Below are 55,485 nucleotides of genomic sequence, written 5' to 3' on the forward strand. Positions count from 1 at the left end.
GCACCCGGTCGGCGACCGAAGTGCCCTGCCGTTCGGCCGCCTTGGCGACCTGCGAGGCCGGCCAGGAACTCGCCGCGACCCGGCTCAGCGGCACCGCTCGCGGCGCCCGGGTCTGCTCCGCGATCCCGGCCACGTACCGCGCGTACCAGGCGGTCTCGGCGGCCGGGTCGGGGGCCGGGTCGTCGTCGTGGTCGAAGAGGACGGCGTGGACGCGGCGCCAGTGGACCCGGCCGTCGAGGGCGGCCCGCAGCCGCCGGAAGACGGGTTCCGAGCCCCACGCCCACGGGCACAACGGGTCGGTGTACTCGACGACTTCGAGCGGCGCGGGCTCCCGGGCGCCGGTCACGCGGCGCCCCGCCCGACGGCGGGCGCGGGCAGCAGCGAGGCGAGGTCGACCCCGGCGAGGACGGCCGCGGTGTCGGCCTCGATCCGCCGCCACACATCGGGCAGTCCAGCGGCGGGACCGGGGTAGTCGAGCCCGGCGAGGGGGGCGCCGCGCAGGGTGATCAGATCGCCGTCGACGGCGCGGACGACGTCGAGGAGGGTGATGTCGGCGGCGGCCCTGCCCAGCCAGTAGCCGCCTTCGCAGCCGCGCTGGCTGCGCACCAGCCCGGCCTTGCGCAGCTCGTTCACCACGGACTTGAGGAACCGGAACGGAATCTCCTGCGAGGAGGCCACGGCCTCGCAGGTCAGCGGGCGGTCGGGGTGGCGGGCCAGCTCCAGCAGGGCCCGGGTGGCGTAGTCCGCCTTCGCGGAGATGTACATGCGACCATCATGCAGGACCGGCTCCCGTCGCCGGGCGGGTTCTGCCGGGTCCCGCCCTTCGTTGCGGGAACATTGCCGCAGGTGAACCGTAAAGGCCACCTCTTGACATCCTTTTCGGGGGCGTCCTAGCGTCCCCGCCATGAGCGAGCCGCTGACGACGCCCGGCGAGGGCTTCCATCCCCATCTGCACGAGACCCCGGACGACGCGGCCGACCCGGTGGCGCCCCTGCGGACCCGGCTGCACCACATCCGCGCCGATGCCCTCGACGGCGGCACCGCCCAGACCGGCGGGATGCGGCGCTTCGCCGCGATCAGCGGGCGGAGCGTCGGCTCGGAGAAGCTGTGGATGGGGCAGACCCATGTGGCGCCCGCGACCGCCAGCTCCGACCACCACCACGGCGCGTCGGAGACCGCGATCTACGTGGTGAGCGGCCGGCCCGAGTTCGTCTTCCTGGACGACAGCGGCGGCACGCCCGAGGAGGTGCGGCTGCGCGCCTCCCCCGGCGACTACATCTTCGTCCCGCCGTACGTACCGCACCGCGAGGAGAACCCGGACCCGCGGGAGGAGGCGGTGGTGGTCATCGCGCGCAGCACCCAGGAGGCGATCGTGGTGAACCTTCCGCACCTGTACGTCCTCACCGAGGATGGCGCCTGACCTCGCGGGGCGCCGTCGCGAGCTGAGACACGACGGACGCGTCGGCCTGGGGGCGAACGGCACTTGCCCCAAGTCCGGGTGGGCGCGGGGGGCGGTTGCGCCGACTCGGCGCAGCCGAGCGGGCTGTCCGAAGTCACGTGCCGACTGCGCGGCCCGCAGGAGCGTCACTGGGGCGGCGGTGGACGTCGTCCGGCGCGCTCAGCCGTCCGCTGCCGCCAGTGCCGCGACCGCGGGGATTGCCGCGAAGGCCTCGCGCAGGTGCCGGACGAGCACCGCGCGGTCCTGCCGTGCGGCGTCCGCCGAGGTCCAGGGCTCCAGCGCGCGGTGGCAGGCGGCGAGCATGAGGGCGGGCAGCAGGCGCGGTTCGATACGGCCGGGGAACTGTCCGGCCAGCCGGTCCGCCACGATCCGCTCGACGCTCGCGGAGACCTCAGAACAGTGGCGCAGGCTGTGCGCGGTCAGCGTCGGCGTGAGGCCGGACTGCGACTCGACTGGCCAGGAAGCGCCGCTCCCATCCGTCCGTCAACCGCTCCGACGCCGCGAACAGCGCGTCCTTGTACTGCGGGCCGACCTCAGCCGGCTCGCCGCACTCACCGCCCGCGGCGAGCGGGACCCACAGGTCGCCCTGCGGACCGACTGGACACGGGTGGCACAGGCAGTCACCGAAGCGGCAGGCCGCCGCGTACCCGGCAGAGCCGTCATCGGCATCCACTGACTGGCCGGACGACGTCCACCGCTGGCCCTGTGACGATCATGCGGACGCGCCTCAGAGCGGGGTCGGAAGGTTCCAGAAGGCGTCCGACCGCTTGACGACCGTTCGGAGTTCGCGGGCGCTCCGTGGTGACAGTGCCCGCATCACGGTGTCGAGGAGGGCTCGGGCTTCGAGAGGGTCGCCGCAGCAGTACCCGTGCGGGTTGCCCCACTCGTAGTCGTGCCACAGGGTGCGCGCGGGCTGGTGGACGTAGTCCTTCCACAGGCCCACAGCCGCGCTGACGTCGCCTGGCCAGAGGTAGTTGTGCGTGTGCTCAAGACGGATGATCTCGGAGAGCGCGCGCGAGGACAGGCCGTCGATCACCTGCCTGGTACGCGTGGTCCGGTGGCCGCAGGGGGCGCCGGCGCGGAGATGTCCTGGCCGTCTACGCGGCATGGACCTTTCGGTTCGTCATCATGCGGAACACGGTGCCATGATCTCGAACGGTGTCTCAACAGGATTCGCTCACCTGGAACTTCACCGGACGGGGGTGTCAGATCCTGTGCTCTGGCCGAGGTGCACGCACGCGGTCACCGCCGTCCGGCTCCGAGCGGCTGCTGAACGGCTCGTCGCGGTCGGCGAGTTGCGCGGCCGGCGGGCCACTGGGCCCGGATCCCACACCCGGCTCCCGCTCGCCGCGGACCTGCGCCGGTCCTGGGAGCAGCCGACCGTCTCCGACACGCTCACCCTGTCCGGGTACGCCGGGGGCTCACACCCCGGCCAGGCGCAGGAGTTCCGTCGCCTCGGCTGCGACGCCTGGCGCCGCGAGCAGCAACGGCTTGTCGTAGCGCGGGACTTCGGGCAGGGCGACGGCGCCGGCCTCGGTGGCGATGAGCAGGGCGGGCGCGCCGTCGACGTGGTGGAACTCGCCGATCGCGGTGGCCGCGGCCCGTCCGGCGGCGACCTGTGCGAGGGAGAGGGCCGTGGAGCCCATCACCCGGACCGTGCAGTGCCGGTCGGCGAGTTGGGCGAGGAGCGCGTCCATGCCGGGCCAGTGGGCGTGCGCCGCCCACTCGGTGAGGAAGACATGGCCGGTGAGCGCGGTGTGTTCGGCGGCCCGGACCGGGCGGCCGTTGAGCCGGGCGCCCGCGCCGCGCACCGCCGTGAACGTCTCGCCCCGCCAGGGGTCGGCCACGACGCCCACCAGCGGGGTGCCGTCGGGGGCGACGAGGCCCAGGGAGAAGGAGCACCAGCCGATGCCGTGGGCGAAGTTGGTGGTGCCGTCGACCGGGTCGACCACCCAGTGCGGGGCGCCGGGGGCGCCGTCGGTCACGCCGTACTCCTCGCCGACGACGCCGTGCGTCGGGAAGGCCGCGCCCAGCACCTCGCGGACGTGCCGTTCGACCCGTTCGTCGGTGTCGGTGACGATGTCCGCGGGGCTGTCCTTCTCCCGCACGTCGTGCGCGGGGGCGCCGGCGCCCGATCGCCGGATGGTCTCCGCGGCCCAGGCCGCGAGTTCGGTCGCCACCTCCAGGGCCCGCGCCAGGGAGATCTCCGGGTCCGTGTTCACGCAGCCGCCTCCTCGTTCGTCATGACGCCGATCCTGTCACCACGGGACGCGGACTCCGGGCAGGAGAGGGGGCGACGCGGGTGCCGGGCGAGCAGTGTCCGTGCCCTGTCCGGCCGGAAGGGGAAGCCGGGGTGCCGCCGACCCGTCCGGGCGCCGACGATCGCGTGCCGGAGCACGCCGGAGCGCGCCGGGCCCCCGGTTCAGCCCCGCGGTCCGTCGGCCTGCGGGCGCAGGATGAGGCAGGTGGTGGTGGCGTGCGCGATCAGCTTCCCGTTCTCGTCGTGGACCCGGCCCTCGGCGGTCGCGGTGCTGCGGCCCAGGTGGATGACCGACCCGTCGGCGGTGAGGTCTGGCCCCCGGTGCCGGCGGCGCGGATGTAGTTCACCTTCAGTTCGAGGGTGGTGTAGCCGACGCCCGGCGGCAGGGTGCTGTGCACCGCGCAGCCCATGACGGAGTCCAGCAGGGTGGCCGCGATGCCGCCGTGGACCGTGCCGAGCGGGTTCGCGAACTCCGGGCGGGTGGTGAGGGAGATGACCATGCGGCCGTGCTCCACCTCGTCGAACCGCATCCCGAGGAGCCGTCCGATGAAGGGGGCGTCGGGCTCGCCGAGGGCGCCGGCCTGGATCAGGCGCAGCACCTCAAGACCGGAGAGAGCCGAGAGGTCAGTGGGGTCGGTGAGATCGGTGGTGGTCATGAACTCCGCTCCTGGGTGGGGTGTTGGCCGTCCTGACCGGACCGCGCGCCGGGCACTTCCCCGAGCGCCTGGGCCAGCAGGTACCGGGTCTCCTCGGCGACCGCGTCCAGCGGCTCGAGGCCGCGTTCGGCGCGGCACATCACGACGGCGCCTTCGAGCGCCGCGACGACGAGGGCGGCCAGCCGCGCCGCACGCGCCTTCGGCACCGCGTGCCGCCCCAGCAGCCCGGCCAGCGCCTCCCGCCAGCGCGCGAAGGCCTCGGCGGCCGAGTCGATGAGCTGGGGCGCGTCGTCGTGGGGCTGCACGGCGACGGCGACGATCGGGCAGCCGGAGCGGAAGTCGCTCTCCAGCAGCCAGCGCCGCCAGAGCGCGAAGACCGCGTCGACGGCCTCGACCGGGTCGTCCGTGGCGACGGCGGTGTCGATCCGGGCGGCGATGTAGTCACCGGCGTACCGCACGGCCTCGTCGATCAGTTGGGTGCGTCCGCCGGGGAAGTGGTGGTAGACGGAGCCGCGCGGGGCGCCGCTGTGGGCGAGGACACGGTCGATGCTGGTGCCGCCCGTGCCCTGCTCCCGCAGCAGGACGGCGGCGCTGCGCACCATCCGCTCCCGGCTGTCGCTCCTGCGCGGACTCATGCCGCCACCGCCGTCCGATGAGGTTCCTGACGTCTTCCGAGCTTGATTATGCTCTATGCCATAGAACATGCAAGGGTCCCCGACTCAGGCCGCACCCGACAGTTTCCGACGCGAGGGTTCGGGGCGTCGCAGCGGTGACGGCGGCACGCGCTCGGGCCCGGTCCGTCAGTCCGACACGGCCCGCTGACAGCCCACGGGGCCCGGCCGTGTGCCGGCCGGGCCCCGTGCGCCGTGGGACGAGGTCCGCTCAGTCCTCGCCGCCCTCGTCGTCGCCCTCGAAGAAGTCGCCCACCTCGTCGACGACTTCGGCCGCGACCATGCCGCCGACGACACCGACGGCGAGCCCGGCCGCGCCCGCCGCGATGGCGGTGCCCATGCCGGGTCCCGACCTGCGGGGCTCCTCGTGCCCGTGGTGGCCGTCGTACCCATGGTGGCCGCCATGGCCCTGGTAGCCGTCATGACTCTGGTACCCGCCGTGACTCTGGTACCCGCCGTGGCCGCCGTAGGACGCCCGCCGCTCGATCAACTGGCGCAGCCAGCCGTCGACTTCGGCGTTCCAGTCGCGGACGTCGTGGTGGCCGACCGTGTACCGGGCCAGCGTGTCCTGGCCGCCTCCGCCGAAGAGTCCGCCGCGCTTGTCGGCCTCCAGGACGACCTCGACGCCGGCGGGACCGGCGAGGAAGGTCACCTCGATCTCGTTGACCTGGTGGGCGTACTGGGGCGCCGGGGTCAGCTCGATCTCCTGGTAGAAGGGGAGTTGCTGGCCGGTGCCGCCGATGCGCCCGTACTCCAGGTCGGCGGTGCGGAAGCCGAAGCCGAGTTGGCCGAGCGCCTCGAGGATCGCCTCCTGGACCGGCAGCGGGCCCACGGTCAACTGGTCGAGGTCGCCCTTGTCCTTGGCGCCGGCCACCGACAGTTCGGTGCGGACCCCGAGGACGATGCCGAGCGGCTGGCCGTACAGCTCGGTGATCGGGGTCTCCCAGGGCAGCGCGACACCGAACGGCACGGCGCGTTCCTCGCCCGCCGCGAGCCGGAAGCCGCCGCCGACGGTGAAGCGTTCGAAGGCGAGGACGCCCTCGCTCTCCCCGCCGTCGTGCTCGGCCTCGACGCGCGCGACCAGTTCCAGGGTGATGTGCTCGATGTCGAAGTCGGCGTTGCCGCCCTTGAGATGGACCCGTCCCGACAGGTTGCCGCCCGGCAGGGCCGCGCCGGGGTCGAGGACCGTGTCCACCGTGGGTCCGCCCACACCGAGCGAACCGAGCAGCCGTTTGAACACCATCGCGGCGTTCACTCCCTTGCGTACGTACGTGATGTGAGGTGGTGCGTGAGCTCGTGCTCTACAAGCGCGTAGAAGCATAGGGCGGGCGCGGCGGCCGGTGGGCGTGTCCGGGCGCGTGGCGCGGGAACGGCCGAAAAGCGTCGCATATCGGCGCAGGAGAGAGGCTTGACCAGCGGGCTTTACCCGCCCATTGCGTGTGGCGCGGACCCCGCGGGACAGCTCACGGATGCTCTCGGGGGCCGCGTGGTAACTTCCGTATACAAGGTGTATGCGATCTCAGGGGGTTGCGGTGCTGTCCGGTCGGGAGAAGGCCTACGCGTACCTCAAGGACACGGTACTGACCGACCCCGGGATGCAGGGGGCGTTCCTGTCCGAGCAGGAGATCGCCGACCGGATCGGCGTCTCCCGCACCCCGATCCGCGAGGCGCTGCTGCTGCTCGCCGCCGAGGGCCTGGTGGAGCTGGTGCCCAAGCGGGGTGCCCGGATCGCGCCGCTGACCGGCCGGGAGATCACCGAGCTGATGGAGCTGCGCGGGATCGTCGAGCGGTACGCGGCACAGCAGTTGGTGGCCGGTGACCGGATCCCGGTGGCGGAGCTGCGGGCGCTGCTCGACCGGCAGGCCGGACTGACCGGACCCGACCAGGCGCGGGAGTTCATCGCCGTCGACCACCTGTTCCACTCGACGCTGGTGTCGGCGGTCGGCAACACCTTGCTCGACCGCCACTACGAGGGGCTGCGCAGCCGTCAGGTCAGGGCGGGCGTGGTGGCCCTCTTCAACCGGCAGGGCCGCCAGGACGCCGTCCTGCACGAGCACGGCGCCATCCTGGACGCGCTCGTGTCGGGCGACGCCCAGGCGGCCTGCTCGGCGATCGACGGTCATCTGGAGTCAACGTTGAAGGTGCTGCTGGCGGGGTAGGCTCCGCCGCCGTCGGCCGTCCGCCGTCCGCCGTCATCCGTCGGGGTCGGAGGGGGGAGCCGGGCGGTCAGCCGCCGGAGTCGGCGGAGTCCCCATCGTTCGTGCCGCCGTAGGTGAAGACCAGCATCGTGACGCCCCGCTCCGTCCGCCACGGGCCGTGCGGCATGCCCGGTGGCCGGCAGGCGTACATGCCGGCCGTGAACGCGGTGTCCAGGGTGAGGTCGTGCATCGCGCCCGCCACCAGGTACACCTCCTCCCAGAAGGGGTGCCTGGCCACGCCCTGCGGGGAGCTGTCGGTGCCGGGCGCCCAGCGGATCAGCGCGGTCCTGCTGCCCGCGTCGGCGTCCTCGGCCAGCACCTGTTCCTCGACGCCGGGCCCGGTGGCCGTCCAGGGGCCGTCCGGGAGGTGGAACTCCAGCTCGGGCTTGGTCATCGCCACAGCTCCTGGCGGCGGTTGGCGAGCACGGAGGTCCGCTCGCGCACCGAGGCGACCTCGTCCGTGTCCAGCTCGGCGATGAGCAGTTCGGGGCGGGCGCCCGCGCGCTCCCGTACCGTGCCGTCCGGTCCGACGACCCGGCTGTGGCCGATGCCGGTGGGGGCGGTGCCCTTGGGGTGCTCGGGCTCGGCCTGGTCGACGGCGGCGACCCAGAGCGTCGCGTCCAGGGCGCGGGCGCGCACCAGCAGGTCCCACTGGTCGAGCTTGCCGGGGCCCGCGCCCCAGGACGCGGCGAGCAGGGTGGCGAGGGCACCGGCGTCCGCGTGGGCCCGGAACAGCTCGGGGAACCGGACGTCGTAGCAGGTCGCGAGGGCGAGGCGGACGCCGTCCACGTCCAGGGTGACGATCCGTGAGCCGGGCTCGACCGTCGCGGACTCGCGGAAGCCGAAGGCGTCGTAGAGGTGGATCTTGTCGTAGGACGCCTCGACGCCCGGTCCGGTCGCCAGCAGCGTGTTGGCGACGCGGCCCTCGGGGGCCGGAGTGAACATGCCCGCGACGACGACGGTGCCGGTGGCGGCGGCGATCTCCCGCACGCCGTCGGCCCAGCGGCCGTCGAGGGGTTCGGCGAGCGGCGCGAGCGGGGTGCCGAAACAGGCCATGGACGCCTCGGGGAAGACGACCACCCGGGCGCCCGCGTCGGCGGCGCGGCGGGTCCACTCCTCGATGAGCCCGAGGTTCTTCTCGGGTTCGGGGCCGGTGGTGAGCTGGCTCAGGGCGATACGCACGGGGTCACTCCTCAAGGCGGTGGGATCAGTTGGTGGGCGTCGGGTCTTCGGCGGACCGGGCGGCCTCGGCGCCGGCGGCGAGCGCGGTGTCCTCCGCGACGGCCGCGTCCGCGTCCCGGCCGAGCCGGACGCCGGTGAGGGTGACGACCGCCGTCACCGCGATGTACAGGGCGAGCGGCACCCAGCTGTCGTAGGCGCTGAGCAGCGCCGTGAACAGCAGCGGGGCGACCGCGCCGCCGATGATGCCGGCCAGCGTGTAGGCCAGCGAGGAACCGGTGTAGCGCAGCCGGGGCGAGAACTGCTCGGCGATGAACGCGGCCTGCGGGCCGTAGAGGAAGGAGTGGATGGCGAGGCCGACGATGACGCCCGCGGCCAGCGCGAGCCATCCCCCGCCGCTCACCATCGGGAAGAACAGGAACGGCCACACACCGGCGGCGACCGCCGAACAGCCGTACAGCAGACGGCGGTTGATCCGGTCCGAGACCGCGCCTGCCAGCGGGATCAGGAAGATCTGGAGGGACGAGCCGACGAGGACGGCGGTGAGGGCCGAGCCCCGGGACATGCCCAGGTGGTCGGTGGCGTAGGTGAGGACGAAGACGGTGAACATCGCGTAGAGCACGTCGGGTCCGACGCGGCTGAGGATCGCGGCGGTCAGGGCGCGGGGCTGGGTGGTGAACACCTCGCGGATCGGCGCCTCGGGCCGGGACTTCTCGGCCTCCATGGCCTTGAAGACCGGTGTCTCCTCCAGCTTCGCCCTGATCCACAGACCGAAGCCTACGAGGACCCCGGAGAGCAGGAACGCGACCCGCCACCCCCAGGACTCGAACTGGGCCTCGGTGAGGGTCGCGCCGAGCGCCGCGAGTACGCCGTTGGCCAGCAGGTTGCCCGCGGGCGGGCCGACCTGGGCGGCGGAGGCGTAGAAGCCGCGGCGGCGCGGGTCGCCGAACTCGCTGGACAGCAGGACGGCGCCGCCCCACTCGCCGCCGACCCCGACGCCCTGCGCGAACCGCAGCAGCACCAGGGCGGCGGGCGCGACCGGGCCGAGGGTGGCGTAGCCGGGCAGCAGGCCGATCAGGAAGGTGGCGGCGCCGATCAGGACCAGGGTGGCGATCAGCACCTTCTTGCGGCCGATCACATCGCCGAGGCGGCCGAAGACGAAGCCGCCGAGCGGGCGGGAGACATAGCCGACGGCGTAGGTCGAGAAGGCGAGGAGGGTGCCGGTGAGGGGGTCCTCCGAGGGGAAGAACTGGTCGCCGAAGACGAGGGCGGCGGCGGCCGAGTAGACGGCGAAGTCGTACCACTCGAGGGCTGTGCCGGTGAGGCTCGCGGCGAAGGCGCGGCGGACTCCGGAGCGCGCTGCGGGCGCCTTCGAGAGGTCCGCTGGGGTGTCGTGCATGGTTCCCATCCTTGCGTCGGATACATCGACCTTCCGGCATACTTCTTGTATACAGGTCGTATGCGCAAGCCCTGCGCGTGAAGTTAACCGGGGAGAAACCCCGGCTCACCGATCCGGACCCGATCTTGGGGAGTGCCCTCCATGGCTCTGCTGACCTTCGAACTGCCCGACGGCTCGACGCGCGAGGTCGATGTCGTCCAGGTACTGAACGCCGGATACGCCGGCCGCAGCCAGGACGACGTGGCCGCGCACGTCGCGGAGCTGGCCGAGCTGGGCGTGCCCGGACCCTCCGTGACGCCTGCCCTGTACCCCGTCTCCCCCTACCTCGCCCAGCAGACCGGGCGGGTCGCGGCGCAGCACGGGCGGACCTCGGGCGAGGCGGAGTGGGCGCTGGTGGTGGCGGGCGACGGCGAGCTGCTGCTGACCGCCGCCTGCGACCACACCGACCGCGACCTCGAGGTGCACGGGGTGGCCTGGAGCAAGAACGCGGGACCCGACGTCCTCGCGCGCCGCGCCTGGCGGCTGGCGGACGTCGAGTCCAGGATCGACGAACTGACCCTGCGCGCCTGGGTCTCGCACGGCGGCCGGGAGAGCGAGATCCAGCGCGGCACGCTCGCCGAACTGCTCACCCCGGCGTACTGGGTCGGCGTGCTGCGTGCCCGGGGCGAGCTGGTGCCGGGCACGGTGCTGATCTCCGGGACGATCCCGATGGCGCACGGGGTGGACCAGTTCGCCGACGGCTGGCGCGTGGAGCTGGGCGATCCGGCCACCGGCGACACCATCGAACTCGCCTATGACGTGCGGCCGATGCCGGAGCCGATCGGCTGACGGAGGAGACCTCGGGACCGGAAGGGGAGATCGGGTGAGGTAAGCCTCACCTGATTCGATGAGTTGGCACTAAACTTAGGCTAACCTTCCTTCATGGCGAAGATCCACAGGCTGATGCCCCAGCACCCCAGGATGTTCCGCGCCGAGGTCGTGCGTACCGAGCGCGTCTCCCCTTCCATGCACCGGGTGACCGTCACAGGTCCCGAACTCGCCGAGTTCCCGTGGCTGGGATACGACCACTGGTTCCGGCTGTTCTTCCAGCTCCCCCACCAGGAGACGCTGCGGCTGCCGGTGGTCGACGGCACCCGGTGGTGGCAGCCGTACCTGGCGATCCCCGAGGAGGAGCGCCCGCACTGCGCGAACTACACGGTGGCCGACTTCCGCCCGCAGACGGCGGAGATGGACATCGACTTCGTCGTGCACCGGGGCCCCTCGGGCGAGCTGGAGGGCGGCGCCGCGATCTGGGCGTGCGGCGCGCGGCCCGGTGACCCGCTGGCCCTCCTCGACCAGGGCGTCCTGTTCGACTGCCCGCCCGACGCCTCCGAGGTCCTCGTCGTCGCCGACGAGACCGGGCTGCCCGCCGCCACCGGCATCCTGCGGTCGCTGCCGCCCGGGACCGTGGGCCGGCTCATCCAGGAGGTCCCGCACCCCGCCGACCGGCGCCCGCTCACGGCACCGGCCGGGGTGAGCGTCACCTGGATCGTCCGGGACGACCGCGCGTCCGTGCCGGGCGCCGCCGCGCTCGACGAGCTGCTGCGGCACACGCCCGCCGACACCTCCGGGTACGCGTTCGTCGTCGGCGAGTCGACGCTGGCCACCGAGGGGCGCCGGCATCTGCGCCGGGCCGGGCTTCCGAAGGAACGAATCTTCTTCTCCGGCTTCTGGAAGCACGAGCTGCGCCAGGCCGCCTGACCACCCCCACTCCCCCGGCCCGCCCCTCAGCGGGCCGGCAGCCTGACCGCCGGGCGCCGTGCCCGGCATTCCCGGCGTTCCCGGCCTCCGCCGCCGAGCGCCGTGCCCGGCGGCGGAGAGCGGCCGAACCGCCGCGGCCGGACCGCCGGGAACCGCAGGACCGGGCAGGCGGGAAGGCGGGAAGGCGGGAAGGCGGAGAATCGCCGGGGGGGGGCAGGCCGGAAGGTCAGCCCTCCTCGACCGCCGTCGCGACCGGCGTGCCGACCTCCACCGTGCGGCTGACCGTGCAGAGCCGGTCGTGCGACGTCCGTACCGCGCGCGGCAGGATCGCCCGCGCCCGCTCCGCGCCCTCGCCGTCGGGGAAGGTCACGTGGAAGGTGACGGCGAGGTCGGTGAGCCGCTGGCCCAGCTCGTCGTCGACCTTGGTGCCGGCCACCGACACGGTGAAGCGGGACGGCTCGGCGTGCCGGCTGGTCGCGACGTCCACGTCCACCGCGGTGCAGCCGCCGAGCGCCGCGAGCAGCAGCTCGACCGGGGTGAAGGTGGTGTCGCCGGCGGCCCCGGTGCCGAAGTCGAGGGTGCCGCCGCGCGGGTTCGTCGCCGTGAAACGGCCGGTGCTGGTGCGCTCGACGGTGACGGAGCGCGAGGAGTTGTCGGTCATGCCGAGGACCCTAACCGCGAAGGCCGGCGCGGGCGGGGCGCCGCCTTGCCCGCGTCCTCGCCGATCATGTCAGCGGACGGGTGAGACGATCACGACACCGGGACCGGGAAGTCCGCCGCCGCCCCGGACGTTGGCCCAGGTGACGCCGGAGGCCGGCGTCGCTCGTGAGCACGCAGAGCCAACGGAAGAAGAGTTCATGTTCCAGCGCATCCTGGTCGCCGTCGACCCCAGCCCCGCCCGTCACTCCGCCGTCCGCCTCACCGGTGAGCTGGCCCGGCTGGCGGGCGCCGAGGTCCGCGTCCTGCACGTCATCGCCTCCGCCGCCGCGCTCGCCACCGTCGTCCCGCTGGAGGACGACGCCGAGGCGAAGGCCGTCCTGGACGAGGCGGTGGCCACCCTGCACGAGCAGGGCGTGAAGGTCGACGGCGCCCTGGCCAACGGCCTGACGACGCAGATCGCCTCGACGATCGCGGAGGCGGCCGAGGAGTTCGGCGCCGACCTCATCGTGCTGAGCCCGCATCAGCGCGGTTCCGTGGAGGCGCTGTTCAACCCGCGGGTCAGCGACGCCGTCGCGCACGCCAGCTCCGCCGCGATCCTGCTCGCCCCCAAGGACCCGTCGGACGTCTGAGCCGTGCCCCTCCTGGGCCGGGCCTCAGCGCCCGCCCCAGGAGTCCGGGTCCCACAGCCCCGCGCGGCGCAGCGACTGCGGGCAGTGCCGGAAGATCTCCTCGATCTCCACGAGCAGCGCGAGCGCCGGGCGCCTGCCCTGCTCGGCGAGGGCGTCGAAGAACGGCGCGTCGGTGAGGATGCGGACCCGGCCGTTGACCCGCAGCACGTCCTTGCTGCCCGGGATCAGATAGAGCAGCCCCGCGTGCGGGTTGTCCAGGATGTTGTGGAAGCTGTCGCCGCGCCGGTTGCCCGGCCGGTCGGGCAGGGCGAGCGTCGCCGCGTCGACGACATGGGTGAAGCCGGGCCCGTCGCCGCGCGGTGAGACATCGCAGTTGCCGTGCTTGTCGGAGGTCGCCAGCAGGCAGAACGGCGCCCGGCCGAGCATCTCCAGATCGTCGTCGGTGAGCCGGTCGTGCACCTTGTCGACGACGACCGGGTGCGGCTGTCCGCCGAGCAGTTCGCGCAGCTCCTGACGTGAGGTCAGTTCGGCCCAGCCGTCGCCGGCCGGCGCGTTCGCTTCGATCGTCCGGGACAAGCCGACCCCTGTAGTTGATACCGACCACTGGTTGCCCGGCCCACTTTATCTGATGTTAGGTTTGGCTTGCCTAAACAGAACTGGGGTCCAGGTGAGCACGACGACGGACGCGGCGCCGAGCACCACTGCCCGAGCGCGCCGGCCGGGAACGGCGGCACTCGGCGCGGGCCTCGCGCTCCTCGCCCTCCTGCTGTGCGCGGCGACGGCGCTCAGCCTCACGGTCGGTTCGGGCCAGGTCTCCCTCCACGACGTGCTGCACGGCGTGTTCACCCCCGACAGCGCGGTGCGCGGCCAACTCGTGGTTCACCAGGTGCGGTTGCCGCGCACCCTGGCCGGACTGCTGGCCGGCGTGGCACTCGGGCTGGCCGGCGCCGTCATCCAGGGCCTGACCCGCAACCCGCTCGCCGACCCCGGCCTGCTCGGCGTCAACGCGGGCGCCGCCGTCTCGGTGGTCTTCGCGATCAGCGTCCTGTCCCTTACCGAGCCCGGCCAGTACATCTGGTTCGGCTTCCTCGGCGCCTGCCTGGCCGCGGTGCTGGTGTACGGCGTCGGCAGCCTCGGCAGGGAGGGCGCGACCCCGGTGAAGCTGGCCCTCGCGGGCGCCGCGACCACGGCCGTGCTCTCCTCCGTGACCAGCGCGATGCTCCTCACCGACAGCCGCACCTTCGACCAGTTCCGGTTCTGGCAGGTGGGCGCGCTCAACGGGCGTGACATCGATGTCCTGCGGCAGGCGCTGCCGTTCGTCGTGATCGGCGTCGTCCTCGCCCAGGCCCTCGGGCCGCGGCTCAACGGGCTCGCGCTCGGCGACGACGTGGCCCGCGGCCTCGGCCAGCGGCTGGGCGTCACCCGGCTCTGCGCGGCGCTCTGCGTGGTGCTGCTGTGCGGGGCCGCGACCGCCGTCGCGGGCCCGCTCGGCTTCGTCGGGCTCGCCGTGCCGCACGCGGCGCGGCTGCTGACCGGGCCCGACCACCGCTGGCTGCTGCCCTACAGCGCGCTGCTCGCGCCGGTCCTGCTGCTGCTCGCGGACGTCCTCGGGCGGGTGGTGGCACCGCCGGGCGAGGTGCAGGTGGGGGTGGTGACGGCGGCCGTCGGCTCTGTGCCGTTCGTGCTGCTGGTCCGCCGCTCGGCGCGGGGGGCGCTGTGAAGGGGCCGGCGCCGGTGCTCGGGCGCCCGGAGGTGAGGGGCGCCGCCGCGCGGCTGAGCGGGCTCCGCGCCCGTCGGCGGGCGCGCTTCACCACGGTCTGCGCGGCGCTGGTGCTGTCCGTGCTCGCGGTCTTCACCCTGGCCCTGTGCACCGGTGACCTCGCCGTCCCGGTGGCCGACGTCTGGTCCACGCTGCTGGGCGGCGGCGACGCGGGCACCCGCTTCGTGGTCGTCGAACTGCGGCTGCCGCGCGCCCTGTTGGCGCTGCTTGTCGGGTTCTGCCTGGGGCTGTCAGGAGCCCTGTTCCAGGCTCTGCTGCGCAACCCGCTGGCCAGCCCCGACGTCATCGGCGTCGGGTCCGGCGCCGCCGTGGCCGCCGTCCTCGCCTCCCTGGTCTGGGGCGTCAGCGGACTCGCCCTGTCCGGGGCCGCGTTCGCGGGCGCCCTGGTCGCGGGGGCCGCGATCTATCTGCTGGCCTGGCGCCACGGCGTGGGCGGCCACCGTCTCGTGCTGATCGGCGTGGGGGTGGGCGCGGGTCTCTCGAGCGTCGTCTCGTATCTGATGACCCGCTCCGAGGTCACCGAGGCGCAGCAGGCGTTCGTCTGGCTGGCGGGCAGCCTCAACGCCCGTTCCTGGCCGCACTTCTGGCCGCTGCTGCTGGCGTCGGCGGTACTCGTCCCGCTCTCCTTCGCGGCCTCCCGGGCGATGCCCGCGCTGCAACTGGGCGACGGCACGGCCGCCGGGCTCGGCGCCCGCGTCGAACGCGACCGGCTGGCCCTGCTCGCCTGCGCCACCGCGCTCACCGGGGTGGCGACGGCCGCCGCGGGGCCGGTCGGCTTCGTGGCGTTCGTCGCGCCGCCGATCGCCCGCCGGCTGCTGCCCGGCCACGGCGCGGTGCTGCTGCCGGCCGCGCTGGCCGGGGCGGCGCTGACGGCCGCGGCCGATCTGCTGGGCCAACACCTGCTGCCGCAGACCCAGTTGCCGGTCGGCATCGTCACCAGCGTGGTCGGCGCGCCCTATCTGCTGTGGCTGCTCGCCCGCGCCCACCGCGTCGGCACGGGTGGTTGACCCGTGCCGCCGCGGCCGCCCGGCCACCACCGCCACCGCCACCGCCACCGCCACCGCCACCGCCACCGCGGCCATCAACACCCCCTACGCACCCCCACATTCGCATCCCCATCCACATCCCCATCCGCATCCGCATCCGCATCCGCATCCGCATCCGTGAGGAGACGACGATGACCGCAGCCCATACGCTCCGGGCCAGCGAGTTGAGCCTGGGCTACGGGGAGCGCGAGGTCGTCCCGCGGCTCGACCTGACGCTGCCGCCCGGCCGGATCACGGTCGTCGTCGGCCCCAACGCCTGTGGGAAGTCGACCCTGTTGCGGGCCATGGCCCGGCTGCTGCCGCCCACCGCGGGCGCCGTCCTGCTCGACGGGCGCGACATCCGGCGCACCCCCACGAAACAGGTGGCCGCCACGCTCGGGGTGCTGCCGCAGTCACCGGTGGCCCCCGACGCCATCTCGGTCGCCGACCTCGTCGGCCGGGGCCGCTATCCGCACCAGGGCTGGTTCCGCCGCTGGACGCGCGCCGACGACGAGGCGGTCGCCGCCGCGCTGCTCGCGACGGACGTCCTCGACCTGGCCGACCGGTCCGTCGACGAACTCTCCGGCGGCCAGCGCCAACGCGTCTGGATCGCCATGGCGCTCGCCCAGGAGACCGACGTGCTGCTCCTCGACGAGCCCACCACCTATCTCGACATCAGCCACCAGCTCGACGTCCTCGACCTGCTGACCGACCTCAACCGCGACCGGGGCGTCACCCTCGCCCTGGTCCTGCACGACCTCAACCTGGCCTGCCGGTACGCCGATCACCTGGTCGCCATGAAGGCGGGCCGCATCGTCGCCGAGGGCGTGCCGGGCGACATCGTCACCGAGGCCCTGGTCGAGGAGGTCTTCGGGCTGCGCTCGACGGTCGTCCCCGACCCGGCGTCCGGGACCCCGATGGTCGTCCCCCTCGGCCGCCACCACATCACCGCCCCGTCCGTCTGACGGACGACCACAGAAAGAGCCGGCCATGTCACTGCCCTCCCCCACCCGGCGCGGACGCCGTCCCGTGCGCGCGCTGGCCGCCGCCCTGCTCCTGGCCCTGCTGGGCACGGTCACCGCGTGCGGCTCCTCGTCGGACGGCACCGGATCGGCGTCCTCCGGGGCCTCGGCCGACTCCGGGGCCTTCCCGGCGAAGGTCGCCACCAAGTTCGGTACCGTCACCGTCCCCTCGCGGCCCGCGCGGGTGGTGGCGCTCGGCTGGGGCGACGCCGAGACGGCGCTCGCGCTCGGAGTGCAGCCGGTCGGCCAGAGCGACTGGCTCGCCTTCGGCGGCGACGGCACGGGCCCCTGGGCGAAGGGCCGTTACGACAAGAGCCCGCAGAGGATCGGCACCCTGGAGCCCGAGTACGAGAAGATCGCGGCGCTGAAGCCCGATCTGATCCTGGACGTCAAGTCCAGTGGCGACCGGACGCGTTACGACACGCTCAGCAAGATGGCGCCGACCATCGGGGTGCCCAAGGGCAGCGACCAGTACAAGATCTCGTGGCAGAAGCAGACCACGATGGTCTCCCGGGCGCTGGGCCTCGCCGACGAGGGCAGGAAGCTGATCGCCGCCACCGAGGCGAAGTCCGCGGCCGCCGCGAAGGCGCACCCCGAGTTCAAGGGCAGGACCATCACCGTGGGTTCCCGCACCTCCAGCGGCTGGGGCGCCTATGTCCAGGGCACCGACCGGGTCAACTTCGTGCAGGCGCTGGGCTTCCGCAACAACCCGGACGTCGACGCGAAGGCGGGCGCCTCGTTCTCCGTCGACGTCTCGGAGGAGAACCTCCAGATGCTCGACGCCGACCTGGTCGTGATGGCGCCGATCGGCGTCAAGGCCGCCAAGATCTCCACCGATCCGCTGTTCACGTCGCTGCCCGCGGTGAAGGCGGGCCACTCGGTGGTCTTCGAGGGCGACAGCGTCCTCAGCAGGGCGTTCGCCACCAACTCCGTGCTCTCCGTGGGCTACGCGGTGGACCACGTCGTGCCGCTGTTCGCCGCGGCCCTGAAGTAGCCGCGCGCGCAGGCCCGTCGCGGCCCCGCGGGCCGTCGTCCCGGCGCCGTCGTGGCGTCGGCGACGGCCCGCGGCCGTGCTCCGGGGCGGGCAGGGGCGGGTGCCGGTCGCCGGTCGCGGGTCAGGCGTGCAGGGCGGTGCCGTCGATCGCCACCCGGCGGCCCTCACGGGTGTGCGGGAAGTAGTCCCACACGGCGTGGTGCTGGACGCTGCGGTTGTCCCAGAGGACCAGGGTGCGCTCCTGCCAGCGGACCCGGCAGTGCAGCAGCGGGGTGCGGGCGATGTGCGCGTACAGCATCTCCAGCAGGGTGTCGCTCTCGGCGCGCGACAGCTGCGGGATGTGCGAGGTGTAGGGGGCGTTGACGAACAGCAGCTTGCGGCCGTTCTCGGGGTGGCGCACCACGACCGGGTGTTCGGTGCGCGGCACGTCGTACTCGGGCGGCGGGGTCTGCCCCGCGGCGGTCCACGGCAGGGCGCCGTCGTGGACGGCGGTGAGGCTCCCGAGGAAGCCCCGCAGGGCGGGTGAGAGCAGGTCGTGGGCGAGGTGCATGTTGGCGAAGAGGGTGTCGCCGCCGCTGCCGCCCTCCGGGATCGTGGTGATGTACAGCAGCGAACCGAGGGACGGCTCGGCGTCGGCGGTGCCGTCGGAGTGCCAGCCGTTGCCCGCGACCTGCCGTGACTCCTTGTTCGCCTTGATGTCCAGGATGTAGGGGTCGGACCCCTCGACGGGGAGGGTGACCGGGTGCAGGGCGCCGAAGACGCCCGCGAACCGCTTGTGCTGCTCGGGTGTGAGGTCCTGGTCGCGGAAGACCAGCACATGGTGGGTGTGGAAGGCGCGGATGAGTTCCTTCTCCTGCTGCGGTGTCAGCTCCCGGGAGAGGTCGAGGCCGCCGATCTCGGCGCCGAGCAGCGGGGTGATCGGGTCGACGGTGAGGGTGTCGTAGGGCTCGGCGGGGCGGGTGGTGAGCCGTTCGACGGCTTCGAGGGCGTAGTCCTCCATGAGGGACCTCCGTGCGCTGGATGGGTGGGGGCGGGGAGCAGGACGTGCGGGTGGCCGCGGGTCAGGGGCGTCCGGCGGGGTGCGGCAGGCGGGCGGGGGGTGCCGCGGCGAGCGCGGCGGCGATCTCCGCGACCCGCGGCGCGGCGACGATCCCGTAGTGGTCGGCGTCGATCCGGTGCACGCCGGTGAGGTGCGGCAGGTGCGCGTCCCAGTCGCCCGGCGCGGTCGGGTCGGGGGCGAGGAGCCCCTCGTCGACCGGGCGGTCGGCGAGGAACACCGTGGCCGGGGTGGCGTCGAGGCGGGGCAGCCGGTGCTCGGCCATGGCGGCGAGGTTGGCGCGGCAGCAGCGCGCGAGGCGTTCGGCGTAGGCGCGTCCCGACTCCGGGAGCCCGCCGCCGTTGCCGGTCAGCTCGCGGGCGAAGACGGCGTCCACCTGGTCCTCGTCGTAGCCGGCGAGGCGGCGCCCCGCGTGCGGCGGGGGCGGGTCGATGAGGTGCACGGCGGCCACCGCCGCGCCCTGTGCCTCGGCGTGCGCGGCCATCGACAGCGCCGTCCAGGCCCCGAACGACCAGCCGGCGAGCCGCAGTCGGCGGCCCGGCTCGGGGAACCGCGCGCGGACGGCGGCCAGATAGTGTTCCGCGCGGGCGGTGAGGGTCCGGGCGGGCAGGTCGGGGTCGCGCAGCGCCGGGTCGGCGATCAGGCAGACCGTCAGGTCGTCGGGCAGGGCGCCGACCAGCGGGCGGTAGGCCAGGATGTCGCCGCCGACCGGATGGAGCAGGCAGAGCACGTCGGGGCCGCGGCCGTGCTGCCACACCTCGACGTCGACCGGCTCCCGGCCGCGTTCGGCGGCGCCGAGGTGGCCGAGGATCTCGGCGAGGCTGACCCGGTGGCTGAGCCGGGCGAGGTCGATGTCGGTGTCGAAGCGGCGCTTCACCTCGTCGAGGAGTTCCAGCAGGGTCAGCGAGTCGGCGCCGAGGTCGTAGAGCGGGGCGTGCGGGTCGACGGCGGTGACGCCGAGGAGGCCGAGCAGCACCTCGGTGAGGTCGGCGGTGGGGTCGGTGACCCGGGGCGCGGGGGCGGCCTGGCGGGCGGCGGGCGCCGGTTCGTAGAAGGCGCGCGCGTCGGCCGGGTCCGTGGTGTTGGCCATCAGGTACGGCAGTTGCAGGTGCAGGGCGCGTTCGAAGACGGCCGCGCCCTCCTCGGGGGTGAGCCCCACCGCGAGGTGGAGCTGGTGGCGGGCGTCGGTGCGCAGCGCGTGCTCGGCCATGCCGACCTCCCGCCAGACGTCCCATCCGACGCTCATCCGCACGGTGGCGTCGTCGCCGCCCGGGGGCGTGTAGTGGGCGTAGGCGTCCAGGCAGGCGTTGGCAGCCGCGTAGTCGAACTGGCCGACGCCGCCGAACCGGGCGGCCGTCGAGGAGCAGGACAGCGCGTAGTCCGGGTCGTGTTCGGCGATGAGCCGTTCGACGAGCAGGGCGCCGCGGAGTTTGGCCGCGGTGGTGCGGCGGGCGGCGGACGGCTCGCGCCGGGCGAGGAGCCCGCCCGCGGCGGTGCCCGCGGCGTGCACGATGCCGGCGAGGTCGTCGAGGTGCGGGGCGAGCCGGTCGGCGATCGTCCCGGGGTCCTCCGTGGCGAGGTCGGCGCTGACCAGGGTGACGCGGTCGGCGACGGCCCGCAGCGCGTCCGGGACGGCGGCGCCACGCGCGAGCAGCACCACCCGGTTGCCGGGGTGTTCGAGCAGCCGGGCGGCGAGGGTGGCGCCGATCCCGCCGGTGCCGCCGAGCACCAGGTGGGTGCCGGGGGCCGCCGTGCGGATCGTCGGCGCGAGCGCGTCGGGGACCGGGACGGGCTGGAGCGTGCGGCGCCACCAGTAGCCGTCGCGCAGGGCCGTCTCCTGGGCGGTGAGGGTGTCGTCGAGGAGCAGGTCGGCCAGGTGGGCGGCCCAGTCGGCGGGGCGCGGGCCCGGCAGGTCGGCCCAGCGCGGGCTGACGCCCAGTTCCTGCCGGGGGACGTCGAGGGCGGCGGCGAGCAGCCCCGCCTCGGGGGTGCGGACGGTTCCGGTGACCGGCTGCGCCTGGTGGGAGAGGAGCCAGAGGCGGGGCCTGCGGCTCTCCGGGAGGTCGGCGACGGCGCGGGCGAGGGCGGCGACGGTGTCGAGGCAGGCTCGCTGGGCGGTCTCCAGGGCGGCCACGGTCAGGGCGCCGTCGAGGGCGAGCGGCAGGGTGTGCAGCCAGTCCACGGCGGTGCCGGGCGCGGTGACGCGGTCGAGGAGGGCGGCGAGGTGTTCGGGGTCGCCGGGGTCGGCCTCGTAGCGGTCGTCGTCGAGGCGGGTGAAGGCGGTGCCGGCGCGCACGGTCACGACCCGGCCGTAGTGGCGTTCCAGGAACCGCCAGGTCTCGCCGTCGGTGCCGGTCGGGGTGGTGACGACGGCGGTGCGCGGCGCGTTGCGTGCCCCGGTCCTGGCGCGGCGCAGCCGGGTCCACAGCGGCTGGTGCAGCCAGCGTCCGGCGGGCAGCCGGACGGACGGCGGGTCGTCGGGGGTGTGCGCCGTCGGCTCGGCGGGCTGATGCCGCGCGGTGGCCGTCGTCCCGGGAGCGCCGGAGGGGGTCAGGTCGTCGGGAGCGTGCGGCGCGGTGGCCGTCGGCCGGGGTGCGCGCGGGAAGTCGTGGACGGCCGTGTCGAAGGCGGGCGGCGGGAAGTCCCAGGGCGCGGGGGCCGGGGCTGCCGGGCGGTCGGGGGTGTGTCCCGCGGTCCAGGCCGCGGCGAGGGCGTGCGGGTCGAGCTGCCCGGCGGGCGGCGCGGTGGCCGGCGTCGGGGCGGTGACCGGGATCGGGGAGCGCAGCCAGGCGACGGCGGAGTCGGCGTCGGGGCAGACGGCCGCGGCACGGTGGGCGAGCGCGGGCCGTCCGTGGCTGAGGTGGCGCAGCACCCGCGGATAGGTGTCGGGGTGGGCCTGGAGGTAGTCGGCGATCCGGTGGGCGTCCGCGCGCAGCGCCGTCTCCGAGCCGGCCGACAGCAGCAGGCACGGCACCGGTTCGGCCGGGGCGGGGGCGGCGGCATCGGGGTCGGCGGGCTCGGGTTCCGGGTGTTCGAGGAGCAGATGGGCGTTGGTGCCGCCGATGCCGAAGCTGCTCACGGCGGCCACCCGGGGGCGGCCGGCTGGCCAGGGTTCGGCGGTGACCGGGACGCGGAACGGGCCGTCCTCGATCTCCGGGTTGAGCCGGTCGAAGTCGGCGGTGGGCGGGACGGTCCCGTGGTGCACGGCGAGCACCGCGCGCACCAGGCCGACGACACCGGCCGCCGCGCCCAGGTGCCCGATCTGGCTCTTGACCGACGACAGCGCGACCCGGGCGTCGTCGGCGAGTCCGTACGCCTGGCGCAGCGCGGCGGCCTCGACGGGGTCGCCGAGCCGGGTGCCGGTGCCGTGCGCCTCGACGTAGCCGAGGTCGGCGCCGGTGCGTCCGCTGCGGTCGAGGGCGGCGCGCAGCGCGGCACGCTGTCCGGCGAGCGCGGGGGCGCTGTAACTCATCTTGTCCGCGCCGTCGTTGTTGACGGCCGAGCCGGTGACGACGGCGTACACGGTGTCGCCGTCGCGGCGGGCGGCGGCGAGCGGTTTGAGGACGACCACGCCGGTGCCGCTGGCTCCGACGGTGCCCTCGGCGTCCGCGCTGAAGGGCCGGCAGTGGCCGTCGGGCGAGAAGATGTGCTGCGGCCGGTAGGGGTAGCCGTCGGTCAGCTCGGGGTCGACGAGGACGCCGCCGACGAGCATCACGTCGGCGTCGCCCTGGCGCAGCGCGCCGACCGCGAGGTGGACGCCGAGGAGGGAGCTGGAGCAGGCGGACTGGACGGTGAACGCCGGTCCGGTGAGCCCGAGATGGTAGGCGGCCTTGGTGGCGAGGAAGTCCTTCTCGTGGTGCAGGGCGAGCCGGAAGGTGTCGGGCAGCGCGTCCGGGTCCGCGTCGCGCAGCAGGCGCTGGAAGTAGGTGTTCTCGCCGCAGGAGGCGATCAGGCCGATCCGTTGTCCGGTGGGGGCGCCGAGTCCCGCGTGGCTGAGGGCCTCGACGCAGTTCATGAGGAGCTGGCGCTGTTGCGGGTCCATCAGCCGCGCCTCGTTCGGGCTGATGGTGAAGCGGGCCGGGTCGAAGGCGAGGGGGTCGGCCAACTGGCTGCGGACGCCGACGAGTCCGTCGGCCGCGTCGAAGTGCTCCATGCCCCGGCGGCCGGTGGTGACGAGGTCCCAGAAGGCGGCGAGGTCGGGGGCGCCCGGCAGCCGTACGGCCATGCCGATGACGGCGACGGGCTCGTCGGTGAGCCGTGGGCGGGTCGGCGGTGCCGGTGCGGCCGGTTCGGCGGGGGCCTCGGGGGCGGCCTGCCCTGTGACGAGCCCGGCCAGCGCGCGGAGCGTGACGTGCTCGAACAAGTCCGGTACGGAGAACGGGAGATCGCCCTCGCCCGCGCAGCGCAGTTGGAAGCGCATCAGGTCGAGGCTGGTGGCACCGGCGTCGAAGAACCTCTGGTCGACGGCGACGGTCCGGCCGGTCACGGACTCGAAGAGGTCGGTCAGCCGTCGTTCGAGCGGGGAGAGCGCGCCGCCCGTCGCGGCGGCCGTCAGCAGCTCGCGGCCGGGGGCGGTGAGGGCCGCGCGCCGGTCCAGTTTGCCGCTCGGGGTGCGCGGCAGGTCGGCCACCAGACGGTACCGGGCGATCCGCACATAGGCCGGGAGCAGGCCGACGAGGTGGGCGGCGAGGCCGGCGGGTTCCGGGTCGGGACCCTGGCACGCCAGGACGGCGACGAGCAGCCCGTCGGTGACGGCGGCGACGGCGCCGGCGATCCCGGGGTACTGGAGCAGCGCGGCCTCGATCTGGCCCAGTTCCAGCCGGTGGCCGCCCAGTTTGACCTGGCCGTCGTCGCGGCCCGCGTAGTGCAGCAGGCCCTGCCGGTCGAAGCGGGCCAGGTCGCCGGTGCGGTAGAGGGTGCCGAGGGCGGGGTCCTCGACGAACCGGGCGTGGTGGTCGGCGGGGTCGCCGAGGTAGCAGCGGCCCGCCATCGGGCCGCCGATGAGGAGGTCGCCGGTGACGCCGGGCGGCACGGGGAGCCCCGCCTCGTCGACGACCCGCAGGACGGCGCCCGCCACCGGGTGGCCGATCGCCGGGCGCGTGGGCCAGTCGGCGGGGTCGCCTTGGAGGCGCAGCGCGCTGACGACATGGGTCTCGGTCGGACCGTAGTGGTTGAACAGGCTTGCCTTGCGCGGCAGTTCGGCGAACCAGCGGCGGATGGCGTCGGTGCAGACCAACTGCTCCCCGGCGGTGACGACTTCGCGGAGCCTTGAGGGGTAGAGGCCCGCGCGCGTGCCGTGTTCGGCGAGCAGTTGCAGGGCCACGTAGGGCAGGAAGATCCGTTCCGCTCCGCCGCTCTCCAGTTCCCGCAGCAGGGTGGGCACGTCCTGCCGCCAGGCCGGTCTGACCAGGCGCAGTTCGCCGCCCGAGCAGAGGGTGGTGAGGATCTCCTGGAAGGAGACGTCGAAGGAGAGCATGGAGAACTGCTGGGTGACGGCGGGCCGTTCGAGGCCGCCGTCGGTGCGCTGCCAGGTCAGCAGGTTGCACAGGGTGCGGTCGGGGACCTGGACGCCCTTGGGGGTGCCGGTGGAGCCGGAGGTGAACAGCGTGTACAGCGGGCGCAGTCCCCCATGGGCGGGGGCGGCCTGGGCGGGTGGCGGGGCGTCGGCGAGGGTCAGGGGGTGGCGGGGCAGCGTGGGCGGGGCGAGGGTGTCGAGGACGTCGAGGTCCGCGGGGGCGGCCAGCACGCAGAGCGGCTGTGCCTGGTCGAGGACGTGGCGGAGCAGGGCCGGCGGGTAGGCGGGGTCGAGGGGGACGACGGTCAGGTTGAGGCGGGCCGCCGCGAGGACGGCCACGATGTGTTCCACGGAGGGCTGGAGGTAGAGGGCGACGGCGGCGGGCGCCGCCGGGTCCGCGGGGGCGAGTGCGCTCAGGGTGGCCGCCAACGCGTGGGCCTGCGCGTCGAGTTCGGCGTAGGTGAGGGTGGTGGCTCCGAGGGTGACGGCGGGGGCGTCGGGGGTGCGGGCGGCCTGGCGGGCGAAGCCGTCGGCGACGGTGGTGAAGTCCGGTTCGGTCGCGGCGGCGCGGCCGGGCTCGGGCAGGGCCTCGCGGTAGGGGGCGACGAGGTCGCGCAGGGTGGCGCCGGTGTCGGCGGTGAGGTGGTCGAGGGCGTCGCGGAAGAGGCGGGCGGCGGCTTCGGCGCGCTCGGTGCCGAGGTCGTCCCGGTACTCCCAGAGGCAGTCGAACCCGGCGTCGTGCTCGACCACCGAGAGGGTGAGGGCGCACTTGGCGCCGAGCGGCTCGGGCCAGCGCTGCCGTATCTCACAGCCGTCGAACTCCAGTGCGGAGATCTCGGTGTTCTCCAGCACGAAGAGGTAGTCGAAGAGCGGGGTGCGCTCGCGCAGCGCCGGCTGTGCGAGGACGTCCGCGAGGGCGACCTCCTGTCCGTGCAGGACGGTGCGTACGGTGTCGGCGTGGGCGGTGAGGTGGGCGGCGAGGGAGTCGTCGGGCCGGGCGACGAGGTCGAGCAGGACGGTGTTGGCGAACATGCCCACGGCGTCGGCGAACTCGGGGCGCGGCCGGTTCGCCACCGGGGCGGCGATCAGGGGCCTGGTCTGGCCGGTCACGCCGTACAGGCTCGCGGTGAACGCGGAGACCAGGAGCTGGAACCGGGTGAGGCCGAGGTCGGCGGCGCGGCGGTCGAGGGCGGTGCGGCGGACCAGGTCGAGCGAGGTGCGCAGCAGCCGCGCGCCTGGCCTGCCCCGCGTCTCGGGGGCGGGCAGCGCGGGCGACGGCTGCGGAGCGTCGTCGTAGTGGGCGAGCAGGCGGGTGCGGTGCTCGCGGTAGGCGGGAGTGTCGTGCCACTCCCGCTGCCAGCGGGCGAAGTCGAGGGGCGTGGTGCCCGGCGCCCGGTGGTGGTCCTGGTCGGCGTAGGCGGCGCCGAGGTCGCGGAAGAGGAGGTTGAGGGACCAGCCGTCGACGGCCGCGTGGTGCAGGTGCAGGAGCAGCAGGCCGCCGTCGGCGCGCTCGGCCCAGCCGGCCCGCAGCATCCGGGGCTCGGCGAGGTCGAAGCGGTGGGCGAAGAAGCGGTCGGCGGTCTGCTGCCACCGCTCCCCCGGCCGGCTCTCGCACGGCTGCCAGGGGTCGTAGGGTTCCTCGGTGCGCTGGAGCAGGCCGTCCGGGGTGGGGACCAGGCGGGTGCGCAGGGCGGGGTGGGCGGCGACCAGGGCGCGCAGCGCGCGGCGCAGGGCCGCCGGGTCGAGGGCGCCGGTGACCCTGAGGACGAGGGGGACGTCGTAGGAGCGGTCCTCGGGGTCGCGCAGCTGCTGCAACCAGAGGCGTTCCTGCTCGCTGGTGGCCGGTGCGACGGGTTCGGCGGGCGCCGGTGGCACCGGCGGGTGGTGGCCCGCGTCGGCGCCGGGGGCGTGGACGGCGTCGGCGAGGGCGGCGAAGTCGGCCCGCAGCACGAGGTCCTGAGGCAGGTCGACGGCGAAGCGGCGCAGGATCGCGAAGCGGAAGCGCAGCGCCTTGAGGGAGTCGCCGCCGCTGGGTATCCAGCGGTCGTCGGGGCGCAGGGCGCCGACGGCGAGGATCTCCTCGGCGATCTCCAGCACCGGCCGCTGTGCGTCGGTGACCGGGACGGCGGTGTCGCGGGTGGCGCGCCAGGGGGCGCCCGCGTCGCGCAGCAGGGCGGCCCGGTCGACCTTGCCGTTGGGGGTGAGCGGGAGGGCGGTGACGCGGTGGGTGTGGTGGGGGCGCATGTAGGCGGGCAGCGCGGCGGTGAGGTGGCGTTCCCAGGCGTCGAGGGCGAGGTCGTCGTCGGCGACGAGGAAGGCCAGCAGTTCGTTGCGGCCGTCCGGGTCGCGCCGGGTGCACACGTACGCCTGGCGGACGGCGGGCAGGGTGAGGATCTGCCGTTCCACCTCGCCGGGTTCGATGCGGAAGCCGCGCACCTTGACCTGCCGGTCGGCGCGGCCGACGTAGCTGATCCGCCCTCGGGTGTCCTGGCGCACCAGGTCGCCGGTGCGGTACCAGCGGCGCTCGGTGCCGTCGGTGTCCGGGAGGTGGACGAAGGCGCGTCGGGTCTGTTCGGGGAGGTTGCGGTAGCCGCGTGCCAACGCCGGTCCGCTGAGCAGGAGTTCGCCCATCTCGTCGGGTCGCGCGGGGTGGCCCTCGGCGGTGCGGACCAGGACGCGGGTGCCGGCGAGGGGGGTGCCGACGGGGATGGACTCGCCGTCGAAGTCGGGCGGGATGGGGTGGCAGAGCGCGAACGTCGTCGCCTCGGTGGGCCCGTAGACGTTGTGCAGGACGGTGCCCGATCCGGCGTTGGTCCGGTACCAGCGCCGGATCAGGCGGGAGTTGACCTGTTCGCCGCCGACCAGGACCTGGCCGACGCCGGCGAAGCAGTCGGGCACCTGTTCGAAGACGGTGTTGAAGAGGGCGACGGTGATGAAGAGGATGTCGACCCGGCGCTCGCGCAGGACGGCCGCGAGCCGGTCGGGGCTGTGCGCCTGGGTGTCGTCGAGCACGACGCAGGCGCCGCCGGTGAGCAGCGGGGTCCACACCTCGAAGCTGAGGGCGTCGAAGGCCGGGTTGGAGAGACAGCCGAAGCGGGCGCCGGGCCGCAGGTCGAGGTAGCCGGGCCCGGCGAGCCGCAGCACGCCCTCGTCGGTGACCTCGACGCCCTTGGGGCGGCCGGTGGAGCCCGAGGTGTAGAAGACGAACGCCGTCCGGGGGTCGGCGGGCAGGTCCCGCGCGCCGGTCCGCCCGCCGGGGTCGGCGGTCTCGGGTTCCTCCGGTCCGAGGAGCAGGTCGGCGTGGACTCCGCCGGTGTGCCCGGTGGTTCCGTCGTGGACGACGGTGACGGCGCCCGAGTCGTCGAGGATGTGCCGTTGCCGCTCGGGCGGGCTGAGCCGGTCGAGCGGGACGACGGTGGCGCCGGCCCGGCGGATGCCGAGCATCACGCAGACCAGACGCCAGGAGCGGGGCAGGCAGACGGCGACGGCCTGGCCCGCGAGGACTCCGCGGGCCCGCAGCCGGGCGGCGACCCGGGCGCTGAGCCGGTCGAGTCCGGCGTAGTCGAGGGTCTGGTCGCCGTCCTCGACGGCGACGGCGGCCGGGGTGCGGCGGGCCTGGTCGAGGACGGCGGCGGCGAGGGGGGAGAGCGCGGCGGCGGGGGCGGGCGGGGTGTGCATCACGCCTCCCCCGCCGACGCCGCGGCGGGCGTCCGTCCGGCCCGCGGTGGTGCGTGGTGGGCGAGTTCGGCGGCGAGCAGCGCGCCGACCCGGGCGGTCTCGTCGCCCTCCAGGATCTCCCAGTGGTCGCACTCCATCGTCTCGACGAGGAAGTCGCCGTGCGCGCGCCGCCGCCAGAAGGCCCGGACCTCGGCGTGCTCGGGGGTGTCGACGGCGTCGGGCACGGCCTGGGCGAGGATCGTCCGGGCGGGTGAGGCGGCCGGGACGTGTGCGCGGGCGGTGAGCCGGTTGTGGTTGTAGAGGCGGAAGTAGCGGTCGACCTGGGCGTCGTCGATGCCGGGGTACATCCCGTTGAACCTCACGAGTTTGTCGCGGAACTCGGCTTCGTCGACCGGCGCGATCGCCTCCCTGGCGGCGGGGTCGTCGGTGGCCTGGGTGTCGAGCAGGACGACGCTGACGTCCGTGCGTCCGGCGCGGTGCAGCAGCCGTCCCATCGCGTGGGCGACGAGGCCGCCGTAGGAGAGGCCGGTCAGCACGAGCGGTCCCTCGCCGAGGGGTTCGAGGAGGCCGAGGTAGGTCTCGGCCATGGCCTCCACGGTGGGCAGGACCTCCTCGCCCGGGTTCACGCCGGGTGACTGGATGCCGTACAGGCCGGTGTCTTCGGGCAGGTGGGCGGCGAGCGGGAGGTAGCAGAAGGCGGTGCCGCCCGCGGGGTGGACGCAGACCACCCGGGGTCCTGTGCCGGGGCGGAACTCGATGAGGCTGCCGGGGGCGCGGTCGGCACCGTCCTCGCGCAGCAGCGCGCCGAGCGCCTCGATGGTCGGCCGCACCATGACCTCGGCGACCGGCAGCCGGCGGCCGAAGGTCTCGCCGACGTCGTGCGCCATCTTGATGGCGGAGAGCGATGTGCCGCCGAGGTCGAAGAAGTTGTCGCTCACCCCGATGTCCGGGTGGAGCAGGATGCCCTGCCATATCCGGTACAGGGCGTGTTCTATGTGGTCGCGCGGGCTCGCCGTGTTGACCTGGTCGGAGGTCCGCTCGTGCGCCAGGCTCAGCAGGGCGGCGCGGTCGACCTTGCCGCTGCGGTTGAGCGGGAGGGTCTCCAGGTCGACGACGACGGCCGGGATCATGTAGTCGGGCAGGGAGCGGGCGAGCGCGGCCCGCGGGTCGGCGAGGGCGGGCGTGTCGCCGCGGCCGACGCCGGCCACGAGGCGGGGCTGGCCCGCGGTGTCGCGGTCGACGAGGACGACGGCCTCGCGGACCCCGTCGAGGGCGGTCAGCGCGGCCTCGACCTCGGCGGGCTCGATCCGGAAGCCGCGCAGTTTGACCTGGTCGTCGGCGCGGCCCGCGTAGTGGGCGTGGCCGTCCTCGTCCCAGCGGGCGAGGTCGCCGGTGCGGTAGACGCGGGCGCCGGGCACGAACGGGTCGGGCAGGAAGCGCTCCTCGGTGAGGTCGGGCCGGTTCAGGTAGCCGCGGGCCAGGGACGCGCCGCTCAGGTACACCTCCCCCACGACGCCTGGCGGCACCGGCTGCATCCGGGCGTCGAGGAGGTAGAGGCGGGTGCCGGGCAGCGGGCGGCCGATCGGGCAGGGGCGTTCGAGGGGGCGGAAGTCGTAGTGGGCGGTGCTGTAGAGGGTCGCCTCGGTGGGGCCGTAGCCGAAGGTGACGCGCAGTCCCGGCAGCAGCCGCGTCATCCGGTGCAGGGCCGCCTCGGTGAGGGATTCGACGCCGGTCAGCAGCTTGCGCAGCGGCAGGTCCCGGAGCCTGGTCGCGGGGTCCTCGTCGATCCACCGGACGTACGCGGGCGGCAGGAACGCCTGGGTGACGGCGTGTTCGCGCATCCAGGCGAGCAAAGCGCCGGGGTCGCCGCGCAGTTCCTCCGGGACGATGTGCACGGTGCCGCCGGTGGTGAGCGGCAGCAGCAGTTCGTGCACGGAGGCGTCGAAGCCGATGCTGGACCAGGCCGAGCCGATCTCGCCCGGTTCGGTGCCCATCCGGTCGTGCCAGGTGGCGAAGAGGTTGAGGACGCTGCGGTGCTCGACGGCGACGCCCTTGGGCCGTCCCGTGGAGCCGGAGGTGAAGATCACGTACGCGAGCCGGTCGGGCGCGTGCGGCACGCCGGCGGGCGGCCGGTCGTCCGCGGTCCCCTCGGCCGTGACGGCGGCGAGGTCGAGCCAGTGCGCGGGGCGGGCGTCGGCGGGGTGGTCGCTGAGGACGACGGGGCAGCGGGCGTCCTCGACCATCGCGGTGAGCCGCTCGGCGGGCTGGCCGGGGTCGAGCGGGAGGTAGGCGGCGCCCGCCTTGAGGATGCCGAGGATGGCGACGGTCAGATCGCGGGTGCGGCGCGCGTGCAGGCCCACGACGTCGCCCGGACGGACCTCGCGGGCGGTCAGGGCGTGCGCGAGCCGGTTGGCGGCGCGGTCGAGCGTGCCGTAGTCGAGGGAGCGGTCGCGGTCCACGACGGCGGTGCGGGTGGGGTGTTCACGGGCCCGCGCCTCGAAGAGGGCGGTGAGGGAGGGGGCGGCGCGCAGGGCGGTCGCGGTCGGGTCGGCGGGCGCGGGTGCCGCCTCGGCGGCGTCGCCCGCCTCGATGAGCCGCAGCCGCGCGTCCGGCGCCATCAGCTCCAGGGTGCGGATGTCGCGGCCCGGGTGCCGGGTCATGTCGGTGAACAGGTGGCGCAGGTGCACGGCCCAGCGCTCGACGGCGGGGGCGTCGAACAGCGCGGTCGCGTAGTCGAGTTGGCAGCTCAGGCGGCCCTCGGAGACGGCCGCCGCCAGGGCGAGGTCGAACTTGGCGGGGGCGTCCTCGATGGCGAGCGGCTCGATTTGCACGCCGTCCAGCCGCATCAGGCCGTACCGGTCGGGGACCCAGGCCAGCATGGTCTGGAACAGCGGGGAGTGGGAGGCGCTGCGCGGCGGGTTCACCACTTCGACGATCCGCTCGAAGGGCAGTTCCTGGTGGGCCTGGGCCGCCCGCACGGCCTTCTCGGTGCGGGCCAGCGCTTCGGCGACGGTGACGGCGCCGGAGAGGTCGACGCGCATCGGGAGGGTGTTGACGAGGAACCCGATCAGGTCGTCGGCCCCCGGTGCGCGGCGGGCGCGGACCGGGCAGCCGACAACGATGTCGTCCTGGCCCGAGAGCCGGGCCATCAGCACCGACCAGCCGGTCAGGACGGTGACGAACAGGGTGGTGCCGTGCGCCTCGGCCAGCTCGGCCAGCGCGGCGGTCGTCGCGGTGTCCAGCTCGAACTCGACCCGGCCGCCGTCGTAGCGCTGTTCGGCCGGACGCGGTCCGCTCAGGGGCAGTTCGAGCGCGACGGGGGCTCCGTCCAGGACGCGTTTCCAGTGCTCCTCGTGGACGGCCAGGTCACCGCCGAGAACCGCGTCGCGCTGCGCCTCGGCGAGATCCGCGTACTGCACCGCGAGTTCCGGCAGATCCGCCTTCTCGCCGCCCGTGAACTCCGCGTACAGCAGCTCCACTTCGCGCATCATCACGAACATCGAGGCGCCGTCGAAAATGATGTGATGCAGCGTCAGGAGAAGTACGTGGCGCCCATCGCCCAGGGCGAGCAGCCGGCCCCGGGCGAGAGGTCCCTTCGCGAGGTCGAACGGCCGCTCGGCCTCGTCCCGTTGACGCTCGGCGACGCCCCCGTCGGCGGTGCCGGAGGGTCCGAGGTCCTCGAAGCCGAGGCCGAACCCGGCGCCCGGCGGGTCGATGTGCTGACGGACTCCGCCGGCCTCGGCGACCAGCCGGGTCCGCAGGGTCTCGTGCCGGTCGGCCAGCACGTCGAACGCCCTCACCAGGGCGTTCACATCGAGTGGGCCGGTGAGGGTGAAGGCGAGGGTCTCGTTGTACGCGGCGCCCGCGCCCGGCAGTTGGGCCAGGAACCAGAGGCGCTGCTGCGCGAAGGAGGCGGCCCTGACCCGGGTGGCCTGACCTGCGGGGGCGGGGTGGGGGGTGCTCTGCACCGGCACGGCCTGGCCTTCCTGTCGGGGGGATCCTGGGGCGCGACAGAGGCGTGGCGCGCGGCGGCACCACGGGACTCCGGTCGGCGGCGAATTGCCGGGACGCCGATACGGCGGAACGTCCAGAGCGCCGGAACGCCACAACGTCAGAACGCCGCGACAGCGAGTGGGGGAAATGGACCGGGAAATACGCGGAATTTAGCTGTTGTTCCTGATGCGTGAGTTATGTGGAGTTTCTTGAGGGGCTCCTTGACACAGCTGTGATCATCAGCCACAGGCTGAGGACATGTCAACACTTGACTTTGCCGTGCGACTTCACGTAGACGGCCGTCCGTCGAAATCCCCGCTCAACGGCCCGACAGGTAAAGAGAGATCCATGTCCGGCGGCCGGAACGAAATGAATGTTTGGAACTCCGTGCGGGCATTCAAAAGGGTCCGCGGTCGCCTCGGCGGCGGCCACGGACCCTCGATCGGATCGGATCAGCGCTTGATCTCCTTGATCTTGAGCATGCGCGTGATGACCTTGTCCAGCTCGTCGTCCTCGAAGACCTTCTTCCAGTCGTCGCGGACGATCGACTCACGGCCGTAGTCCATGGCGATCAGACAGGCGTCGGAGAACGGGTTGGAGCCCTTGAGGGTGTTGGCGAGGGCGACCTGGGTGTGGCCGAGGAGCATGGCGCGGGCCGCCTTCTCCGGGACGCCGACGGTGTGCACGGTCTCGTGCAGCGCCTCCGTCAGCAGGGCGCCGACCATGCAGGCGATGGTCTCGACGAGGGTCGGCTCCAGGACGGCGAGCTGCTTGACGGTGACCCAGTGGACGTCGACGACGGGCGCGTACATGACGCGGATGACGGCGTCGGCCAGCCGCTGCTTGGCGTCGTCGCCGCCCTCGTACGCGGCCACCACCTCCTGGGGCGCGGCGATGCCGCCGAAGGTGTCCTGCCACTCCTCCTGGGTGGTGCGCTCCAGGAACACCGACGGGTGGCAGGGGTGGGCGCACGCGTAGTGGACGTCGTCGCGGGCGAACAGCAGTCCGGCGTAGGCGGCGGCCGGGTCGAGGGTGAGGACGACGGCGCCCGGCTTCATCAGCGGGACGAGTTCCTCGGAGACCGCGCCGAGGACGATGTCCGGGACGGCGAGGATGACCACGTCGGCCTCGGCGGCGGCGGCCGCGGACTCGGTCAGCTCACGGCCGAGGCCCCGGATCAGCTCCTGGCCCTTCGGCGATGCCTCGCTGAACAGCACCCGGAAGTCGCTGTCGACGAGGTTGTTGGAGACACGCTGGCCCATCTTGCCTGCGGCCCCGATGACGGCGACGGTCGTGACGTCGACCTGGGTCTGGATCTCGGTGGCCATTCACTCGCTCCTCAGAAGGGTGTCGATGCTGTGCTGCGTCCACTGGTGTTCGAGCCGGGCGGTGGTGTCGAAGCCGTCGTCCTGCCATGGGAGCCAGTGCTCCACGATCTGGTTGATGTCGCGGCCGGGCCGCGCCTCGCGGACCGCGGCGACCATGCCGGCGTGGTCGAGGAGGCCCTCGCCGAGCGGGCAGCCGGCGTAGGTGAAGCCGACCCAGCCGTCGCGGCGGGTGAAGGAGAAGTCCTTGACGTGGATGTTGACCACGTGGGGCGCGGTCGCGGCCACCACGTCCACCGGGCGTTCCAGGCGGGCGACGCTGTTGCCGGGGTCCAGGACCACGCCGAGGTGCTCGCTGTCGACGCCGCGCACGACAGCCAGCAGGTCGTCGGTCGACACCTGCTCGTACGTCTCGAGACCGAGCGTCACACCGGCGTCGGCGAAGGCGGGCACCGTCTCCTTCAGGAGCGCGGTCGCCTCGTCGGCGGTGGGCCGGTGGTCGGCGGTGTTGAGCATGGAGCGGACCAGGGTGACGCCCAGCGCGCCCGCGATGTCCAGGTATCCGCGCAGGTGGTCGGGGCGGACGCCCCGGGTGCCCAGCTCCAGGCGCAGGCCCAGGTCGTGCGCGGTGGCGCGGACGTCGGCCAGCCGGGCCGCGTCGTAGGACTCGATGGGCGGGTAGTCGCAGATCTGGAAGACCCGGCCGCCGAGTTCGGCGGTGTCGCGCAGCATGTCGGTCAGGGACAGCGGGCGCGGGGCGCGCGCGGAGATCCGCCAGAAGTAGGCGTAGGTGCTGATGCCGTGGGCCATCACGCCACCGCCGCGGGGGTGCGGATCTCGTCGAGGATCGCCTCGACGTTGGCCGGGTCGTGGGCGAAGCGGCCGAGGAAGAGTCCGTCGGCGCGGCCCGCGAGCCGGGTCAGCAGACCGGGCCCCGCGCTGCCGCCGTAGATGACGGCGGAGTCGGGGTGCCGCTCGGACCGGGCGTCGAGCCAGCCGCGCAGCGCGTCGCAGACGGCGGTGATGTGGTCGGCCGAGGCGGGCTCGGGGGCGCCGATGGCCCACTGCGGCTCGTAGGCGAGGACGACGGTGCCCGTCAGGCCCTGGAGCAGCCGGGCCGCCTCGTCGACGGTGCGGCGCGCGGCCTGCTCGGGGGTGCCCCGGTCGCGTTCGCCGACGCAGAGCACGGGGGTGAGCCCGTTGCGCAGGGCGGCGGCGGTCTTGGCGGCCACGACGGTGTCGCCCTCGCCGTACAGCCGGCGGCGTTCGGCGTGGCCGACCTCGGCGTAGTGGCAGCCGATCTCCCGCAGGAGCGGGCCGCCGACCTCGCCGGTGTAGGGGCCGGTGTCCTCGGTGGCGAGGTCCTGGGCGCCGACTTGGACGCCGAACGGTGTGAGGATGCCGGCCGCCGGGACGAGCGCGGGGAAGGCGGGCAGCGCGAACAGGCGGGCGGCGCCCGAGGTGACGGCCGGGTGCGTGCGGGCCAGTTCGGCGATCCGGCGGGCCCAGTTGAGGGTCTGGTGGTGGCCGAAGTACATCTTGAGGCTCACCCCCAGCAGGACCGGGCGGGGTGCGGGTACCGGCATCAGGCCGCCGCCTCGCCGGCCCCGGCGGTGGCGTTCCCTGTGCCCGTCGGGTCTGTCGTGTCCGCCGCGTCCGTCGCGTTTTCGTAGACGCTCATCAGCCGCACCTTCTCGGCGGAGGCCGAGGTCTCGTCGAAGCGGTAGGTGAGCCATTCGGCGGCGAGCCTGCGGGCGAGTTCCAGGCCTACGACGCGCTGGCCGAAAGTCAGGACCTGCGCGTTGTTGGAGAGGATCGCCCGCTCGACGGAGAAGGAGTCGTGGGCGGTGACGGCGCGGACGCCCTTGACCTTGTTGGCGGCGATGGCCACCCCGAGTCCGGTGCCGCAGACCAGCAGGGCGCGGTCGGCCTCGCCACGGGCGACCATCTCGGCGGCGGCGATGGCGACCGTCGGGTAGGCGGTGTGCCCGTCGGCGTCGACGCCGACGTCGGTGACCTCGGCGACGAGGGCGCTGCCCTGGAGGTCGCGCTTGAGGGCTTCCTTGTACTGGTGGCCGGCGTCGTCGGACCCGACGACGATGCGGAGCTTGTCGGTCATATCGCTTCCCCAATGTGGTCGTTCAGCACGCCGTGGACGGCGCGGGTGATGAGGGAGAGGGAGTGGGCGCCCGCGTCGGGGGTGCCGAGGGACTTCTCGGCGTGCGGGCGGGCGCGGCCCTTGCGGGGCAGCAGGTCGGCGGTGGCCGCCGCGGCGGCCTCGGCGGCGCCCGCGGCCCGGTCCCAGGCGGCGGCGAGCGGCACGCCTTCGGCGGTGGCCGCGGCGAGGGTGTCGGCGAACGGGACGAGGACGTCGACCATCGTCTTGTCGCCGACCTCGGCGCCGCCGAGCCTGCGGACCGCCGCGGACGCCTGCCGGACGCCGTCGGCGACCCGGGCGGCGGTGGGTGCGTCCTCGTCGCCGAGGGTGGTGCCGACCGCGCGCAGCATGCTGCCCCACAGGGCGCCTGAGGTGCCGCCCGCCTTGTCGGCCCAGGCGTCGGCGGCCCGCACCAGGACGGTCCCGGCACCGGCGCCGAGGGCGTGCGTGTCGACGGCGGCGCGGCGGGCGGCGGTGGAGCCGCGCTGCATGCCGATGCCGTGGTCGCCGTCCCCGGCGACGGCGTCGATCCGGCCGAGTTCGCCGACGTGCGCGTCGACCGTCGCGGCCAGGGCGTCCAGGACGTCGAGGACGACGGCGGCGGCCCGCCGGGAGGCGTCGGAGCCCTCGGGCGCCGCCAGGTCGTCGGTCTCCTCGGCGATCACGGGTTCCGCGCGGACGGGCTCGGGGGTGCCGAGGGCGCCCTTGCGGAAGGCGGGGGTGTCGGCCGGAGCGCGCCACAGCGCCTCCAGGTCGTCGTCGAGCCAGGTCAGGGTGAGGGAGATGCCCGCCATGTCGAAGCTGGTGACGAGTTCGCCGACCTCCGGGTCGACGATCTCCACACCGGCGTCGGTGAGGAGTTCGGCGACCGTGCGGTAGACGACGAACAGCTCCTCGTACTTGACCGAGCCGAGTCCGTTGAGGATCACCGCGGCGCGCTGCCGGTCAGGGCCCTCGACGTCGTCGGGGAGTTCCGCGAGCAGCGAGGTGACCAGCAGCCGGGCCGCCTCGTCTGCGGTGGGCAGGGGCTCCTCGCCGATGCCGGGCTCGCCGTGGATGCCGAGGCCGACGGCCATCCGCGCCTGCGCAACGGTGAACAGCGGATGGTCGGCGCCCGGCAGGGTGCAGCCGGAGAAGGCGATGCCGAAGGAGCGGGTGCGGGCGTTGGCGCGCTCCGCGACCGCCAGGACGTCGTCCAGCGGCAGGCCACGCTCGGCCGCGGCAGCGGCCGCCTTGAAGACGGGCAGGTCGCCGGCTATCCCGCGCCTCTTGGCGGTCTCCTCGGGGCCCGCGCTGGAGATGTCGTCGGTGACGGCGAAGGTGCGGGCCTCGACGCCCTCGCCGGTGAGGCGTTCGGCGGCCTGCCCGAAGTGCAGGACGTCACCGGCGTAGTTGCCGTACATCAACAGCACGCCGGCCCCGCCGTGGGCTGCGCGGGCGACCGAGCGGATCTGCTGGGCGGAGGGCGAGGCGAAGACGTTGCCGACAGCCGCGCCGTGCGCGAGGCCGCGCCCCACCAGGCCAGAGAAGGCCGGGTAGTGGCCCGAGCCGCCGCCGATCACCACGGCGACCTGGCCGGCCGGGGTGGCGCCGGCGCGCACCACGCCTCCGGTGACCGGGCGGACCCAGCGCCGGTGGGCGGCGACGAAGCCGTCGAGGGCCTCGTCGGCGAAGGCGGTGGGGTCGTTGAACAGGCGGGTCATCGAAGGGCCTCCATGGGCTCCTGGTCGGTTCCGGAGGCCGGGTCGGCGGTGCGGTTGCGGGCGGAGAGCCAGATCATCAGGACGGCCGACATGAGCATGAAGAAGCCGACCAGGTAGAGCGGTACGTAGTAGGCGCCCGTCCAGTCCTTGAGCCAGCCGGTGATGTAGCCGGCCGCGAACCCGGCGATGTTGCCCGCGGTGTTGATGAGGGCGATGCCGGCCGCGGCGGCGGCACCGGTCAGGAACCGGGAGGGCACCGACCAGAAGACCGGCAGGGCGGCGAAGATCGAACAGGCGGTGACGGTGATGACGGCGATCGTGGCGGCCGGCGAGCCCATGGAGAGGGCCAGCGGGATGCTGACGCCGCCGACCACGGCGGGGCCCGCCACGTGCCAGGTCCGGGTGCCGTGCCGGGTGGCGTGCCGGGTCCAGAAGAAGAGGACGACGGCCGCGGGCAGGTACGGGATGGCGGTGATCCAGGCCTTGTCCATCACGCTGAACGTGGTGTCGTACTGGTCCTGGAAGCCGTTGATGATCGTCGGCAGGAAGAACGCCAGCGCGTAGAGGCCGTAGACGAAGCCGAAGTAGACGAGAGCGAGGACCCAGACCCGGCCGCTGCCGAACGCGGTCCTCAGGTCGCCCTTGGCGTGCTGGTCGCGGGTGTCGTCGTGGCCGACCTTGCGGGCGTTCTCGGTGGCCAGCGCGTCCGTCAGCCAGTCGCGCTCGTCGGGGGTGAGCCACTTGGCGTCGGCGGGCTTGTCGATCAGGTAGAACCAGGCGATGACGCCGAGCAGGATCGCGGGGATCGACACGAAGAGGAACATCAGCCGCCACCCCTCGAGGCCGAACAGCCCGTGGTGGCCGATCAGCCAGCCGGCCAGCGGGGCGCCGAGGACCGTGGTGAGGGGCTGGGCCAGATAGAACAGGCCGAGGATCTTGGTGCGGTGGCGGGAGGGCACCCACTGGCTCAGGAAGAGGATGGCGCCGGGGAAGAACCCGGCCTCGGCGACGCCGAGCAGGAAGCGCAGGGTGTACAGCTGGCCGCTGCTGTCCACCCAGGTGAACAGGAGCGAGACGATGCCCCAGGTCACCATGATCCGGGCCAGCCAGCGGCGGGCTCCGAACCGGTGCAGGGCCATGTTGCTGGGAACCTCGAGCACGATGTAGCCGAGGAAGAAGATCCCGGACGCGAAGCCGAACTGCGCCGCGGTGAGGGCGAGATCCGCGCCCATTCCGTTCGGCTCGGCGAACGAGACCGCCGTTCGGTCCAGGTAGTTCACGAAGAACATCAGTGCCACGAACGGAACGAGGCGGACTGAGACCTTCTTGATGGCAGTTCTCTCGACTGCCGCGACAGGCGCGTCGGCACCCATGGGCGACTCCTCGGCTCGCCCGGACAGCTCCGTCCGGGTTGGGTCACACCGTCGGCTCGCCGCGGGGCGCGGCCGACCGGATCTCTTTCACGCTATGCCTCCACCTCAAATTGGTCACCAATTTACCAGTGTGGCGACGATCATAGATCGAGACACGTCCCGACTCTTGACAAATCGGACCCCTGGGACTGTTGAACTGCCTGGTCAGTCGGTCGCAGAGGGCATCTGGTTGACTGGTGACCGTGACCAGTCAGCCCGATCAGCACTCCGACGGAACCGCCCCCGACCTCGCGCGGCTCCTGCGTCCCGTGGTGCGCGAGTCCAACGTCAGCGAGGTCGCGAAGCGGCTGCTCGACCATCTGTCGGCCGGCGACATCCGCCCCGGCACCCGGCTGCCGGCCGAGCGGCAGCTCGCCGAGGCGCTCGGCGTGGCGCGCTCCAGCGTGCGCGGCGCACTGTCGGCCCTCGACGTCCTCGGCATCATCGAGATCCGCCCCGGCTCCGGCTCCTACGTGCGCGAGGGCACCTCCGAGTTCCTGCCCCGGGCGATCAACTGGGGGCTGATGCTCGGCCAGCGCCGCACCCAGGACCTGGTCGAGGTGCGGACCTACATGGAGGGCGTGTCGGCGCGACTGGCCGCCGAGCGCGCCACCGACACGGATGTGACCCTCCTCGAAGGGCATCTGCGGCACATGCGGGAAGCGGGCGGCGACGTGAGCGCGTTCATCGACGCGGACATCGCCTTCCACCTGGAGTGCGCCCGGATCGCCCGCAACTCCGTGCTCAGCGACATCCTGCACAGCATCCGCGCGCTGCTCCAGGTGTGGATGGAGCGGGTCAGCGACATCGAGGGGACCGTGAGCGGCACCCTCTGCGAGCACGACGCGGTGCTGCGGGCGATCCGCGAGCGCGACCCGGAGGCGGCGGACCGGGCCATGGCGGAACACATGCGGATGGCGAGCGCCCGCCTGCGCGCCTCGGTGGACGCCGGCACGTAGCCCCTCCGCCCCTCCCTCCGCACCTGCCCGCTCCGGGCGTTCCGGCCTGACGTGACGTCATGCCGGTTGCCCGGAGCGGGCTTTGCCGTCTCCGGCCGCCTCACCGCGAACGGGCCCCGCCCCGCCCGGCGAACGCAACTCCCCTCCCCCGCGTCCACGCCCAGGCCCGGCACCGGCGTCGGCGGCGAGGTCTCGATTCGAAGAATGGGCGATCACATCGGGAGATAACGTGAAGCACATATGTTTAACTTGCGCTCAACTCAGCCAAGTGGCCTGAACCCACCCTTTGTTCCCCTGTCGTGACCACACTCGGGACCCTCGTGCGCCCCGGCACACTTTCGGGCCGGACCAGGCCCGCCGCTCGCTCACCCCACCCAGGTGTCCCTGCTCCGTCTGCCGTCCCCGCTCCAGAAGGGCCCCGTCCATGACCGCCACCGTCTCGAACTTCTACTACGGCGCCGTGACGCCTGTCGCGGCCTACCTGATGGCCTGCCTGGGCGCCGCGCTGGGACTCAGATGCACGGTCAGGTCGCTCCGCAACTCCCGGCGAAGAAGCGGCTGGCTGGCGCTCGGCGCCGTCTCGATCGGCTGCGGCATCTGGACCATGCACTTCATCGCCATGATCGGCTTCAGCGTCCAGGGCGCGCTGGTCAGCTACGACCCGCTGATCACCGTGGCCAGCCTGGTCGTCGCCATCGCCGTCGTGGCCGTCGGCATCTTCCTCGTCGGCTACCGGGGCACCTCCCCGCTCAACCTCGGTGTGGCGGGCACCGTCACCGGGCTCGGCGTCGCCGCCATGCACTACCTCGGCATGACCGCGATGGACGCGCACGGCACCCTCAGCTACGACGCGGTGGGCGTGGGCCTGTCCATCCTGATCGCCGTGGTCGCGGCGACGGCGGCCCTCTGGGCGGCCGTCTCGGTACGCGGGCTGGGGGCGAGCCTCGTCGCCAGCCTCGTCATGGGCGTCGCCGTGACCGGCATGCACTACACCGGCATGACCGCCGTCTCCGTGCACCTCACCGGCAACGTCAGCGGCTCGCAGTCGTCCACCAGCCTGATGGCGTTCCTGCTGGTGATGCTCGCGGGCCCGCTCGCGGTGCTGCTGGTGGCCGCCGTCATCGTGATGTTCGACCCCGACATGATGCTCGGCACCGAGGACCCCGACGGGGCCGGCGCCCGGCACGAGGACGCCACCGGCGGCCTCCCCGCCCAGCAGTCCGGCGCGGCTCCGAGGTCCTACACCTCCTGGTGAACCGCCCCCGCTTCGCCCCTCCTCACGGCCGGCTCCTTGTCGAGTTCGGCCGTGAACTGCGCCCCGGCCAGCAGCGCGAGGTTGGACAGCCACAGCCAGATCAGGAAGACGACGACGCCCGCGAGCGATCCGTAGAGCCTGCTGTAGGTGCTCAGGGCCGAGGCGTAGACGGCGAAACCGGCGGAGACGGTCATCCACAGGCCCGCGGCCAGGGCCCCGCCCGGCAGACTGTGGCTGCGCCGCCTCGCCGACGGCGGACCGGTGTGGAAGAGGATCACCACGAGCAGCGCCACCAGGCACATCAGCAACGGCCAGCGCAGCAGGTTCCACCCCCAGGCGGCGATCGCGTCGAGCCCGACGAACCGGCCCACGGCCTCCGCGACGGGCCCGGTCAGCAGCAGCACCAGCGCGCTGACGAACAGCAGCCCCAGCAGGACGACCGCGGTGAGCACGATCCGGTGCGCCTTGCGCCACGGTGAGCGCTGGTCGGCCACGTCGTGCATCCGGTGCAGGGCCCTGCGGAACACCGCGAGATAGCTGGAGGCGGACCACAGGGCGCTCGCGGTGCCGACGCACAGCAGCGTCCAGGCCGCGCCGCTGTCCCGCAAGGTGCGGGCCAGCACGTCGTGCAGCTCGGACCCGGACTGGCCGGGCGAGTAGGCGCTGACGTGGGTGATGAAGTTCTCCGCCGTGTCCGGGCTGATCAGGCTGAACGAGATGACCGTGACCAGCAGCGCGGGCAGCACCGCGAGGATCGCGTAGTAGGTGAGGGCGGCGGCGTAGTCGGAGACGTCGTCGCGCCACATCGACACCGGGGTGCGGCGCAGGGCCTGGCCCCACATGGTGGGCGTCCACCAGGGCGACCGGCTCCGCGCGAAGGCGCGGATGCCGGTGCGGACGGGGGCCGAGGGCTGTTCAGCGGACATGTGTCCTTCGGTGCGGGACGGAGGAGAAGCGGACGTGGGTACGGACGTCATAGGGGGTGACGGCCTGTTCGGTCTGGGCGCCGAGCGCGGCGAGGGCGGGCAGGACGGCGGCGGGCGTGACATCGGGACGGAGCCAGACCCGCATCCGGATCCGCAGCTTCCGCCGTCCCCCGAGGACCCGGGTGCGGCAGCGGGCGACACCGTCCACGGTGACGGCCCGCTGGGTGACGGCGTCCTCCAGGGCCCGGGTCCGCAGGGTGCTGCCCGGCGCGGCCAGCGGCAGCAGCGGGCGGAACCCGCCGTGCGACTGACGGACCGACCAGAGCGCGAACAGGACGGTGGCGGCGATCGCGCCCACCATCACGGTGGGCGTCCACCAGCTCTCCAGACGCAGATCGGCGAGGCGGTGGCGGTCCACGAAGACGGTGTGCGGGCCCGGCACGGGCCACCAGGACGGCAGGCGCCCGGCCAGCGGGGTGCGCGGTGCTGTCGCCCAGAGGCCGACGAGCAGACAGGCCACCCCGGTGAGGGCGAGCACGGCCCGGTTGAGAACGGAGCGCAACGGAAACATCAGCGGGACGCTCCTTCCGGGTCCGAGCCGTTCGGGTCGGAGGTGATGTGCGGGCGGTCGTGAGTAGCTTGCGGGCGGTCGGGGGCGAGGTGCGGGTCATCGGGGGTGAGGTGCGGGCGGTCGGTGTCCGTCTGCGGGTGATCGGAGGCGGGGGCGGGGGGACTGTGGGGACTGGCCAGACGGTCAGGGATGGTGGAGCTGGGGTCGGAGTCAGGGGTGGGGACGAGGGCGGAGCCGGGGCGCCGGTGGCCGGGGACGGTGGGCGGGTGCCCGGGGGCGGTGGGCCGGGGGTCGGTGGGCTGGGGGTCGGTGGGTGTCTCCCGCGCCGTCGCGGGACCGCTTCCCCGGTTTCCGGAATCGCTTCCCCGGTTTGCGGGATAGATGCCCTGGTCGGCGCCCTTCTTGTCGAGGTCGATCGTCGGTGTCCTGTCCGGGTCGACCGTGGGTGTCCTGTCCAGGTCCGCCGTGAGGGTCCTGTCCGGGTCGATCTTCGCCCCTTCGAGATCCGGGGGCCTACTGTCGGCGTCCGGGGACCTCTTGTCGAGGTCGGCCGAGGGTAGCGGTCCGGCCGGTGCCGTTGCGTCGTCCCAGACCGGCTCGGGACGGACCGTGACCCGCAGACGCGGGGTACGGCGCAGGTCGCATCCTTCCAGCACTCGGCGGGCCGCGTCCCGCACCGCGCTCCGCGCCCGGTCGCGGTCACCGAAGGCCAGACCTGCCCGGACGGTGACCCGGCGCCGTCCGGCCCTGACCCGCACCGGGCCGATCCCGTCGGTGTCGCGCACCGCGTCCTCGACGAGCGAGGCGAGCGCGGACCGGTCAACGGCCGTGACCAGGCGCGGAGATCCGGAGGTGACGGTGAGCAGACCACGCCGGCCGGGCGTGACGGCCAGCACGATGAGCACCACCCCGAGCAGCGCGACCGCCACGGCGCCGACCGTACTCGCGGTGGCCGAGGGACCGTGCCGGGACAGCCAGTCCAGAGTGGCGGTGCGCCAGGCGGCGGGCGGACGGTGCCCGGTGTGCACGAGGACCAGATCGAAGGCCAGGGCTCCGCAGGCGATCGCGGCCGACAGGGTGAGCAGCGCCATCGGTAGCCGCCGTTGGGACCACCACCGCAGCGGTGTGCGTCCGGTGGACCCGGCCGGGGTGTTCTCGGCCGGGGTGTCCTCGGCCAACGGGGTGTCCGCGGACGGGCTCTCCGCGCGGGCGGGGGTGAGGGAGGTGACGCCGATGTGCGGCGCCCGGAGGTCGAGGCCGGTCAACTGCGCGGTGCGGCGGGCGACATGGTCCTGGACCCGGCGGGCCGTGTCGGCCAGCGGCGCCGGGTAGGGAAGCGGCACCTCGACAGCGACCTCGGCCCGGCGCCCGCGCACGGTCGCCGAACCCTTCGTCGCGCCGGCGGTGCCGGGCAGGGCCTCCGTCGCGGCGCGCTCGGCGATTCTGCGGACGGCCTTGTCGGAGACGGTGGTGGTGCCCCGCTGGGCCGCCGTGGTCATCGACGGCTCCGCTCGTAGGCGTCCCGCAGGTCCTGGACCCGGCCGCCGCCGTCAAGCCAGTGCCCGGCCGCCCAGCCGAGCCCGCCCAGCGCGGCCACGAGCAGGAAGGCACCGAACCCTCCGAAGAAACCGGCGAAGGCCAGGGCCATCCCCGCGACCATCCCGACGAACGACCTGCTCACTGCGTGCTCCTCTGTGACGGCTGACGGCCTCGACAGCGTGGACGGCGGACGCTCTACTCCACGCGCGAGTCGGCCGACGACGGCTCGTCGTCCTCCTCGGGCAGGTGCACGTCGTTCACCGTGACGTTGACCTCGACGACCTCCAGGCCGGTGACCCGCTCCACCGCCGAGATCACGTTCTCCCGCACGTCACGGGCGACGTCGGTGATCGGCACGCCGTACTCGACGACCAGGTCCAGGTCGATGGCGGTCTGACGCTCGCCGACCTCGACCTTCACGCCGCGTCCGACGTTGGGACGGCCGCCGGGGACGCGGTCGCGGACGGCGCCGATGGTGCGCGAGAGGCCGCCGCCCATGTCGTACACGCCGGGGATCTCGCGGGCCGCGATGCCCGCCACCTTCACCACGACGACATCGGCGATGGATGTCCTGCCCCGGTTGGCGGCCGGCTGGTCCGAGCCCGCGACTCCGCTGGACACCGCGGTGGTGGTCTGCGTTCCCCTGGCACCCGACTGCGGGAGGGAGGAGGTCTTGGCCGCGGGCACCGTCTGCGTGGTCATGGCATGTCCTTCTTTCTGCCTTGCCGGGAGTTGCTCTCAACACGTCAGACCCGCCCCGCCGGCATCTGTGACGCGTCTACCCGAAAAACTTCAGAAACTTCGCCCGCCCATGGCCACGGACACAGCCACAGCTCCGGCTCCGGCTCCGGCTCCGGCTCCGGCTCCGGCTCCGAGTCAGGCTGGCTCCGACTCTGGCTCTGGCTCCGCTCCGACTCCGAGTCGGGCTGGCTCTGGCTCTGGCTCTGGCTCTGGCTCCGACTCCGAGTCTGGCTGGCTGGCTGGCTGGCTGGCTGGCTGGCTGGCTGGCTCAGGCTCCCCTCCCTCTCGGCTCACCGCCTTCTCGACCCACCGGCTCCCCCCTTCCCTCACCCCCAACTGCCCCAGGCCCGCCGCGATCGGTGCCTATCCTCGGGGTCCGTCGAGCACAGTGCGTCTGACCCGTGCGGCAGGTCGCCGCGTCCGTCCGGTGCCCGTCCCCCGAAAGTGGTGCGTAACAAGCGCGGCGTCCGCCGTGTCCAACACGCAGGGACCGGATGGACCGGACGAGAGGAGCCACCCAGTGGCGGGGGCCCGCAGAGAGACCGCACCACCGGACACGAGCGGCGAGGTCGGCGAGACCGACGACGCGCTGCTCGCGGTCCGGGCAGCGGAAGGGGACGAGGACGCGTTCGCCGTCCTGGTGCAACGGCACGCCCCAGCGTTGATCCGGCTCGCCACCCGGCTGCTCGACACCCGGACCGAAGCGGAGGACGCCGTGCAGGACGCGTTCATCAGTGCCTGGCGGCGGCTGCCTGAGTTCCACGGCCGCTCCGCGTTCGGCACCTGGATGTACCGGATCGTGACCAACCGCTGTCTGAACATCCTGCGGGCGCGCAGACCCGTCTCCCCGCTGGAGGCCGCAAGGGATGTCGCGGCCCCCGACCACTCGGCCTCACCGTCCCGGATCACCGAGGCGCGCGGCGCGGTGCGGGAGCTGCGCGCCGCGCTCGACGACCTCTCCCCCGAGCAGCGCGCCTGCTGGGTGCTCAGAGAATGGGACGGACAGTCCTACGAATTCATCGCGGACGCGGTCGGCATCAGCCAGGAGGCTGTGCGCGCCCGTGTCTTCCGTGCACGACGCAGCCTGACTCAAGCACTGGGGGCCTGGCGATGACCGCTCACACCGATCCGCCCGACCACGCGGCCGGCGGCGACGACGAACAGCTCCCGTGCGGGCGGCTGCTCTCCCAGGTCTGGGAGTCCTGGGAGACCGGGGCCGACGACCCGCATCTGCGGAGCTGTCCGCACTGCCGGCAGGCCGTGGCCGAGTTGGAGGAGCTGGAGTCCGTGGTGCGGGCGCTCCCCGAGGAACCGGTGGAGCGGTACAAGGACGAGCTGACGTCGCTGACCCAGCGGGTCATGGACGTCGTCCGGCTCGAACTGCGACCCGGCCGCCCGCTGCCGCTGGGCGAGCCGGCCGAGGATCTGTGGATCATGGAGTCGGTGGCCGCGAGGTCGCTGCGCGCGGCGGCGGAGAGCGTGCCTGGCGTGCGGGCCGGTTCGTGCCGTCTGCTCCCCCGTCCGGACGGTGCCCCGGCCCTCGCGCCCGGCGTCTTCGAGGTCACCTCGCCGGACGCCGTCGGGCCGGTCGCCGTCCGGCTCGACATCCACGCACCCGCCGACGCCTCCCTCCCCGATCTCGCGGAGCGAGTGCGGCTGCGGGTCCTGGAGACCGCCGACCGACAGCTGGGCATGGACATAGTGGCCGTGGACATCCGGATCACCGACCTCCTCGAACCGGCGGCCGACAACGCAGACAACGCCGACAACCGGGAAGGGCGTGACCGATGACCCGGTACACCGCGCACGCGACGCTCACCGAGGAGATCGCCCGAGCCGTGGTGGAGGTGCCTGGGGTGGCCTTCCTCAAGCCGGGCCTGAGCGGGCTGGTGCGCTCCACCCTGGCCAGGGGCGAGCGGGGCACGGGGGCGGCCACTCCGGGCGGGGTCCGGCTGACCCGGTCAGGGGACGGTGAGCCGTGGCGCGTCGAGATCCATCTCGTGGCGCTGCGGCACTCCCGGACCGTGGACGTGGCGCGGGCCACCCGGAGCGCGGTCGAGGAGCGCATGGCCGCGCTGTTCCCGGCGGAGGCGGCGGGGGCGCGGGTCAGCGTGACCGTCACCGGCCTGGTCTGACCCGGCTCCCCCTCCCCCCTCGGCTCACACGTGCGGCGGTGGCGCGCTGGCCATGAGGTGCAGGACGACGGTCCAGACGCCCACCGCGGCGGCCGTCACCCGCAGTCGCCGACGCCGTGCCGCCGAGACCGGGTCCGGCCCCGGAGTCACCGACCGGCCGACGGGCGCCGGCGCCCGGCCGCGCAGCACGGCGGCCGGGCGATGGACCGTCGGGGCGGGCTTGACGGTCTCGACGGGCTCGACGGGCTCGACGGGCTCGACGGTAACCGCGGGCGACGCGGTCACCGCGAGCGGCGCACAGGGCGCCCTCCGCACCTGGCGCACTCCCCCGGCGGACCGCACCTCGGGCAGCGGCGCCGCCCCGAGACCCTGGGCACCCGCGCGCGGCCGACTGTCCTGGCGCGCGAGCACCCCGGTCTCCCGCCCGATCCCGACCCTCGCCCCGATCCCGACCCTCGCCCCAGTCCCGCCCACCCCGATATCGCACGCCTTCCGGATGCCACTCACCTTCGCGACACCGCTCGCACCGGCACCACCCGAGGTCCCGCTCGCCGCGCGGTTCCGCTCACGGTCGTCGGCACCACCACCACCGCCACCAGCACCAGCACCAGCACCAGCACCAGCACCAGCAGCTAGCAAGCCCTGGGCCAGGCCGCTGAGGAAAGCCGCGTAGCCCGCTCTGCGCACTCCGGTCGGGGTGGTGCGGCCGGTCTCCCAGGAGCGCACGGTCGTCGCGGTCACCCCGAACGCCTCGGCGACCTGCTGTTCGGTGAGATGCCAGGCGCGGCGCAGCCGGGCCCGCTCGGCCGGACCGGGCAGAGGAGCGCGGGCGTCCCGGCGCCGCGGGTGGGACGGCATGGGCTGCTGAGCAGGAGCGCGCGTGGGCTGCTGAGGAGTGCGCGTGGGCGGTCGCGCGGGGGACGGCATGGGGGCCTGGGACAGCGTGTGGATCGTCATGACCGTATGACAACCGGAAAGCACGTTCTGTGATCAGCCCTAGCCGAATGCACCCGTATGCCGTAAACAGCGCAAACCAATCCCTAACGATTCAACGGGCCGCTGGTTTCAGGAAGATCGGCCTTGGGCCAATCCGGCGAGGCGGCAGCTTCGGATTACGGGCGAGTCAGGGGTCCGCGACAGGAGGAGAAGCGATGTCAGACGCGCCACGGGGTGGAGCGGAGCGGCGGCGGACGGCCGTCGTGGGCAGCGGGGTCGCGGGACTGACCGCCGCGTACATCCTCGGCCGCGCCCACCACGTCACCCTGTACGAGGCCGACGACCGGCTCGGGGGCCACGCCCACACGCACACCCTGACCTCGCGCGACGGCACCACCCACCGGGTCGACTCCGGGTTCATCGTGCACAACCGCCGCACCTACCCGCACCTGCTGCGCCTCTTCGAGGAACTCGGCGTCGCCACGCAGGAGTCGGAGATGAGCATGTCGGTGCGGTGCGAGGGGTGCGGCCTCGAGTACGCCGGAGCCCATGGCCTCGCCGGTCTCTTCGCCCGCCCCCGCAACGCGCTGCGCGGCCCCTATCTGCGGATGCTCGTCGAGGTGCCCGCGTTCCACCGCGCGGCCCGCCGGCTGCTCGCGCGGGACGGCGAATCGGGTTGCACACTGGGCGACTTCCTGGACCGGGAAGGCTTCTCGCCCTACTTCCGGGCCCACTTCATGACCCCGCTGGTCTCCGCGGTCTGGTCCTGCGACGCGGAGACCGCCCAACGCTACCCGGCCGCCTACCTGTTCCGGTTCCTCGACCACCACGGGATGCTCTCCGTCACCGGCGCCCCCACCTGGCGCACCGTGACCGGCGGTTCGCACGCCTACGTCGACCGGGTGGCCGAGCGGATCGACTCGGTACGCCTCTCCGCGCCGGTGCGGGCGCTGCGCCGGCACCCGGACGGCGTCGAGATCACCGAGCGGGACGGCACCACCCGCGCGTACGACTCCGTCGTCGTCGCCGTCCACCCCGACCAGGCCCTCGGGCTGCTGGCCGACGCCACCCCGCGGGAGAAGGACGTGCTTGGCGCGTTCCGCTACTCGCGCAACACCACCCTGCTGCACACCGACACCGCGCTGCTGCCGCGCTCCCGGGGCGCTCGCGCCTCCTGGAACTACCTGATGCCCTCCTGTGCGACCGGCGCCGAACAGGTGCGGGTCAGCTACGACATGAACCGGCTCCAGCGGTTCGACGCGCCCGAGACGTTCGTGGTCACGCTGGGCGGGGAGGACCGGGTCGACCCGGAGCGGGTGCTGGCCCGGATGGTGTACGAACACCCCGTCTACACGCCGGAGTCGGTCGCCGCGCAGGCCGGGCTCCCGGAGCTGAACACCGCCAGGACCGTCTACGCGGGCGCCTACCACGGCTGGGGTTTCCACGAGGACGGCTGCCGGTCGGGCGTGACGGCCGCCGCGGCGCTGGGGGTGCGCTGGTGACCGCCGGGCCCGCCCTCTACCGCTGTGCGATCAGCCATGTGCGCACCGCGCCGGTCCGGCACGCGCTGCGCCACCGCACCTACATGTGGCTCGTCGACCCCGACCGGCCGCCCGAACTCCCGCGCGCGCTCAGGTCCCTGGCCCGTTTCGACGCCCGCGACCACTTCGACGGGGACCGTCAGACGATCCGCGCCGGCCTCGACGCCTTCCTCGCCGCGCACGGCGTGGACCTTCAGGGCGGGCCGGTGCTGATGCTGACCCACGCGCGGGTCTTCGGGTACGTCTTCAACCCGCTGACCCTCTACTGGTGCCACGGCCCCGACGGCGCCCCGCGCTGCGTGGTCGCCGAGGTCCACAACACCTACGGCGAACGGCACTCCTATCTGCTGCGTCCGGACGCCTCCGGGCAGGCGACGGTGGCCAAGGAGTTCTACGTCTCGCCGTTCTTCCCGGTCGACGGCCGGTACCGGATGCGGCTGCCCGAGCCCGCCGAACGCCTCGACCTCACCGTGCACCTGGAGCGGGACGGCGGACGTCCGTTCACCGCGACCGTGCGGGGCGCCCGCCGCGCCGCCTCGCCCGGCACACTCCTGCGGCTCGCCCTGCGTCACCCCTGGTCGACCCTCGCCGTGTCCGCCGCCATCCGGCTGCACGGTGTCCGCCTGTTCCTGCGCCGGCTGCCCGTCCAGCCCCGGCCCGTTCACCAGAACCCGGAGAAAGTGTCATGACGACCGCCGAACCCCGTTCCGCCGTCCGGCCGTCGGTCCCGGCCCCGCGCACCTCGCCGGTGGACCGGGGCCGTTGGCCGGACGTGGCCGCGCCGCCGAAGGCGTCGTCGGCCCGGACCGCCGTCACCACCGCGATCCTGCGCCGCACCTTCGACCGGCTGCCGCTGCGGGTGCGGTTCGCGGGCGGCGCCACCGCCGGGCTCGGCGGGCCGGTCCTCGACATCCACGACCCCAAGGCGTTCCACGCCAGGATCGGCGGCCAGGGGCTGATCGGTTTCGGCGAGTCGTACATGGCGGGCGAGTGGGACGCGCCCGATCTGGTGGGTGTCCTGACCGTCCTCGCGGGGAACGCGGCGCGTCTGATCCCGGCGCCGCTGCAGCGGCTGCGCCGGCTGTGGGCGCTGCGGCAGCCAGGCGCCCAGCGCAACACCCCCGACGGCGCCCGCGACAACATCAGCCGCCACTACGACCTCTCCAACGACCTGTTCGCGCTCTTCCTCGACGACACCCTCAGCTACTCGTCGGCGGTCTTCCGCGGTTTCCCCGCGGACTGGGACCTGCTGGCCGCCGCACAGCACCGCAAGATCGACCGGCTGCTCGACCTGGCCGAGGTCGGGGAGGGCAGCGAGGTCCTGGAGATCGGCACCGGCTGGGGTGAACTCGCGGTCCGGGCCGCCGCCCGCGGCGCCCGCGTCACCTCGCTCACCCTCTCCCAGGAGCAGCGCGCCCTCGCTCTGGAGCGGGTCGCCGCGGCCGGACTCGGCGACCGGGTCAGCGTCGAGCTGTGCGACTACCGGGAATCCACGGGCCGTTACGACGCGGTCGTCAGCGTGGAGATGATCGAGGCGGTCGGTGCCGAGTTCTGGGCGGAGTACTTCCGCACGATCGAGGCGCGGCTGGTGCCGGGCGGGCGGGCCGTGCTCCAGGCCATCACGATGCCGCACGACCGGATGGTGGCCAGCCGCGACACCTTCACCTGGATCCAGAAGTACATCTTCCCCGGCGGGCTGCTGCCGTCCGTCGAGGCGGTCGACGAGACGGTCAGGGAGCACACCGGGCTGCGCACGGCCCGCAGGGACGGCTACGGCGGGCACTACGCCGAGACGCTGCGGCTGTGGCGCGAGCGCTTCACCGAGCGCGCCGACGAGGTGGACGCCCTCGGCTTCGACGAGACCTTCCGCCGCATGTGGACCTTCTATCTCGCCTACTCCGAGGCCGGGTTCCGCTCCGGATACCTCGATGTGCAGCAGTACCTGTTCACCCTGGAGAACGAGGAGCACTCCGCGCGATGAGCCCCACCCGAACCGTCAGGACCGGTGCCGCCCAGCGGCTCGCCGCGCTCGTCGGGACCGCGCTCGGCGGTCCCCTCCCGGTGCGGCTGCGCGCCTGGGACGGCAGCGAGGCGGGCCCGCCCGAGGGGCCCGTGGTCGTGGTGCGCTCCCGGCGCGCGCTGCGCCGGCTGCTGTGGCAGCCCGGTGAACTGGGCCTGGCGCAGGCGTACGTCACCGGCGAGATCGACGTGGAGGGTGACCTCGCCGAGGGGTTGCGCACCCTCTGGTCCGCCGCCCGTGAGCAGCGTCTGCACGCTCCCGCACCGGGCGTCGCTGATCTGGCGCGGGCCGCCGGGACCGCCGTCCTGCTCGGGGCGGCGGGACCGCGGCCCGCGGCGCCCGCCTCGCAGGCGCGGCTGCGCGGCGGTCTGCACACCAAGGCGCGGGACCGGGCCGCCGTCCGTCACCACTACGACCTGTCCAACGCCTTCTACCGGCTGCTGCTGGACGAGACGATGGCGTACTCGTGCGGCTACTGGGCCGGTGAAGGGCCGGAGTTCTCGGCGGCCGACGCGCAGCGCGCCAAACTGGAGCTGATCTGCCGGAAGCTGGCGCTGGCGCCCGGGTCCCGGCTGCTCGACATCGGCTGCGGCTGGGGCTCGCTCACGCTGTACGCGGCCGAGCGGCACAAGGTGCGGGTGACGGCCGTGACGCTGGCCGGTGAGCAGGCGGCGCACGTGCGCGAGCAGGTCGCCGAGCGCGGACTCGGGGAGCTGGTGGAGGTGGTGTGCCAGGACTACCGGGACATCGCGGGCGGCGGCTACGACGCGGTGTCGTCGGTCGAGATGGGCGAGCACGTCGGGGACGCGCAGTATCCGGCGTTCGCGGGGGCCCTGCACCGGCTGGTGCGGCCGCTGGGCCGGGTGCTGGTGCAGCAGATGGCGCGCGGGTCGAACGCGCCGGGCGGCGGGGCGTTCATCGAGGCGTACATCGCGCCCGACATGCACATGCGCCCGGTCGGCGAGACGGTGGGTCTGCTGGAGGGCGCGGGGCTCGAGGTGCGGGCGGTGGAGTCGATGCGCGAGCACTATGTGCGGACGGTCGAGGCGTGGCACCGCACGCTGGAGGAGCGCTGGGACGACGTCGTCGCGCTCGTCGGCGAGGAGACCGCGCGGGTGTGGCGGCTGTATCTGGTGGGCGGGGCACTGGCGTTCGAGGAGCGGCGGATGGGGGTCGACCAGATCCTGTGCGTACGGCCCGCGCCCGGCGGCGGCAGCGGTATGCCGGCGACACCTGAGGACTGGTACGCGGGGCTGGAGCGGCTGTGAGCGGATTCGGCTGGGAGGCGTTCGCGGAGGGGCTCGGCTGGGCCGCGGTCGCCGCGGGCGCCGTCATGCTGGTGACGTTCGCCGTCGCCCTGCGGCTGGGTGTGCACCGGGTGGTGGACGTCGCGTGGGGGGCCGCGTTCGCGATGGTCGCCGTGGTGAGCTGCGCGGTGTCGGCCGGCTCGGGGGACCCCGTGCGCCGGTACCTGGTGACGGCGCTGACGGTGGTGTGGGGGCTGCGGCTCGCCGTGCACATCGCCCGGCGCGGCGCCGGGCACGGTGAGGACCCGCGGTACGAGCGGATGCTCGCGAGGGCGCCCGGCAACCGGAACCTGTACGCGCTGCGGATGGTCTATCTCCTCCAGGGCGCCCTGGTGTGGCTGGTGTCGCTGCCCGTGCAGGCCGCGCAGTACGTCGCGGGCCCGGTGAGCGCGTTCGCCTGGGCCGGTACCGCGCTGGTGCTGTTCGGTGTGGCCTTCGAGGGCGTCGGGGACGCGCAGTTGGCGCGGTTCAAGGCGGATCCCGCGCACCGGGGAAAGATCATGGACCGGGGGTTGTGGAGCTGGACCCGGCACCCGAACTACTTCGGTGACTTCTGTGTCTGGTGGGGTCTGTTCCTGTTCGTCTGCGACTCCTGGCAGGCCGCCGCGGTGACGGTCGTGTCGCCGCTGGTGATGAGCTGTCTGCTGATCTGGGGCAGTGGGAAGCGGCTGCTGGAGCGGCACATGGCGGAGCGTCCCGGGTACGCCGCGTACGCGGCCCGCACCAGCGGCTTCTTCCCCCGCCCGCCGAAGTGAGGGACCGGAGCAATCGCCTGTGGTGGTACGAGGACGCGGCTCCGGTGGAGCCGCGTCCTGTCACGCGGGGAAGTCCATCAGGGCGATCGGCGCGCTGGTGGGCTGCTTCGAACCGCCCGCGGGCTCGACGGTGATGCCCATCCCGGAGGCGCCGTCGACGGCGCCGTCGAGGAGCACGGTCTGGTCGCCCGCGCCGGGTTTCATCAGACCGGCGGACCGCATCGTCCCGGCGTCGTCGAACCAGAGTTGGTAGACCTTCCCGGACGGCGGACGCGCCATCCCGGAGACCACGAAGACGGCCTTGTCCCGGCTGTGCGAGACGACGACCGCGCCGGTCGCGCCGTCGGCGAGGGTCGCGGCCCTGGTCCTGGCGTCGGGTGCGGAGAGCACGGAGGTGACGGTGTCCGCGGCCTGTTCGGCTCGGGTGGCCCGGCCGAGGGCGTCCTCGGCCCTCTGGTGCTGCCAGATCGTCGTACCGCCGAAGGCGGCGGCGGCCGCGAAGCAGGCCGCCAGCGCCCACCGGGACAGCGCGCGGTTGCGTGAGGCGGTGGTGGCGGTGCGGGTGGCGACCGGGCCGCCGGGTGACTCCTGGCGGACGGTGGTGATGCTGCGCAGCACCTGTTCGCGCAGGGCGGGGCGCGGCGTCTCGGTGACGGCGAGGCCGAGCCGGGCGGCCGTGGCGGTCAGCTCGGCGGTCTCCTGGGCGCAGCCCTCGCAGTCCCCGAGGTGGCGTTCGAAGGCGGCGCGCTCGTCGTCGGAGAGCGCGTCCACGGCGTAGGCGCCGGTCAGAAGGTGCAGATCGGCCGTGATCACGCGGTCACCCCCAGGCAGTCGCGGAGCCGGATGAGTCCGTCCCGCAGTCGGGTCTTGACGGTTCCGAGCGGCAGCGCCAGCGCCTCGGCGACCTCGCGGTAGGTCAGCCCCCGGTAGTAGGCGAGGGTCACGGCCTGGCTCTGGAGTTCGGTGAGGGTGCGCAGACAGCGGCGCACCTGTTCGCGTTCGAGGCGGGCCTCGACCTGTTCGGTGACCTCGTCGAACTCGGGGGTCCTGGCGAGCAGTGCCGCCTTGTGGTCGCGGGCGGCGGACGCCTCGACGGACCGCACCCGGTCGACCGCGCGGCGGTGGCCGAGGGTGAGGATCCAGTTCATGGCCGTTCCCCGGTCGGCTCGGAAGCGCGGGGCGGTGCGCCACACCTCCACCAGAACCTCCTGGGTGACCTCCTCCGACTGCGCCCGGTCGCGCAGCACGGCGCGGACGACGCCGAGGACGGGTCCGGCGACGATGTCGTACACCGAGGCGAACGCCTTCTCGTCGCCGAGGGCGACCAGGCCGACCAATTCCTCCAGGTCCGGTTCCGTCGAGGGGTTTGCGCCGATATAAACGGCTTCTTTCACGGGGTCCTCCGTGGTCGGGACAGCTCCGGACGTAATCCGATCCTGATCAGGCTTCGGATTGGTCGTTTCGTGGAGTGATCCGGGGCGACACTCGACATCGGGTCCAGCGGGACACGCGGCACCGAAGGAGCGGGGATGACGGGACAGAGCGCGCTGCTGGCACGCCGGGCGGCGGATCCGGTGCGGGCGGCCGTGCTGTTCCTGCACGGCGGCACCGACGAGGACCGCGGCCCGTCCCGGCGCTGGCATCCGGCCGCCCTGCGGATGCGGCCCTTCGTACGGGCGGCGGCCGCCGCGACGGCGGGCGACGGGGTCTTCCTCGGCGAGGTCCGCTACCGGGTCCGTGGCTGGAACGGCGCCTCGGCCGACCCGTTGCGGGACACCTTGGCCGCGCTCGACGAACTCGCGCGCGTCGCCGGTGAGGTGCCGGTCGTCCTGGTCGGCCACTCGATGGGCGGGCGCGCGGCCCTGCGTGCCGCGTCCGCGCCCCGGGTGCGCGGAGTACTGGCGCTGGCCCCGTGGTGCCCGGAAGGGGAGCCGGTGGAGCAGTTGCGGGACAAGGACGTCGTGGTGTTCCACGGCGACCGGGACCGGATCACCGACCCGCGGGCGTCGGTGGCGCTGGTGGAGCGGGCCGTCGCGGCGGGCGCGCGGGCGGAGGTCACCTTGGTGCCGGGCGGCGACCACGCGATGCTCAGGCACAGCGGGCGGTGGCACCGCGCGGCGGCGCGTGCGGTCACCGGACTGCTGTCGTCGGGGGCGGGAGCAGCGTGACGGGAACGGGGCCGGCCGGTGCGGGCCGCGCGGCCGGGACGCGTTCCAGGACGCCGCCCGCGAACACGTCGTACAGCGGCAGGGTCTCCAGGTGGACGTAGCCGATGTGGCAGTCGCAG

At 73.7% G+C, this 55,485-nt stretch carries 51 protein-coding genes and 1 pseudogene (2 of these 52 only partly in view); 20 read left to right on the plus strand and 32 right to left on the minus strand.

Going from position 1 to position 55,485, the window contains the following annotated elements:
• Both DDJ31_RS01610 and DDJ31_RS01615 read right to left on the minus strand, forming a co-directional pair.
• Positions 1–346, minus strand: the 5' end (the start) of a protein-coding gene (locus tag DDJ31_RS01610; RefSeq protein WP_127182099.1) for a DsbA family oxidoreductase. 572 nt of this gene lie to the left of the window's left edge; only the first 346 of its 918 coding nucleotides appear in the window; its start codon is at positions 344–346; its stop codon lies off the left edge, out of view.
• Positions 343–765, minus strand: a complete 423-nt coding sequence (locus DDJ31_RS01615) for an RrF2 family transcriptional regulator (RefSeq protein WP_127182098.1) — start codon at positions 763–765, stop codon at positions 343–345. The genes DDJ31_RS01610 and DDJ31_RS01615 overlap by 4 nt, the downstream gene beginning before the upstream one ends.
• Positions 766–904: 139 nt before the next feature.
• Between DDJ31_RS01615 and DDJ31_RS01620 the strand changes: the two genes are divergently transcribed.
• Positions 905–1,420 carry a cupin domain-containing protein gene (locus DDJ31_RS01620; RefSeq protein WP_127182097.1) on the plus strand — a complete coding sequence of 172 codons (516 nt, stop codon included), beginning with the start codon at positions 905–907 and terminating at the stop codon, positions 1,418–1,420.
• Positions 1,421–1,618: 198 nt separating this feature from the next.
• Here the strand turns inward: DDJ31_RS01620 and DDJ31_RS38855 are convergent, their stop codons facing one another.
• The 7 genes and pseudogenes from DDJ31_RS38855 to DDJ31_RS01650 all read right to left on the minus strand — a co-directional run bounded on the left by DDJ31_RS38855 (position 1,619) and on the right by DDJ31_RS01650 (position 6,289).
• Positions 1,619–1,882 carry a hypothetical protein gene (locus DDJ31_RS38855; RefSeq protein WP_367396722.1) on the minus strand — a complete coding sequence of 88 codons (264 nt, stop codon included), beginning with the start codon at positions 1,880–1,882 and terminating at the stop codon, positions 1,619–1,621.
• 304 nt (positions 1,883–2,186) lie between these two features.
• Positions 2,187–2,567, minus strand: a complete 381-nt coding sequence (locus DDJ31_RS01630) for a hypothetical protein (RefSeq protein ID WP_240678320.1) — start codon at positions 2,565–2,567, stop codon at positions 2,187–2,189.
• A 313-nt stretch (positions 2,568–2,880) separates the two neighbouring features.
• On the minus strand, positions 2,881–3,681 hold the full coding sequence (locus DDJ31_RS01635; RefSeq protein WP_240678319.1) for an inositol monophosphatase family protein: 801 nt from the start codon (positions 3,679–3,681) through the stop codon (positions 2,881–2,883).
• A 200-nt stretch (positions 3,682–3,881) separates the two neighbouring features.
• Positions 3,882–4,124 carry a PaaI family thioesterase gene (locus tag DDJ31_RS39805; protein ID WP_367396723.1) on the minus strand — a complete coding sequence of 81 codons (243 nt, stop codon included), beginning with the start codon at positions 4,122–4,124 and terminating at the stop codon, positions 3,882–3,884.
• A pseudogene (locus tag DDJ31_RS39810) lies at positions 4,097–4,375 on the minus strand (PaaI family thioesterase); the annotation flags it as partial. The pseudogene DDJ31_RS39810 and the gene DDJ31_RS39805, both read right to left, overlap by 28 nt.
• Complete coding sequence (locus tag DDJ31_RS01645; protein WP_240678318.1) at positions 4,372–5,010, minus strand: TetR/AcrR family transcriptional regulator; 639 nt, start codon at positions 5,008–5,010, stop codon at positions 4,372–4,374. The pseudogene DDJ31_RS39810 and the gene DDJ31_RS01645, both read right to left, overlap by 4 nt.
• 247 nt (positions 5,011–5,257) lie before the next feature.
• Positions 5,258–6,289, minus strand: coding sequence for a sporulation protein (locus DDJ31_RS01650; protein ID WP_127182096.1), 1,032 nt, complete (start codon positions 6,287–6,289; stop codon positions 5,258–5,260).
• A gap of 289 nt (positions 6,290–6,578) precedes the next feature.
• Between DDJ31_RS01650 and DDJ31_RS01655 the strand changes: the two genes are divergently transcribed.
• Complete coding sequence (locus DDJ31_RS01655; RefSeq protein ID WP_127183005.1) at positions 6,579–7,205, plus strand: GntR family transcriptional regulator; 627 nt, start codon at positions 6,579–6,581, stop codon at positions 7,203–7,205.
• A gap of 67 nt (positions 7,206–7,272) precedes the next feature.
• Here DDJ31_RS01655 and DDJ31_RS01660 read toward each other — a convergent pair whose 3' ends face one another.
• The 3 genes from DDJ31_RS01660 to DDJ31_RS01670 are packed head-to-tail and all read right to left on the minus strand — an operon-like array spanning position 7,273 to position 9,822.
• Positions 7,273–7,638, minus strand: a complete 366-nt coding sequence (locus DDJ31_RS01660; protein ID WP_127182095.1) for a cupin domain-containing protein — start codon at positions 7,636–7,638, stop codon at positions 7,273–7,275.
• On the minus strand, positions 7,635–8,426 hold the full coding sequence (locus DDJ31_RS01665; RefSeq protein ID WP_171480758.1) for a carbon-nitrogen hydrolase family protein: 792 nt from the start codon (positions 8,424–8,426) through the stop codon (positions 7,635–7,637). The genes DDJ31_RS01660 and DDJ31_RS01665 overlap by 4 nt, the downstream gene beginning before the upstream one ends.
• A 25-nt stretch (positions 8,427–8,451) precedes the next feature.
• Entirely contained in the window at positions 8,452–9,822 is a 1,371-nt protein-coding gene (locus tag DDJ31_RS01670; protein ID WP_127182093.1) for an MFS transporter, read from the minus strand.
• A 141-nt stretch (positions 9,823–9,963) separates the two neighbouring features.
• Between DDJ31_RS01670 and DDJ31_RS01675 the strand changes: the two genes are divergently transcribed.
• A complete protein-coding gene (locus DDJ31_RS01675) occupies positions 9,964–10,650 on the plus strand; it encodes a DUF2848 domain-containing protein (protein WP_127182092.1) in 687 nt (228 codons plus the stop codon).
• 93 nt (positions 10,651–10,743) lie between these two features.
• Positions 10,744–11,562: a siderophore-interacting protein gene (locus DDJ31_RS01680; protein ID WP_164785062.1), complete on the plus strand. Its 819-nt coding sequence runs from the start codon at positions 10,744–10,746 to the stop codon at positions 11,560–11,562.
• A gap of 226 nt (positions 11,563–11,788) precedes the next feature.
• Here the strand turns inward: DDJ31_RS01680 and DDJ31_RS01685 are convergent, their stop codons facing one another.
• A complete protein-coding gene (locus DDJ31_RS01685) occupies positions 11,789–12,223 on the minus strand; it encodes an OsmC family protein (protein WP_127182091.1) in 435 nt (144 codons plus the stop codon).
• 196 nt (positions 12,224–12,419) lie between these two features.
• Here DDJ31_RS01685 and DDJ31_RS01690 point away from each other — a divergent pair, with 196 nt between their 5' ends.
• Positions 12,420–12,851 carry a universal stress protein gene (locus DDJ31_RS01690; RefSeq protein ID WP_127182090.1) on the plus strand — a complete coding sequence of 144 codons (432 nt, stop codon included), beginning with the start codon at positions 12,420–12,422 and terminating at the stop codon, positions 12,849–12,851.
• 24 nt (positions 12,852–12,875) lie between these two features.
• Here the strand turns inward: DDJ31_RS01690 and DDJ31_RS01695 are convergent, their stop codons facing one another.
• Positions 12,876–13,427 carry an MSMEG_1061 family FMN-dependent PPOX-type flavoprotein gene (locus DDJ31_RS01695; protein ID WP_127182089.1) on the minus strand — a complete coding sequence of 184 codons (552 nt, stop codon included), beginning with the start codon at positions 13,425–13,427 and terminating at the stop codon, positions 12,876–12,878.
• 91 nt (positions 13,428–13,518) lie between these two features.
• Here DDJ31_RS01695 and DDJ31_RS01700 point away from each other — a divergent pair, with 91 nt between their 5' ends.
• The 4 genes from DDJ31_RS01700 to DDJ31_RS01720 all read left to right on the plus strand — a co-directional run bounded on the left by DDJ31_RS01700 (position 13,519) and on the right by DDJ31_RS01720 (position 17,672).
• Positions 13,519–14,571: a FecCD family ABC transporter permease gene (locus DDJ31_RS01700; protein WP_431028978.1), complete on the plus strand. Its 1,053-nt coding sequence runs from the start codon at positions 13,519–13,521 to the stop codon at positions 14,569–14,571.
• Positions 14,572–14,585: 14 nt separating this feature from the next.
• The gene (locus tag DDJ31_RS01705) at positions 14,586–15,638 is read left to right on the plus strand and encodes a FecCD family ABC transporter permease (RefSeq protein ID WP_431028975.1); all 1,053 of its coding nucleotides are present in this window, start codon (positions 14,586–14,588) and stop codon (positions 15,636–15,638) included.
• Between the two features lie 170 nt (positions 15,639–15,808).
• Entirely contained in the window at positions 15,809–16,621 is an 813-nt protein-coding gene (locus DDJ31_RS01715; protein ID WP_127183003.1) for an ABC transporter ATP-binding protein, read from the plus strand.
• A 25-nt stretch (positions 16,622–16,646) separates the two neighbouring features.
• Positions 16,647–17,672, plus strand: coding sequence for an iron-siderophore ABC transporter substrate-binding protein (locus tag DDJ31_RS01720; RefSeq protein WP_127182086.1), 1,026 nt, complete (start codon positions 16,647–16,649; stop codon positions 17,670–17,672).
• Between the two features lie 121 nt (positions 17,673–17,793).
• Here the strand turns inward: DDJ31_RS01720 and DDJ31_RS01725 are convergent, their stop codons facing one another.
• The 9 genes from DDJ31_RS01725 to DDJ31_RS01765 form a co-directional block, all read right to left on the minus strand.
• Positions 17,794–18,672 (minus strand): TauD/TfdA dioxygenase family protein, encoded by an 879-nt coding sequence (locus DDJ31_RS01725; protein ID WP_127182085.1) that lies wholly within the window; start codon positions 18,670–18,672, stop codon positions 17,794–17,796.
• A 61-nt stretch (positions 18,673–18,733) separates the two neighbouring features.
• Positions 18,734–27,922 (minus strand): non-ribosomal peptide synthetase, encoded by a 9,189-nt coding sequence (locus DDJ31_RS01730; RefSeq protein ID WP_127182084.1) that lies wholly within the window; start codon positions 27,920–27,922, stop codon positions 18,734–18,736.
• Entirely contained in the window at positions 27,922–31,890 is a 3,969-nt protein-coding gene (locus DDJ31_RS01735; RefSeq protein ID WP_164785155.1) for a non-ribosomal peptide synthetase, read from the minus strand. The genes DDJ31_RS01730 and DDJ31_RS01735 overlap by 1 nt, the downstream gene beginning before the upstream one ends.
• 477 nt (positions 31,891–32,367) lie before the next feature.
• Positions 32,368–33,243: a phosphogluconate dehydrogenase C-terminal domain-containing protein gene (locus tag DDJ31_RS01740; protein ID WP_127182082.1), complete on the minus strand. Its 876-nt coding sequence runs from the start codon at positions 33,241–33,243 to the stop codon at positions 32,368–32,370.
• Entirely contained in the window at positions 33,244–34,050 is an 807-nt protein-coding gene (locus DDJ31_RS01745) for a sugar phosphate isomerase/epimerase family protein (protein ID WP_127182081.1), read from the minus strand.
• Positions 34,050–34,826, minus strand: coding sequence for a triose-phosphate isomerase family protein (locus tag DDJ31_RS01750; RefSeq protein WP_127182080.1), 777 nt, complete (start codon positions 34,824–34,826; stop codon positions 34,050–34,052). Before DDJ31_RS01750 ends, DDJ31_RS01745 begins: the two co-directional genes overlap by 1 nt.
• Positions 34,826–35,359 carry a ribose-5-phosphate isomerase gene (locus DDJ31_RS01755; protein ID WP_240678317.1) on the minus strand — a complete coding sequence of 178 codons (534 nt, stop codon included), beginning with the start codon at positions 35,357–35,359 and terminating at the stop codon, positions 34,826–34,828. Before DDJ31_RS01755 ends, DDJ31_RS01750 begins: the two co-directional genes overlap by 1 nt.
• Positions 35,356–37,101, minus strand: a complete 1,746-nt coding sequence (locus DDJ31_RS01760; RefSeq protein WP_127182079.1) for a dihydroxyacetone kinase family protein — start codon at positions 37,099–37,101, stop codon at positions 35,356–35,358. The genes DDJ31_RS01755 and DDJ31_RS01760 overlap by 4 nt, the downstream gene beginning before the upstream one ends.
• Positions 37,098–38,474 carry an MFS transporter gene (locus DDJ31_RS01765; RefSeq protein WP_127182078.1) on the minus strand — a complete coding sequence of 459 codons (1,377 nt, stop codon included), beginning with the start codon at positions 38,472–38,474 and terminating at the stop codon, positions 37,098–37,100. The genes DDJ31_RS01760 and DDJ31_RS01765 overlap by 4 nt, the downstream gene beginning before the upstream one ends.
• Positions 38,475–38,710: 236 nt before the next feature.
• Between DDJ31_RS01765 and DDJ31_RS01770 the strand changes: the two genes are divergently transcribed.
• Together DDJ31_RS01770 and DDJ31_RS01775 are read left to right on the plus strand one after the other, a co-directional pair.
• Positions 38,711–39,472, plus strand: coding sequence for a FadR/GntR family transcriptional regulator (locus DDJ31_RS01770; protein ID WP_127182077.1), 762 nt, complete (start codon positions 38,711–38,713; stop codon positions 39,470–39,472).
• 424 nt (positions 39,473–39,896) lie between these two features.
• Positions 39,897–40,727 carry an MHYT domain-containing protein gene (locus DDJ31_RS01775; RefSeq protein ID WP_127182076.1) on the plus strand — a complete coding sequence of 277 codons (831 nt, stop codon included), beginning with the start codon at positions 39,897–39,899 and terminating at the stop codon, positions 40,725–40,727.
• On the opposite strand, the gene DDJ31_RS01780 is transcribed toward DDJ31_RS01775, so the two are convergent.
• The 5 genes from DDJ31_RS01780 to DDJ31_RS01800 are packed head-to-tail and all read right to left on the minus strand — an operon-like array spanning position 40,712 to position 44,465.
• Complete coding sequence (locus DDJ31_RS01780) at positions 40,712–41,653, minus strand: YihY/virulence factor BrkB family protein (protein WP_127182075.1); 942 nt, start codon at positions 41,651–41,653, stop codon at positions 40,712–40,714. The genes DDJ31_RS01775 and DDJ31_RS01780 overlap by 16 nt on opposite strands.
• Positions 41,643–42,224, minus strand: a complete 582-nt coding sequence (locus tag DDJ31_RS01785) for a hypothetical protein (RefSeq protein WP_127182074.1) — start codon at positions 42,222–42,224, stop codon at positions 41,643–41,645. Before DDJ31_RS01785 ends, DDJ31_RS01780 begins: the two co-directional genes overlap by 11 nt.
• Complete coding sequence (locus tag DDJ31_RS01790; RefSeq protein WP_127182073.1) at positions 42,224–43,723, minus strand: DUF6286 domain-containing protein; 1,500 nt, start codon at positions 43,721–43,723, stop codon at positions 42,224–42,226. Before DDJ31_RS01790 ends, DDJ31_RS01785 begins: the two co-directional genes overlap by 1 nt.
• Positions 43,720–43,905, minus strand: coding sequence for a hypothetical protein (locus DDJ31_RS01795; protein ID WP_127182072.1), 186 nt, complete (start codon positions 43,903–43,905; stop codon positions 43,720–43,722). Before DDJ31_RS01795 ends, DDJ31_RS01790 begins: the two co-directional genes overlap by 4 nt.
• A gap of 53 nt (positions 43,906–43,958) precedes the next feature.
• Positions 43,959–44,465, minus strand: a complete 507-nt coding sequence (locus tag DDJ31_RS01800) for an Asp23/Gls24 family envelope stress response protein (RefSeq protein WP_127182071.1) — start codon at positions 44,463–44,465, stop codon at positions 43,959–43,961.
• 559 nt (positions 44,466–45,024) lie between these two features.
• Here DDJ31_RS01800 and DDJ31_RS01805 point away from each other — a divergent pair.
• The 3 genes from DDJ31_RS01805 to DDJ31_RS01815 are packed head-to-tail and all read left to right on the plus strand — an operon-like array spanning position 45,025 to position 46,639.
• Positions 45,025–45,618, plus strand: coding sequence for an RNA polymerase sigma factor (locus DDJ31_RS01805; protein ID WP_127182070.1), 594 nt, complete (start codon positions 45,025–45,027; stop codon positions 45,616–45,618).
• Positions 45,615–46,295, plus strand: a complete 681-nt coding sequence (locus DDJ31_RS01810; protein WP_127182069.1) for an Asp23/Gls24 family envelope stress response protein — start codon at positions 45,615–45,617, stop codon at positions 46,293–46,295. Before DDJ31_RS01805 ends, DDJ31_RS01810 begins: the two co-directional genes overlap by 4 nt.
• A complete protein-coding gene (locus DDJ31_RS01815; RefSeq protein WP_127182068.1) occupies positions 46,292–46,639 on the plus strand; it encodes a hypothetical protein in 348 nt (115 codons plus the stop codon). Before DDJ31_RS01810 ends, DDJ31_RS01815 begins: the two co-directional genes overlap by 4 nt.
• 24 nt (positions 46,640–46,663) lie before the next feature.
• Here DDJ31_RS01815 and DDJ31_RS01820 read toward each other — a convergent pair whose 3' ends face one another.
• Entirely contained in the window at positions 46,664–47,497 is an 834-nt protein-coding gene (locus DDJ31_RS01820; protein ID WP_127182067.1) for a helix-turn-helix domain-containing protein, read from the minus strand.
• A gap of 293 nt (positions 47,498–47,790) precedes the next feature.
• On the opposite strand from DDJ31_RS01820, the gene DDJ31_RS01825 reads away from it, so the two are divergent.
• From DDJ31_RS01825 to DDJ31_RS01845, 5 genes are read left to right on the plus strand one after another with little or no spacing between them, the layout of a single operon-like run.
• On the plus strand, positions 47,791–49,077 hold the full coding sequence (locus tag DDJ31_RS01825) for an NAD(P)/FAD-dependent oxidoreductase (RefSeq protein WP_127182066.1): 1,287 nt from the start codon (positions 47,791–47,793) through the stop codon (positions 49,075–49,077).
• Positions 49,074–49,805 carry a DUF1365 domain-containing protein gene (locus DDJ31_RS01830; protein ID WP_127182065.1) on the plus strand — a complete coding sequence of 244 codons (732 nt, stop codon included), beginning with the start codon at positions 49,074–49,076 and terminating at the stop codon, positions 49,803–49,805. The genes DDJ31_RS01825 and DDJ31_RS01830 overlap by 4 nt, the downstream gene beginning before the upstream one ends.
• Positions 49,802–51,097: an SAM-dependent methyltransferase gene (locus DDJ31_RS01835; RefSeq protein WP_127182064.1), complete on the plus strand. Its 1,296-nt coding sequence runs from the start codon at positions 49,802–49,804 to the stop codon at positions 51,095–51,097. The genes DDJ31_RS01830 and DDJ31_RS01835 overlap by 4 nt, the downstream gene beginning before the upstream one ends.
• Positions 51,094–52,404 (plus strand): SAM-dependent methyltransferase, encoded by a 1,311-nt coding sequence (locus DDJ31_RS01840; protein ID WP_127182063.1) that lies wholly within the window; start codon positions 51,094–51,096, stop codon positions 52,402–52,404. The genes DDJ31_RS01835 and DDJ31_RS01840 overlap by 4 nt, the downstream gene beginning before the upstream one ends.
• Entirely contained in the window at positions 52,401–53,198 is a 798-nt protein-coding gene (locus tag DDJ31_RS01845) for a DUF1295 domain-containing protein (protein ID WP_127182062.1), read from the plus strand. Before DDJ31_RS01840 ends, DDJ31_RS01845 begins: the two co-directional genes overlap by 4 nt.
• 60 nt (positions 53,199–53,258) lie before the next feature.
• On the opposite strand, the gene DDJ31_RS01850 is transcribed toward DDJ31_RS01845, so the two are convergent.
• Together DDJ31_RS01850 and DDJ31_RS01855 are read right to left on the minus strand one after the other, a co-directional pair.
• Positions 53,259–54,011 (minus strand): anti-sigma factor, encoded by a 753-nt coding sequence (locus DDJ31_RS01850; protein ID WP_127182061.1) that lies wholly within the window; start codon positions 54,009–54,011, stop codon positions 53,259–53,261.
• Positions 54,008–54,592 (minus strand): sigma-70 family RNA polymerase sigma factor, encoded by a 585-nt coding sequence (locus DDJ31_RS01855; protein WP_127182060.1) that lies wholly within the window; start codon positions 54,590–54,592, stop codon positions 54,008–54,010. The genes DDJ31_RS01850 and DDJ31_RS01855 overlap by 4 nt, the downstream gene beginning before the upstream one ends.
• A gap of 135 nt (positions 54,593–54,727) precedes the next feature.
• On the opposite strand from DDJ31_RS01855, the gene DDJ31_RS01860 reads away from it, so the two are divergent.
• Entirely contained in the window at positions 54,728–55,366 is a 639-nt protein-coding gene (locus tag DDJ31_RS01860) for an alpha/beta hydrolase (RefSeq protein WP_127182059.1), read from the plus strand.
• Here the strand turns inward: DDJ31_RS01860 and DDJ31_RS01865 are convergent.
• Positions 55,329–55,485 carry the 3' portion of an STM4011 family radical SAM protein gene (locus DDJ31_RS01865; RefSeq protein ID WP_127182058.1) on the minus strand. It continues 749 nt past the right edge of the window, so only the last 157 of its 906 coding nucleotides appear in the window; the start codon falls outside the window, past its right edge; its stop codon occupies positions 55,329–55,331. The two genes, DDJ31_RS01860 and DDJ31_RS01865, sit on opposite strands and share 38 nt — an antisense overlap.

Origin of the sequence: Streptomyces griseoviridis (genome assembly GCF_005222485.1) — a bacterium.
In the GTDB taxonomy this organism is placed as follows: domain Bacteria; phylum Actinomycetota; class Actinomycetes; order Streptomycetales; family Streptomycetaceae; genus Streptomyces; species Streptomyces hintoniae.

Excerpts from the sequence above, each read along its gene's own strand:
- DDJ31_RS01840 (WP_127182063.1), top strand. The coding sequence starts at position 51,094 with ATGAGCCCCACCCGAACCGTCAGGACCGGTGCCGCCCAGCGGCTCGCC.
- DDJ31_RS01620 (WP_127182097.1), top strand. The coding sequence starts at position 905 with ATGAGCGAGCCGCTGACGACGCCCGGCGAGGGCTTCCATCCCCATCTG.
- DDJ31_RS01615 (WP_127182098.1), bottom strand. The coding sequence starts at position 765 with ATGTACATCTCCGCGAAGGCGGACTACGCCACCCGGGCCCTGCTGGAG.
- DDJ31_RS01630 (WP_240678320.1), bottom strand. The coding sequence starts at position 2,567 with ATGCCGCGTAGACGGCCAGGACATCTCCGCGCCGGCGCCCCCTGCGGC.
- DDJ31_RS01800 (WP_127182071.1), bottom strand. The coding sequence starts at position 44,465 with ATGACCACGCAGACGGTGCCCGCGGCCAAGACCTCCTCCCTCCCGCAG.
- DDJ31_RS01815 (WP_127182068.1), top strand. The coding sequence starts at position 46,292 with ATGACCCGGTACACCGCGCACGCGACGCTCACCGAGGAGATCGCCCGA.
- DDJ31_RS01685 (WP_127182091.1), bottom strand. The coding sequence starts at position 12,223 with ATGACCGACAACTCCTCGCGCTCCGTCACCGTCGAGCGCACCAGCACC.
- DDJ31_RS01775 (WP_127182076.1), top strand. The coding sequence starts at position 39,897 with ATGACCGCCACCGTCTCGAACTTCTACTACGGCGCCGTGACGCCTGTC.
- DDJ31_RS01790 (WP_127182073.1), bottom strand. The coding sequence starts at position 43,723 with ATGACCACGGCGGCCCAGCGGGGCACCACCACCGTCTCCGACAAGGCC.
- DDJ31_RS01690 (WP_127182090.1), top strand. The coding sequence starts at position 12,420 with ATGTTCCAGCGCATCCTGGTCGCCGTCGACCCCAGCCCCGCCCGTCAC.
- DDJ31_RS01755 (WP_240678317.1), bottom strand. The coding sequence starts at position 35,359 with ATGACCGACAAGCTCCGCATCGTCGTCGGGTCCGACGACGCCGGCCAC.
- DDJ31_RS01860 (WP_127182059.1), top strand. The coding sequence starts at position 54,728 with ATGACGGGACAGAGCGCGCTGCTGGCACGCCGGGCGGCGGATCCGGTG.
- DDJ31_RS01715 (WP_127183003.1), top strand. The coding sequence starts at position 15,809 with ATGACCGCAGCCCATACGCTCCGGGCCAGCGAGTTGAGCCTGGGCTAC.
- DDJ31_RS01725 (WP_127182085.1), bottom strand. The coding sequence starts at position 18,672 with ATGGAGGACTACGCCCTCGAAGCCGTCGAACGGCTCACCACCCGCCCC.
- DDJ31_RS01670 (WP_127182093.1), bottom strand. The coding sequence starts at position 9,822 with ATGCACGACACCCCAGCGGACCTCTCGAAGGCGCCCGCAGCGCGCTCC.
- DDJ31_RS01660 (WP_127182095.1), bottom strand. The coding sequence starts at position 7,638 with ATGACCAAGCCCGAGCTGGAGTTCCACCTCCCGGACGGCCCCTGGACG.
- DDJ31_RS01745 (WP_127182081.1), bottom strand. The coding sequence starts at position 34,050 with ATGGCCCACGGCATCAGCACCTACGCCTACTTCTGGCGGATCTCCGCG.
- DDJ31_RS01720 (WP_127182086.1), top strand. The coding sequence starts at position 16,647 with ATGTCACTGCCCTCCCCCACCCGGCGCGGACGCCGTCCCGTGCGCGCG.
- DDJ31_RS01675 (WP_127182092.1), top strand. The coding sequence starts at position 9,964 with ATGGCTCTGCTGACCTTCGAACTGCCCGACGGCTCGACGCGCGAGGTC.
- DDJ31_RS01810 (WP_127182069.1), top strand. The coding sequence starts at position 45,615 with ATGACCGCTCACACCGATCCGCCCGACCACGCGGCCGGCGGCGACGAC.
- DDJ31_RS01750 (WP_127182080.1), bottom strand. The coding sequence starts at position 34,826 with ATGCCGGTACCCGCACCCCGCCCGGTCCTGCTGGGGGTGAGCCTCAAG.
- DDJ31_RS01820 (WP_127182067.1), bottom strand. The coding sequence starts at position 47,497 with ATGCCGTCCCACCCGCGGCGCCGGGACGCCCGCGCTCCTCTGCCCGGT.
- DDJ31_RS01780 (WP_127182075.1), bottom strand. The coding sequence starts at position 41,653 with ATGTCCGCTGAACAGCCCTCGGCCCCCGTCCGCACCGGCATCCGCGCC.
- DDJ31_RS01740 (WP_127182082.1), bottom strand. The coding sequence starts at position 33,243 with ATGGCCACCGAGATCCAGACCCAGGTCGACGTCACGACCGTCGCCGTC.
- DDJ31_RS01835 (WP_127182064.1), top strand. The coding sequence starts at position 49,802 with ATGACGACCGCCGAACCCCGTTCCGCCGTCCGGCCGTCGGTCCCGGCC.
- DDJ31_RS01680 (WP_164785062.1), top strand. The coding sequence starts at position 10,744 with ATGGCGAAGATCCACAGGCTGATGCCCCAGCACCCCAGGATGTTCCGC.
- DDJ31_RS01825 (WP_127182066.1), top strand. The coding sequence starts at position 47,791 with ATGTCAGACGCGCCACGGGGTGGAGCGGAGCGGCGGCGGACGGCCGTC.
- DDJ31_RS01645 (WP_240678318.1), bottom strand. The coding sequence starts at position 5,010 with ATGAGTCCGCGCAGGAGCGACAGCCGGGAGCGGATGGTGCGCAGCGCC.
- DDJ31_RS01785 (WP_127182074.1), bottom strand. The coding sequence starts at position 42,224 with ATGTTTCCGTTGCGCTCCGTTCTCAACCGGGCCGTGCTCGCCCTCACC.
- DDJ31_RS01760 (WP_127182079.1), bottom strand. The coding sequence starts at position 37,101 with ATGACCCGCCTGTTCAACGACCCCACCGCCTTCGCCGACGAGGCCCTC.
- DDJ31_RS01650 (WP_127182096.1), bottom strand. The coding sequence starts at position 6,289 with ATGGTGTTCAAACGGCTGCTCGGTTCGCTCGGTGTGGGCGGACCCACG.
- DDJ31_RS01730 (WP_127182084.1), bottom strand. The coding sequence starts at position 27,922 with ATGCACACCCCGCCCGCCCCCGCCGCCGCGCTCTCCCCCCTCGCCGCC.
- DDJ31_RS01765 (WP_127182078.1), bottom strand. The coding sequence starts at position 38,474 with ATGGGTGCCGACGCGCCTGTCGCGGCAGTCGAGAGAACTGCCATCAAG.